This window comes from Bacillus cereus group sp. MYBK220-1 (assembly GCF_051916445.1).
Lineage (GTDB): Bacteria > Bacillota > Bacilli > Bacillales > Bacillaceae_G > Bacillus_A > Bacillus_A cereus.
In genome coordinates this window covers 1,038,087-1,095,757 of the sequence record NZ_JBQAGQ010000001.1, presented here as the reverse complement: position 1 = coordinate 1,095,757, position 57,671 = coordinate 1,038,087, and the positions used below count along the sequence as shown (strand labels likewise).

Below are 57,671 nucleotides of genomic sequence, written 5' to 3'. Positions count from 1 at the left end.
TTTCAATGACTATAATATAACTTAATGAGAGGTGCTTTTTGTGAGTGCGGTAGGTATTAAATAGGAAAAATTTAATGAAATAAATCGGATAAGACCAGGGGATTTTTATGTACATCATACCCCTAATTTTGTCATGCATTTATTTCAAAACCTATGAAGATACCTACAATACTTTATAAAGCGTGTAATAAGGGACTGCCATCTATTTTTTATGGCTTATTTCCTCATATGTTATTACACATGCCTTGTAAATGTAAAAGCTGCGGTATCCCCGCAGCTTTTTTGTATATGTTTTTATTGTATAATTATGGAATTTTATATATGACTCATTGGAATCTAATGAGTAGGTATCTTCATTTATGATAAAAATCAATCATAGTGAGGAGAAACAAAATGAATACGATGACTTTTGAAAAGTTACAATATAACGAATTAAAGGATATAGTGAAATCTTATTGTGTAAGTGGATTAGGTAAGGAATTATTAAACAAATTAGAGCCGAGTACGAGTATAAAAGTAGTGAGAAATCGGTTGAATGAAACGACAGAAGCACGAGCTATATTAGATGCAGAAGGGCATGTTCCTTTCTTCGGCATTTCTAATATTGCTAGTACAATTCAAAAATTAGAAAAAGGTATGATTTTAGATCCAGAAGAATTAGTGAGTGTTTCAGACTTTTTACGTGGATGTAGAAAGATTAAAAAGTTTATGTTAGATAAAGAATTTTTTGCACCAGTATTAGCTTCTTATGCAAATTCAATGACTGAATATAAAAGTATTGAAGAGGAAATTAACTTTTCAATTAAAGGAAATAGTATTGATGCAGCTGCAAGTAAAGAGTTAAAACGAATTCGAAATAATATCGATTCTGTAGATGGGAAAATAAAAGAACGTTTAACGAAGTTTTTAAATAGTAGTGCAAATAAGAAATTCATTCAGGAATTCTTTATTAGTAAAAAGGATGACCGTTATACGATTCCAATTAAATCTTCCTATAAAAACCAAGTTGCCGGAAGTATTATTGAAGCCTCGGCAAAAGGTTCTACTGTATTTATAGAACCGCATACGGTTACGAAATTGAATGCAGAACTAGCAGGTTTGAAAGCAGAAGAAGCGGTTGAAGAATATCAAATTTTAGCGACTTTATCAGGGATGGTATTAGAAAATATTTATAGTATAAAGATTAACATGGAGCTAATTAGTCAGTATGATATGGTATTTGCGAAAGCGAAGTTTAGTAAATCGATTGATGGAATAGAACCGAAGTTAAATGATCATGGCTACATTCATTTAGTGAATTGTAAGCATCCGCTTTTAACAGGGCAAGTTGTACCCTTAAATTTTAAAATTGGTCAAGAGTATCGTAGTTTAATTATTACAGGGCCGAATGCGGGCGGAAAGACAATTGTGTTAAAAACAATTGGATTGTTAACATTAGCTACAATGTCAGGTCTTCATATTGCAGGAGATAAAGGGACAAAAATCGCTATTTTTGAAAATGTATTTGTAGATATTGGTGATAATCAAAGTATCGAAAACGCACTAAGTACATTTTCATCTCATATGAAAAATCTTTCTGAGATTATGAGGATGTCAAATAATAATACGTTACTTTTATTTGATGAAATAGGGAGCGGTACAGAACCGAATGAAGGTGCAGCACTTGCAATATCCATTTTAGAAGAGTTGTACCTTGCAGGATGTATTACCGTTGCGAGTACGCATTACGGAGAAATTAAACGATTCTCAGAAATGCACGATGACTTTATGAATGCAGCGATGCAATTTAATAGTGAAACGTTAGATCCGCTTTATAAATTAGTTATCGGAAAATCAGGAGAAAGTAATGCACTTTGGATTGCGAATAAAATGAGCGTAAAAGAACATGTGCTGAAAAGAGCGAAAGAGTATATGGGAAATAAAGAGTACGCTTTAGAAAAAGTGAATGAAAGTAAAATTAGAAAACCGAAATTTGTACAAGAAAAAAGAGAATCTCATTATGAGTACAAAATCGGAGATCGTGTTAATTTATTGGATCATGATGATTTTGGTATCATCTATAAGGAAAAAGATAATTTTTATAACGTTGTTGTATATTATAACGGTGAATTCGTTGAAGTAAATGTGAAACGTATTACTTTAGAAGTAGCAGCGAAGGAGTTATATCCAGAAGGATACGATTTAAATACACTATTTGTTGATTATAAAGAAAGAAAAATGCAACACGATATTGAGCGCGGATCGAAAAAAGCACTTCGTAAAATTCAAAAAGAAATAAGAAAGAATAGAGGATAAGTTAAAATGGTAACGATTAGACAAGAACAAAAAAATGATTATAGAAAAACAGAAGAAGTCGTAAAAGAAGCATTTTTAAAGGAAGAATTTAGTGATAAAACAGAACATGAACTTGTAAAACGTATTAGAGAATGTGACGCGTTTGTTCCGGAGTTATCAATTGTTGCGGTAGATGAAGATATAGTTGGTCACATTATGTTATCGAAAATTACAATAGAACAATGTGGAACTTCTGTAGAATCGTTAGCACTTGCACCAGTTTCAGTTGCTAGGGGCCATCAGAAGAAAGGAATTGGTGGAAAACTGATTACGGCTGCTTTAGAAAAAGCGAAAGAACTTGGATACGGATCAGTTGTAGTATTAGGACATCCAGAGTACTACCCGAAATTTGGTTTTAAGAAAGCAAGTGAGTGGAATGTAAAAGCACCGTTTGAAGTGCCTGAAGAGGTATTTATGATAAAGGAATTAACAGAAAATGCTCTTCTAGGTGTAGAAGGAATTGTACAATATTCGAGTGCTTTTGCTGAGTAGGAGTAACGGTTAAGAAATGTAATCATAAAAGATGCTATCTTTTTGTATGGATATACAGAAAGATAGCTTTTTTTATTAAGCGGATCTACTGACGTATATTTTGCTCAATGAATAATTGAGGTGGTAAAATTGATATAGAAACGTAAAGGGAGAGAATGAAATGAATAAGCGAGAAACAGATAGCAATGAGAATGCAGTTACGTTATATGTTACAAGACACGGTAAAACAATATTAAATACGAATCATCGCGCGCAAGGTTGGGCTGATTCTCCATTAGTAGAAAAAGGTGTTGAAGTTGCCACAAATTTAGGAACAGGATTAAAAGATATTCATTTTATGAATGCGTATAGTAGTGATAGCGGCCGCGCAATTGAAACTGCTAATTTAGTATTAAAATATAGTGAGCAATCAAAATTAAAACTTGAGCAAAGAAAAGATTTGCGAGAATTAAATTTCGGTATTTTTGAAGGTGAAAAACTTGAGAATATGTGGGATGTGGTTGGAAAAGCTGCAGGCGTTGCATCACCAGAAGAACTTATGAAGTTTTCTATTCAAGAAGTGATTAATCTTATTAGAGTAGCAGATCCTACAAAACAGGCGGAAGATTGGGACTTATTTTCTACTCGTATAAAAACAGAGATAGATAAAATTAGTGAAGAAGCTGCTGGAAATGGTGGCGGTAACGTTTTAGTTGTCGTTCATGGGCTTTTGATTACTACCTTAATAGAAATGTTAGACAGTAGCAAAACAAAACTTGGAGTGGAAAATGCTAGTGTGACGAAAATTGTATATCAAGATGGAACATACACAGTCGAGTCTGTTGGAGATATGAGTTACGTTGCAAAAGGGAAAGAAAGTGTTGAAATATAATTAAATCTCCAATAGATATAAGAAAAGGAAGGTAGAGAAATCTAGCTTCCTTTTCTTATTTTTAATATATCATTTATTAATACGAATCGGAATATTCTGTTAAAAATTAACTATTGAAATTATTGTAATGGTATAATTAGAGAGTAGGAACAATAAATTAGTTTGCAGTGTATTGGAGTTGGAGGGACATTAGTCTAGCCTTACATTTCATCTCGGAATCTAAAGTAAGTATACGAGAAATAAAACAAAGTAAGGAATATGTGAATATGGATGGTACATAGTATGTGATTTATGTTCAGTTCTAAGGAGAAAAAATATTAACAATTATATGGAGAAGTGATTATGTTGATTAAATTCGTTCATTTGTTATTTGGAAAACCGTGTGAAAAAGGTGATTCGTTCCAAACTAAGTTTCCACGTTTTATTTATTGGAGTGCAGTTGTATTTTATTTTTTTGGAATGCTATTATTTGGGATTCTTTCTTTTATTGATACTGTATTTATTGGATCGTTGATATCAGGAGGTTTGTTCTTTCCTTTAATATTTAGATTCATTTATTATATAAACTTAAAAATGAGGGGCCTAGAAAGAGAAGCGTAGAGAAAAAATATAAATAACAGGGTTATTGAAAAGAAGCGAGATTGATGTTAAGAGATAATAAAGTTGTTTAATTTACAATAAAGTCCTTTGAAAATAATAAAGTTGTTTAATTCTTATTGAATTAACGGTGCAGGATAGTTGAATAAGGATGATGATATACTTAAGGGGAATTTACTTTATTTTATAATTTATGAGGTGGAAAATGGACTCTTTAGAATTAAACAAATCTAAATATATTGTCTCTAATATCAAAGAAATTTTGCATAAAAAGCTTATTCTTGATAAACCGTTAACTAAAGATGAGGTAAAAAAATTAAAACTAGTTAATCCCCCTGTATACGAAAAAGAGAAGTATCTCATTCAAAAACGGTGGTTTTATAGTATTAATATCGGAGAATGGGAAGATGTGGAGATTATTATTCAGGGGAATAATGAAAATCCCGATATGGAGATTATCGAAATGGCAGAAAAAACATTCGATGAACTCCATCTACATATAAGCTGTGCATTAAAATATTTACAGAAATTCTTCCCTAATCAAGAAATGAAGAACTACTATCTATCCACAATATTTTTTGGAAAGATGGTTAATTTTGACGATTATATATTTTCTGGGTTTAGTTTAGCTTTTATTTATGATGGTCACTTTGAGTTTCAGTATAAAGTAAAATTTAAAAACGATGGAGGGCCTATTGGTTTTGAAGGTGGGCCACTTTAATAATAATAGATAATTTTTTCTTATTGAACTAACGGGTGCTTTAGTTGAACAAGATTTAAACAACTTTATTATTAATTTTTGTCTACAAGCACATTTAAATGGTTAGAAATTAAACAACTTTAAAGAGCTTTACCACAATATGATTTGTAGCCAGGCTCTTATATTTTTAGATCAGAATTAAATAACTTTATTATCACTTTACAATTGAACATAAATAACGTTAAAAAAGGAAGCAAAGAAATACATTCTAGCTTCCTTTTTTTATTGGAACAATTATGGAATTAATAAAATCTTCCCAGTACTTTTTCTGCTCTCTAATAATTCATGGGCAAGAGCACCATCTTGTAAGGCGAATGTGGTAGGGTTCTCAATATTTAATTTTCCAGTAGCGATCCAATTAAATAATTGAGTAGATCGCTTTTTACGTTCTTCATACGTAGTAAGCACGTTCCAAAGGTCTCCGCCAGTTAAAGTTTTTGAAGTATCCATAAGCATACGCGGATCAACGGGAGCAGGATTACCGCCGGCCATTCCGTAAAATACGACAGTACCACCAGTTTTAGTAGCATTAAAACTTTCCTCTAATGTAGAACCTACTGATTCATATACAATATTTACTCCAGTTCCATTAGTCATTTCAAGTACCTTCGTATGCCATGATTCCGTATATAAAAATACGTGATCGGCACCAGCTAATGTAGCAATCTTTGCTTTCTCTTTTGATGACGTTAAACCAATTACTTTTCCGCCATATAGTTTAATCATTTGAACGAGAAGTTGACCAACGCCACCAGCCGCAGCATGGACTAAAGCTGTATCACCTTGTTTTATTTGATAGCTATCTTTCGTTAAATAATGTGCCGTTAGACCTTGCAATAAGACAGAAGCGGCTGTTTCAAAAGAAATAGAATCTGGAAGCTTAATTGCTCTCTCTGATGGAACGGCAACTAATTCTGCATTTGCAAATGGGACGTCCGCAAATGCAATACGGTCTCCTAGGTTGATAGTAGTAACGGCAGCTCCTACTTTTTCAACAATTCCAGCTCCTTCATAACCTAATACATAAGGCGGATTGCCAGCAAGATGATAATCGCCGCGGCGTCTATAAATATCAGCGAAGTTCAAGCCGATTGCTTTCGTGCGGACGAGAATTTCATTTGGACTTATGATTGGATCGTGTATTTCTTTATAGTGTAGAACATTAGCGTCTCCGAATGTTTCGAAACAAAGTGCTTTCATATGGAATACCTCCATTTTATTGTTTGTCGATGCTCTTTATCATACAATATAAATATCAATAGACAAAGAGGATTATTTCGATGAAATCAATCGGAAATACCGATTGAAAAAGAGGGATGATAAATGGAGATAAAACAATTAATTACATTTAAAGTAGCAGCAGATACTTTGAACTTTACACAAACTGCGAAGAAATTAAACTTTGCTCAATCGAGCGTTACAGCACAAATTAAAACGTTAGAGGCTGAGCTCGGTACACCACTATTTGAGAGATTAGGGAAACGTCTTTTCTTAACTGAAGCAGGAAGAAAGTTTCAACTATATGCGGACAAGATAATCGCACTTAGTAACGAAGCGAAGACGGCTGTGAAAGATGATGAGGAAATAGCAGGTACGTTAATAATTGGTGCACAAGAAAGTCAATGTACATACAGACTGCCTTCTATATTAAAGAGGTTTAAAATACAATTCCCAAAAATAAAACTTATATTTAAACCAGCACATTCCAATAAAGATGCGAAGGAACAATTGATGGAGGGGAAAGTAGATCTTGCATTTATTTTGGACGAATGTAAAACAGAAGATGTTTTGCATGTGGAACCACTTATGAAAGAAGAATTAAAAGTAGTAGCTGCTCCAGGGCATCGTTTACTTGAACAGACTACTGTTTCTATAAAAGATTTAGAGAGTGAAACACTTTTACTAACAGAATTAGGCTGCTCGTATCGGACTTTATTTGAAGAGCTATTTCGCGGGGAAGATGTATATCCAGCAAATAAAATTGAGTTTGTTAGTGTTGAAGCAATTAAACAATGTGTTATTGCAGATTTAGGCATAGCCGTTTTACCAGCAATAGTAGTAGAAAAAGATATACGAGAGGGGACGATAAAAGAGTTACATTTAGAAAATACAATCTCTCCGATTTATACGCAAATCGCTTGGCATAAAGACAAATGGATGACAGTGCCACTGCGACAATTTATTGATGTAACGAGGGAGTTTTTTGTAACGGATTAAGTGGAGAAATATTTATTTTATATAAAAGAAAAAATGGCAATTTTGTATAAAGAACCGATGCTTGAATATAACAAGTATCGGTTCTTTTATGTTTTAAATATAGAATGCTATAAAATGTGTATTTCTCAACTTTTTTTCTTACAAGGATAAGTAAAATTCTTCGTATATTCCAATAATCATAAGGGAATTTACAACGTTTATTCGTTTCTGTAAGATGCCTCTAGGAAGCGTGAAAGGAGGACTTACATAGCAGTATAGCTTGTCTTTAGTATACGTACTTATTGTGAGGAGGAATTTAAAATGTTTAAAAAGTTAATGAAAGTATGCGTGTTAAGTGTGGCAAGTATAGGTGTATTATTTAGTTTTCAAGAAAGTACATTTGCAGCTACTGATTTAAGTAGTTATTATGACGGGAAAAATCCAGCAACAACGAAAGTATACGGGGGAAGTACGACGTGTGATGCAGATGGATTTAATGCAAAGTCTACAGCAGTTTATGAAGGTAGTAAAAAAGTAGGAACAGTGTATTTACGTTACAGTAATAAATGTCATGCAGCATGGTCTAAGCTTGTTTTAGATCAACCAGCTCCTTCTGTTTCTGGAGGGGTATATGCTTACGCTGTTATTAATAAATATAAAAATGGTGTATTCCAAAAATCAGTAGACTCTAATAGTGGCAATGGAGCAATAAAAACAGGACAAACGAGTACGTATACAGGAATGGTGTTTGATTTAACTGCTGATTTTGGTTATACAGCTGATGCCGAAGCGGTGACGATTAATAACGGCTACGGGAAAACTGGACGTTATTAATAAAGGAGTGGAATTCTATGAAGCTTTTTAAAAAGGTAAGCGCATGTCTTTGTCTGGCATTGCTCATCGTAACTAGTGTGTTTAGTACGACCAACAATGATAAAGCATACGCAGAAGACCATTCATATGATGGGAAAAGTCCTTATTATAATAGCTGTGATCAATCCGCAGTAACGAAAGAAAAGAAGTGGATTGATTCAAATTCTTATGTAGAATTAAAATTTAGCACGACATGTAAGACAGCATGGGCAAAAGTTACTGTAACTCGCCTGGCAATTTATAATAATGAAGCTGATGCAAGGATTGTTAGAAAAACAGATGGAAAGGCATACACTTGCGGAAGTGCTGGAGGAAATGGTGTTGTAAATAAAGGGCAAACATCATGCTATACGCCAATGGTATATGATTTAGATCCAAGAAAGGCACAAGCACAAGGGAAACATGCCATTCCGAATAGTGATGCATATAATTATGCGGAGACTATTTGGTATTGATACGATTATACATGTTTTAAGAGCTGTTATTTGATATAAAAAAAGAAAGAGCCTTACTGCATTTTATTGTGGTAAGGTTCTTTAAAATTGTTTAATAGATTAAGTACATCCATTTACAAAGGTCTGTCTATATAATCGCTTTTAAGTATGGCCATAATAATTTCATCTGAGTATGTATCGTTATAAAATAAAGATTGACGTAAGGTTCCTTCTTTTACAAAACCAACTTTTTCATAAGCTTTAATTCCGCGTAAATTATGGCTAAATACTTCTAACTGTAAACGATTTAATGATAGTTGTTCAAAAGTAAAACTTAAAACTATTTTACTAGCTTCAGTTCCATAGCCTTGTCCTGTTAATGCTATTGAAATCATTGATATTCTGAATCCTGCTCTTTTGTTCTCCTCATCGATATCTAAAATCGACAACTCTCCAATCATCTCGTCAGTACTTTGTAAACAAATAGCGAAATCATAGCGACTTGAATCATTATTTATATGATCTATATGTTTCGTAATTTGCTCCAATGAAAAAGTGGACTTAGTTCCAGTCATATATCTTATTTCATCATCCATTGTACTTTCTAATATAATAGGAGCATCTAGCTGACAAAGAGGCCTTAAATAAATTCTTTCGCTCTCTAATCTCATTATAATTTTCTCCTTTAGTTAGTAATTGAATGTATAAATACTTAAACTTTCTTCAATGAGTTACATAAAAAATATGAATCTTAATTCGATGTTACATGAATTTTATAATGGTATGGTATACCTAAAACAAATAATAAAAGTTTTATACACAACAAAATGTATCAACGAGTTTTTTGATCATACTATTATTCTTGCTGCTCATTCCGCTTTTAAATGAACACGAATGTATTAACTAAGGTCTGTATAAGGAGGAGTATATCCAAGGTGACGAGCCATAGATACAATTTGTCCTTTATGGTGAAATTCATGCGTCTCCGTATGAGTTAAAAGCCATAGCGGAGTTGTGCTCCAAGGTTCTTTTTGCCATTTCACTTCATTTGCTATATTTTCGAGCCAACGGTCATTGTATTCATCTAAAAAACGTTGTACAGTCTCATCTACTAACTTAAATCTAGCGCGAACTTTTTCCACATCTGCATGCTCAATTTCGTAATCGCTAGCAAATGAAAAATCTGCTCTTTTTTGCTTGAATGCGAATGATCCAAGCCAGTATCGATAGCAATCGGCTACATGAATATGAGTCTTTATAATGCTACCGCTTCCGAAATTAGAAACTGTGCTATGTAATTTTTCTACTGGGATTTCTTCCAAAAACGAAAATAGAGTTTCTCTTGTAGCACTAATAAGATTATATTGTTGTTTTAAAATATGTAACATGCAAGTACACTCCTCTTTTATTAACATAGTAAGTAATTCTATATTTACGAGGAGTGAACCTTTTTATTATTTTTAATAAGCATATTAGATGTATTTCTTATTTGTTTCTGATAGATTAAACAAGGTGAAACTTTAATAAGTTGAACATTCTTAGTTCATAATAAATTGTACATCAAGAAGGGGAACGATAAAATGAATAGACTAGTGGGTTTAAAACAATTTGAAATAACGCGCGGGGCGTTACTTAAATTTATGGAAACGTTAGATGATAAAACTGTGGATACGCAGCCAGAGGGTTTTAACAATACAATTCGTTGGCATATTGGACACGTGTTAACAGCAGCAGAGACTTTCATGTTCGGAAGAGAATTTAAACAATTGCCAACTGAATATCCAGGTATGTTTGGATATGGATCAAGACCATCTAAATGGACGACAGAAGGACCATCGTTAGAAGTGTTAACGGCTCAATTAAAAGAACAAGCAAAACGTATTAACGAAATTCCAGCAGAAGCATTTGAAAATAAACTGCCAGAGCCATTCCTAGGATTGGAAACAGTAGGGGAGCTTTACGGTATGATGCTTTATCATGAAGCTGATCATATTGGGCAAATGAAGGCGATGGAACGTATTATTAAAGCTCTTTAGTCTTAATTGCATATAACAAGCAATACAGTTGTAATGTTAAATAATATATACAAAAAAGGTAGATAAATTATTATCTACCTTTTTTGTATAACTTCTTGAAGGATTAGAGAATTTTATAATTTTTTATGTGGTGATTATTAATTATAGTATTCCTAAATATGGAATATACGTATAATGATAGAGAAGAACTAGAAATAGGGGTGAATACTATGATTACATTAGAGAAAAAGTTGGAGCAATATAAACATACATATGTACAGTTAAAGGGAGAACTAAAATGGAAAACGAGTGATTCTCGAACAGGAATGATGATTGCTGCTATGTATGCAGGTAGTGATAAATTGTTTGATCTCGGACGTTTTTTAGAAATTAGTAGTTATATTAAGAATCAGGTAGGGATGTTTTCATACTTAAAGTCTTATCATCGTTTTGTAGTGGCCGCAACATTAGATATTCACTTTACAGATTACAAGAAAGCTTTTCGGACGTTTTTAGATTTATATGAACAATTGGTCACTGGTGGCTTTAGCCGGAGTATATTTACTTATCTCGCAGCAGCTGTGCTTTTGACAGAAGAAGATGAACAGCATGGCGCGCACATTCAGCGTTCGATGCAAGTATATAAACGCATGAAAAAGGATCATCTCTTTCTTACAAGTACAAATGATTATCCGCTCGCAGTTTTATTAGCAGGACAATCAGAGCATGTAGAAACACTTATGGACCGAGTGGAACGTCTTTATCAGAAACTAGCGACAGCTGGTTTGCGTAAAGGGAATGATCTTCAATTCTTGAGTCATATTCTTTCATTAAAGAAGGAGGTCAGGGAAGAACTATTAGTTGCAAAATGCACAAATATATGGAATTTGTTAAAGCAAGAAAAGGTAAAAGTAAAACAGATGCATTACCCAGCTATTGGGCTACTAGCGTTACTCGAGGACGGAGAAAAAGAGATTCATTCTATTCGAGCATTTATTGAAAAATTGCAGGGGGATAAATTGTTCCGTTGGCATACAGATACAAATATTCTTATTGCTATTCAACTGTTCGTAAGTCAGAAAGGTGAGGAAAGTAAAGCTACCAACACAGGTTTACAAACAATGATAGAAGTCCTCATACAAGCACAACAGGCAGCCATGATGGCAACGATTGCTGCTTCATCTGCAGCAACATCTTCTGCTAGTAGTGGTTCATAATGTGCAACTGCTTATGCTCTTGTAAATTATAACTCCTTTGATAAGGTCGGTTTAAAAAATATTACTAAAAAAAGCCCATCACTCTCTAATGAGTGATGGGCTAATTGATTTTACATAATCAGCATTATCTTTTTGATTCCTTCAAATGTTTGAGCTGCGTGACAATCATAATGCTAATAACAACTAATAAAAACCATGAGCTAATTTTGCTTAAGTGAACGAGGTTCCATGCTTCCCGTTGATTTGGATATTGCCATGCACCGAAAAATGTTGCGATGTTCTCTGCAATCCAAATGAAAAATCCGATAAGGAAAAAGGAGAGAACGAGTGGTATTTTATATGTAACGCCTCGTAATGAAAATTCCACAAATGTCTGAAAGAAAACGATGAATAGAAGTAAAGTTAAGAACCATCTAAAATCGTATAGAAAATGATGCGTAAAAAAATTGAAGTAAATCATTGCTCCTAATGGCACGGTAAAAATAGCTTTCGGCCAATAATGCATTTGTAAATGCAACCTTCTCCACGCTTGACATATGTAACTTGCGACACTTGCGTACATAAAGCCGCTGTAAAGCGGAACTCCAAAAATCTTTGAATACGCCTCTTCAGGATAACTCCATGAACCGAAATGAACTTTATATATTTCTAGTAAAAGGCCGATGAGGTGAAAGACAGTAATTACTTTTAATTCGTCTTTCGTCTCAAGTCCAGTCTTGTACATAATCCACTGCATAAGAAGACATGCGATGAGTATGAAATCATAGCGATATAACCCTGGAATAGAAACGATTTTTGAAAGGGCTAGTGTTAAGAAAATAACGACTGGGAATAAGCAAGATAATGCTTGCTCGTAAGTGAAGTGTAGTAGTTGTTTTATATAGAACATTGTGTCACCTTTGGGATTTTTATTAGAAAAATTAAAATAATTAATAAGTATACTACAATTTAAAAAATAATTCAGTAGTCTATTTTGCGTGTATTTGTAAGTCTTGGAAGGGAATTGTAATGAGTATTTTAATATTTAGCGAAGTGAAAAAATAGTTTGCTATTTAAAAAAAGTGGGGATATAATATCTAAATGAAAATGATAATTATTATCAATAATAATTACAAATAAAAAATAATTATAAAAAACAACTGAATATAAAGGATGAAATGAAACATGTTACATAAGTCTACTGTACATGCTGGTAGTAACCGCTGGATACATATTAAGTTCATATGTTTCATGAGCTTAACAATTTTATGTTTAATTGGATCTATATTTTTAGCCATTTCATTTGGTGCAAAGGATATTCATTTACAAACGGTGTGGGCAGCGGTTTTGAATTACGATCCGAAATTAACACAGCACCAAATTATTTATGAATTAAGGCTCCCGAGAGTAATTGGAGCAGCAGTTGTAGGGGCAGCTTTTGCGGTTGCTGGTGCTGTTATGCAAGGTGTAACACGAAACCCTTTAGCTGATGCAGGTGTACTCGGAATAAATGCAGGTGCGATGTTTGTAGTAGCACTTAGTTTTGCTTTTTTTCCGCATATGCCGTATTCCTATTTAATGATTGTTTCCTTTATTGGAGCAGTCTTAAGTACAGTACTTATTTTTGTTATTGGATCAGCAACATCAGGTGGGTTAACACCAATGAGGTTAACGATTGCTGGAGCTGTTATGGCAGCGCTTTTACATTCATTAAGTTCAGGTGTTGCGATTTATTATGATTTAAGCCAAGATTTAGCGTTTTGGTATGCTGGTGGTGTTGCAGGGGTTAAGTGGGAACACTTGAAATTTTTAGTCCCTATTATTCTTATAACGATTATTTTTGCAATAGTGTTAGGGAAATCTATTTCACTCATATCAATGGGGGATGATGTTGCTACAAATTTAGGAGTGAAAACGAACCGAACGAGAATACTAGGGATGATTATAGTAGTTATTCTGGCAGGTGTTTCTGTTTCAGCTGTTGGTTCTATTGGATTTGTGGGACTAGTTATCCCACACATTGCTAGAAAATTAGTTGGTGTTAATTATAGACTCATTATTCCTATGGCAGCATTATTAGGAGCTATGTTATTAGTTGTAGCTGATTTAGGGGCAAGAACAGTAAATCCTCCTAAGGAACTTGCGATAGGGATTATGGTAGCTCTTGTTGGAGTTCCGTTCTTCCTCTATATAGCACGTAAAGTTGGGAGGGAGTTATAAGTGAAAGATCTTTTTAACACGGATAAAAAGAGAGCTATTACTGTAACTACAATCTTCGGATGTATAAGTATCGCTGTAATTTTAATTAGTTTAAATACAGGGACACTGAGTATAGCGCCACTTAGAGTAATTGAAACACTTTTGGGTTATGGTAATTTTGAGAGTGCAACCGTGCTATATGATTATCGTATGCCAAGAATAATAATCACGATGTTAGCCGGTATTGGTCTTGGTATTTCCGGTGCGATTTTGCAAGGGTTATCACGTAATACACTTGCAGATCCTGGTATTTTAGGGTTGCATTCAGGTGCATCTTTCGGTCTTATCGTATTTGTTACTCTCTTTCATTCTATTAATGAGAGTGCATCCATTTTAATACCGTTATTTACATTTGGCGGAGGAGTATTAGCTGCATTTCTTATTATTTTACTTGCGAGTGATCGGTCAAAAGGTTTACTTCCCATTAGACTTATTCTCGTTGGTATTGCAGTTTCAGCTGGCTTTAGTGCAATTTCGTTATTTTTCTCTCTCAAGTTAAATGATGAGACGTATACATTCGCTTCTAGATGGCTAGTTGGTAACGTGTGGGGAAGGGATTGGATTCATGTCTTTGCATTATTACCTTGGATTTTCATACTAACCCCTTATGCGTGGCTAAAATCTAAAACGTTAAATGCATTGTCACTAGGTGATAGTGTAGCAGCAGGACTTGGTGTTTCTGTTCAAAAAGAACGGTTATTACTTTTAGCTACAGCGGTTGGATTATCTTGCACAAGTGTATCGATGGCAGGAGGAATTGGTTTTATCGGTTTAGTTGCTCCGCATATCGCAAGGAAGTTAGTAGGTACTACATATCAACACTTTCTTCCTTTAGCTGGCATTATCGGAATGATTATTTTAGTGCTAGCAGATACGATAGGTCGTTCTATATTTGAGCCAAACTCTATTCCGGCTGGTGTAGTAGTGGCAGCTTTAGGAGCACCGTATTTTCTTTATTTACTTACAAAAACAAAATAAATACTTCAAAGAGGAGAACATATGAAAAAGAAACTTACTATTTTATTTAGCATGATGTGTATTTTAGTATTAGTAGCATGTGGTCAAACGAAAGCTAATGAAGAGGCAACGAAAAAAACGGAAAAAAGTAATGATCCAAAAATTGCTTCAATGTCTATTCATTTAACAAATGATTTACTTGCATTAGGAATTACACCAGTAGGTTCTGTTATTGGTGGAGATTTAAAAGATTTCTTACCGCACGCTAAAGAGAAGTTGAAAGATACGAAGAAGCTTGGTGTTGTAACAGATCCGAATATGGAAGCGTTACTTCAATTAAAGCCAACTGACATTTATGTTGATGAAAAATATGCTGGTAAAGATGTAGCGAAATACGAAAAAATTGCAAAAACACATTCTTTCAATTTAGATGAAGGTACGTGGAGAGAGCATTTAAAACAAGTTGGTAAACTTGTAAACCGTGAGAAAGAAGCAGATAAATATATTCAAGATTACGAAGAGCAATCAAAACGAGTAAAAGGTTTAATAGATAAAGAGCTAGGTAATAACGAAAAAGTAATGGCAATTCGCGTTACTGCAAAAGAATTGCGTGTATTTAGTACGAAAAGACCGATGGGACCAATTTTATTCCAAGACCTAGGGTTACAACCTGCAAATGGTGTAGAGAAAATTGATGGAAACCGTCCTTTCGAAGTCATTTCACAAGAAGTATTACCTGACTTTGATGCAGATGCGATTTTCGTTGTTGTAAATAGAGATGATAAAGCAAAAGCAGCATTTAAACAACTTCAAGAAACACCAATTTGGAAAGACTTAAAAGCAGTTAAAGGCAAGCACGTATACATTATCAATGATCAACCATGGCTTGACTATTCTGCTTTAGGAAACAAAATGGCAATGGATGAAGCGGAGAAAATGTTTACGAAATAATATAGTTTTGCTATTAGGAAAGGCCCTCAAAATTTGGAGGGCCTTTCTGTTATTGTTAGAATAAATAAAAAATTATACAATGAAGTTAATTCAATATGGAGGAGATGTGCCAATGTCAGTGCTTATTGTAAGTATCCCGTTTATGAAACAGTTTATGGAACAAGGGGATAAATAGGCTAAAATAAGTATCCCTGTTATTTAAAAGGGGGAGTTTGAAATGACAATGAATCTTTTTCGAAATAAAACGATTAAATTATCAGCTATGAGAGAAACAGATGCTGAAGTAATGGCTATGTGGCAAGAAGATAGTGAGTATTTAAGAAATGTTGATACAGATGTAGCATTCCCGCAATCTTTAAATGAAATAGCAAGTGATGGGTTATTAAAAGGACGGAGATCGAATAGTGTTTCTTTCATGGTAAGGACAGTTCAAGAAGATCGCTTAATTGGTTTTGTGGCGATTCATGGTATAGAGTGGAATAACAGAACAGGTTTATTAGCCATTGGTATAGGAGATGCGAATGATAGAGGAAAAGGATATGGGAAAGAAGCAATACATCTTATTCTAAAGTATGCTTTCTATGAATTGAATTTACACCGCATCGGTCTCGATGTTATTTCGTATAATAAACCTGCCATTGCATTGTATAAAAAGATGGGTTTTGAAATGGAAGGCTGTATGAGAGAAGCGGTTCAAAGAGATGGGAAGTGTTTTGACCGTATGATTATGGGGATATTGCGGGATGAATGGATAGAGCTGCAAGGTTAGAAAGTACATTCGAAATTATATATGTAGTATGCAGGAGATATAATGGTAATTGGCGAAAATTTACAGTGTGTTGATTGAATTTATAAGGAGTCATGCAAAATGAATTTAGAAAAGGAAAAACCAGTAAATGAAGAGGTCGCCGAATTAAAAGAACTTATTAAAGAGTTACACGGAAGTGTGCACCAACTTCAAAGTGAAGTGCAGCAACTAAGGCACGAAAGACCAGTTGTTGAAGTGAGAAAAGGTGTTCAATTATCACCAACAATTATTGGACAAATTGGTGGTATGATTTTAGGTGGTTTAGCAATTATCGGTATATTTTGGTGATGAAAAAAGGTTTGCAGCACGATGCTGCAAACCTTTTGTATTTGACGATATAATGTCATGCAATACAACTTTTACATTAAATAACGTAAATATATATAAGCATGTGATAACAAGAGTGCAACAATAGTTAATGGTAAACCAATTTTTAAGAAGTCCATATAAGAGAAAGCATGTCCTTCACGTTTTGCAATACCAGCAACGACTACGTTTGCAGATGCTCCGATTAGCGTTCCATTTCCTCCTAAGCAAGCTCCAAGAGATAACGCCCACCATAGTACTTCGATTTGCGGAGAATCGACAGATAGTCCGAGTCCTGTAGCTAAGTCTTGAATAAGAGGAATCATCGTAGCGACAAATGGGATGTTGTCGATTGTCGCAGATGCGATGCCAGATACCCATAAAATAAGTATAGCTGCGAATCCGATGTCACCGTTTGTTACGCCGATTACTTCTTTTGCAAGTGAAGAGATAAGTCCGATATCAATTAACCCGCCAACGAGAACGAATAGTCCGGCGAAGAAGAAAATGGTTACCCATTCAACGTGGGCAAATACATCTTCAATATCATGTTCTTTCACGCCGATTAACATAAGAAGTGTAGCGCCTGTCATCGCTATAACGGCAGCGTCTACATGAATAATCGAATGAAGTACGAAGCCTAAAATAGTGAGTCCTAAAATCGAAATAGATTTTAAAAGGAGGCTTTGATCTTTAATGTAATCTTTTTCGTTTAATGCCATTAGTTTTTCGATTTGTTCAGGTGTTGTTTTTAGTTTGTTACGATACATGAAGTAAATAATGCCAAGTGTCACGATAGAAATAATAATTACGATTGGAGCTAAGTTAATTAAAAAGGCGTTAAAGTCTAAATGCTTGTTTGCTGATCCAATCATAATATTAGGTGGATCACCGATTAATGTTGCTGTTCCGCCTATATTTGAAAACAGCACTTCTGAAATCAAATAAGGCACAGGATTTACTTTTAAAATACGTGTAATGGATAATGTAACAGGAACGATTAATAAAACAGTCGTTACATTGTCCAAAAATGCTGATCCGACGGCAGTTAATAGGGATAGTAATAATAAAATGCGAATCGGTTTTCCGCCAGCTGCTTTTGCCGCTTTAATGGCCACAAATTCAAAGACGCCTGATTGACTCGTAATATGTACGAGAATCATCATCCCAATTAAAAGGGTAATCGTTTCCCATTGAATATGTGATGTGAAAGCAGTATGTAAATCTACAACTCCAAAAATAATCATAATAGCAGCACCGAATAGTGCGATTACAGCACGATTCAATTTCTCAGAAATAATAAATCCGTACGTGATTAAAAATACGGCAATTGCAAAATAATATTGCCAATTTGCTACTTCATGTGCTGACTGTTCCAATCATGTCACCTTCTTTAAATTATGTATTCAATTGTCGAAATGTATCTCGCTGCAATAATACGGGATAAAATATATTGTAGCAAATTCAAAAAAGAAAGAAAACTATTTAACAAAGTGAAGGAAAAAATGTATTTTTTACATATCATATAAAAAATATAAAAAACACAGTGCAAATTATTAGGAAAAGTGAGCGTTGTCCTCTAATATAGAGATAGCAATTTACATTATTTTTGCGTAAAATGGTTTAAAGAGGTGAATTCCGATGGAAATAGTAAAAGATAGTTCTCTTATTCAAAATGAAATTGAACGTTTTGTAAATAAAGATGTATATATTCATTTAGAAACGACAAACGGAGCGTATGCATCACACATAAATGAAAAGATGATGACAGTTGGTGCTTTCATTCGAAATGCGATTATCCGTTTTGAACGCGGGAAGATAACTGGAACAAATCCATACCGAGTTGGTCTGAAAATGGATCACGGTTGGGTATATGCTGAAGGTATTACGCACTGGGAAGTAGACGATCAAGAGCGTTTATTATTAGCTGGACATGATAATTTAGGTCGTCTAGCAGTTGCACTTGAGTTAAGCTTAACACCATTTAAGTAAGAAGGAGGGAAACTTATGGAGAGACATGTACTTGTTGTATTTCCGCATCCAGATGATGAAGCATATGCTGCGGGAGGAACAATTCGCTTATTAACAGATCAAGGAGTACCTGTAACATATGCATGTGGTACTCTAGGACAAATGGGACGTAACATGGGTAAGAACGTATTCGCTAACCGTGAAACGATTCCACATATCCGTAAGAAAGAATTGAAAGATGCTTGTGAAGCGATGGGTATTAAAGATTTAAGAATGCTTGGCTTCCATGATAAAACGTTAGAATTTGAAGATGTTGATTTCGTTGCTGACAAAATTGAAGCAATCATTCAAGAAGTAAATCCATCTCGAATTATTACATTTTATCCAGAGCACGGTGTACATCCAGATCATAATGCATTTGGCCGCGCTGTCGTTCGCGCTGTATCACGTATGCCAAAAGAAGAGCGCCCAGTTATTCATGCTGTTGCGATTACGAAAAATCGTGAAGCAGTATTAGGAGAACCGGATGTTGTAAATAACATTAGTGAAGTATTTGATCATAAATTAACTGCATTAGGTGCGCACCGTTCACAAACAGAAGCAATGCTTGAAGACACGCATGCAAAAATAAAAAACAAAGATGCAGCAACATTAAAATGGCTGCAACTTGAACAGTTTTGGACTTATAAATGGGAGTAGGCTAGAAGGATACCTTCTAGTTGCTCTTACATAGAAAAAGCGCCGTCACTTGTGATGGCGCTTTTTCTTGTTGAAGACTATACATTTTTTAGGGTGCTTCAAAATTTTTAAATTAACGTGCAGTATAGCCTCCATCAACAAGAAGTGTTGTACCGTTAACAAAACTAGCATCATCACTTGCTAAAAATAAGACAGCTTTAGCGACTTCTTCTGGTGTTCCAAGTCTGCCTTGCGGATGAAGTGAAGCTAAATATTCTTTCTGTTGAGGATTAACACTACCCAGTAAAGGGGTGTCAATATAACCAGGGCACACCGCATTAATACGTATTCCATATTTAGCGTAGGCAGTACATAAATTTTGAGTTAATAGTTTCACACCACCTTTTGCAGAGGAGTATGCTGTTGGGGTAGGTAATGAAACAAAACTATGAATCGAACCAGCGTTAACGATGACACCACCTGTACCTTGTTTAAGAAATTGTTCAATCGAATATTTATCAGAAAGGAATACCCCAGACAAATTAATATCAATAGTTCTTTTCCATTTTTCATAGGATAATTCGTTTGCCGGTGCATCATCAGCAACGCCGGCATTGGCATACATAATATCTAATTTACCGTATGTACTTACTGTCTCATGAATTAGCTGTTTAATATCTGCCTCTTTTGTTACATCAGTTTTAATAAATAACGTATTATATCCATGTGCATTCAATTCATCTGATAGTTCTTTTCCACGTTCAGAAAAGTCAGCAATAACTACTTTTGCACCTTCTTCGATAAAAAGACGAACAGTAGATTCGCCAATTCCACTTGCACCACCAGTTATGATTGCCACTTTGTCTTTTAATTTCATATAAACCTCTCCATTCATCAATGAATTTAAGTCGAATTTTTAAATCTTGTTACTAAACTATTAACCTTAAATAGTAAGTAGATAGAAGAAAAAGCTCGCGTTTACTTAATCGTGAGAGTGCTATTTTTTCTTTATCCCGCTATTTGCCAGGCAGTAAGACCCTCACCTCAAAATTCAGCGGAAGCAAAGACATTAGGTGAGGGCTAATAATCAGTGGGGGGGAACAGAACCCCCACTGATTAAAGTCTCACTTTATTGTACTTTTTGATACAGTGATGGGCGAAAATATTAATTTGGTCAATTTTATCATTAGATTGAATATTTGGTAAAGTATTCTCGAATAGAGTGAGTGCTGAAGCTAAACTACTGACCTACATAGGTATAACGAGGGGGATTTACATATAATTGCTCTTTTTTATTTTAGTAATTAACAAATTTTCAAACTTGCTGATGATGTAGTGGACTTAAATAAGTCACTTGTTTTTAAATTGAATCAAAAATAAAAACAGTAAAAATAAAACGTTTAATAATAATTGTTTATTGAAAAACGATAAATAAAATGATATTATCAAATTGAAAATTAGTAAGAGAGGTGCTTTTTATAAAATGTAAAACGAATGTTATGTATTAAAAAGAAATTGATGTAAATTAGGAAAATTATATATTTTAATAGCGAAATAAGAAAAGGGAGTTAGAGCATGATTAATAAAACAGTAAAGAAAGTTATCTTGATTGCAGGTGGTTTGTATATTACATATTTAGTAGGTGTAGTTATTTTAGCGGAATCTATACCGTATCCTACATCTCAACAACTTAAAGAAGCCGAAAGAGTAGTTGAACGCTATGTAGGTGAAAATAATGGAGTGAAAATGATAAATACATCTAGTAGCTTCACGGCTGAGATGTTCGATCGGACAATTCAGATTGAAGGGAATTCAAAAGAGAATCCGGAACAAGTATATCGAATGGATTTAGATCAAGTTTCTAATGAAAGTGAAAAAATAACCGAAAAATCGATAAATACAGTTTGTAAATCAAATGATGGGGGAAAGAATTTTACTTGTGCTGATGCTGAATAGCTAAAAGTAGAATCCGTAGCAGCGGAGTAACAGTTGATAACCATTACTCTAGTTAAATAGGAAAAAGCCTCGCAGGGGGGCGAGGCTTTAAACAGGGTATTAAAAATTATCGATTCATTAAGAATAACTTCTATTGAATAAACTAATTTTAGCATGATAACTCATATATATGTGTTACGAATTTATGAACAAAAAATCAATAATAAGAATGTAGAAAAGATAATAATTTATTTAGAATTTGTATCATTACATAAAGTTTGAGTGGAGAAGAAATTATACTTTTGTATGGTGTAATAAAGATATAGTCCGCCTACAGAAATAGGCGGGCTATTTTTTATAAAGAAAAGACAACTTAAGGTAGAGATCTTGTTAAGAAATAGGATAAAAACAAGAATCTTTAAGAAGAGATAAGGTCGTTCAAAAGATAAAGGTATTGTATTTGAAACACGTTATTATTCGTGGATTAAGTTATATTTTTGATAAAAAATCTTTAAAAAGCATTATAATCCCTAGAAGAGATAAGACTTCAATTGAAAACCAAAATACACTTTTTTGAGGTTTTTTAAACTCCATTATTATGGAGAAAAATAAAAAGATAGCAATGAAAAAAATAATTAAGAGACGAAGTATATCAAACATCAATAGCACTCCTAATAGTTAATTTGTTTCACTATATAGTTATTTCCAATATTACAGAATTTAAGAAGTGACTTGTTAATATTAAAGCAAAAAGTTCTCAGAATCTATGAATTAAAAATAAAAAAATTTCGAACTACTGAGCACAGAGGGATTATATATTAATTAGTTTAGCAATTGAAAGAGTAATTTTTTAATCTTGTAAAAGTCCGATTGGTGAGGGCTGATTAAAGTTTCACTTTATTTGTTTTCTTTTTTATATAAAGCCTTAGAACTGGGATTTAGTAATGGTTTATAAGAAACATATATTTTGAATTATTTAATAGAATAATATATATTTATATTGATTTAGTGATTTTAGTTTGTTAAAAATGGGGAAATCGATATGAAGGTTAAATTTGCCGTAATAAAAGATGAGAGCTTTGATTGTAGTTTATTGGAAACAAAATTATTGAAAACTTTTAAAGAAGTAGATTGTGAAGCAGATATTGTAAAGGTTGAGGATGGAATTTTTGAAAACAATGATATACAAACGTATTTATCAGAAATAACCATTCATGTTACTGGAAAAAATATTGGATATAGATCCGTTTCAGCCAGTATATTTATTGTTCTAGAGAGTTTATCAATACAGCTATTTCGTATTCATATTAGTATACTTTAAGCAGTTCAAAAAGTGGCTTCTTCAGAAAATCATACTGATTATATGGAGTTGTAAATATGAAAACAATAGAAATTATCGTAGGTGCTCCCGAATAGTGGATTGCACCTTGTTTGTTGTTAAATAAACAAGGGATTCCTTTTCTAATTTTAATGTATCTCAGCGCTAATTTATAAATAGAAGAATGGAAACATGTGAGTAATTCAATTAGATTGTACAAAAATTTGGTATGCGGATATACGGAATGTATTCACAGGTAAGAGGGTTGTCTCATAATATATATAGGTTTTTCTATTAAGATGAACAGAGGGTGTGAATAAATGGAAGATGTTTACGCTAAAATTGATAGTCTCAAGGCGGAGCAAAAAGAAATTATGAGAGACATTCGTAATTTAGAAACGCGTACCACTATTAATGAGAAAGATATAGCAACAATCAATAAGCAATTAGAAAAAATAAGTACAAACACAACTTGGATTTTACGAATTATTATTAGTGCGATAATAATGTCAGTTTTAGGATTAATATTAAAAGGAATGATTTAGTCTTGTGAAATAGAACGATATAAAAGAAAGAGGGGAGCTCCCTCTTTCTTTTATATAAATGAGAAGCTATAAATTTTCCGTTTCCTCTTCACCTGCATATTTTTCCTCTAAAGAAATTAATAGAGGAATGGATACGGTTACTAGAATGATTAAAGTAGTTATAAAAGATTTAGAAAGAGAAAAAGAACCTTCAATTAAAGGTGATAAAAACTTGAATGAAAGTATACTTGTTATGAAGGAAATTACTAAAAAGCTAAAAAGAGATATATTTTTATTCTTTATAGATGTCTCTATAAGGTCTTTAACACAGGTTATTATGACAAATATAGTTAATATGATAAGAGAAACAAAATAATGTGTTAAATTCGTCATACTAATAGTAGGGTCGTCTATTATGTAAGCAAGTAACTTAGATACTAATATTCCTCCAAACAATAAAATAATAAAAGCAAGTAATCCTTCCAATATATAAGTGCTCAAATTGTCTTTCTTGTTAAAGAGTTTATAGTTTAGAGTAGATTGGGTTATTTGAATTAGGAATAGGCTAATAATCCATACATAATATACAATTGGTAATTCTCCTGAGAATAGAGAAATTAGACAGTTTACTACTGTCCTTAAAATTTCAATCATTACGAAAGTCCTCCTGTTTGTAAGCTTGTGACATTAAAATATGCTAGTCTATCGTTTAATAATTAAACTTACGAATTCAAACTATTTCTAATTATTCCATAAAAAGGTGGCTGCATCAAGTTATCTTTTTAACAATCCTCCAAGGCCGAGCGCTAGTAAAAGAAACGCAATATGTAATATAATTGAAAAAGTATATTTAAAAATCAATGTTAATATTACCCTCCTATAAGTATTAACATACGTAATTGAGGTGTTTTCTTTGTTGTTTTATGACCGGATTTCTATAATGGCCCCTCCTGTTCCGTAGCTAAGGAAAGTCTTTTTATTTCTGAGATTTTCAAAGTTATAGGAGGGTATGAAAAATGAAAAAAGTCTCAGTACCATCACTTTTGTTAATGATTATTCTTGTCGCATTTCCGCAAATTAGTGAAACGATTTACACACCGTCTTTACCGGACATTTCAAAGGCGTTACATGTAAGTAATAATGAGGTGCAGTTAACACTTAGTGTGTATTTTGCTGGATTTGCGTTAGGTGTATTTTTTATTGGGTGGTTATCAGATATAATTGGTCGTCGCCGAGCGATGTTACTTGGAATTGTCATATATGGCGCTGGGAGTTTCTTATGCTATATTGCAAATTCCATTGAAGTTTTATTGGTAAGTCGTTTTATTCAAGCGTTTGGAGCAAGTGCAGGATCCGTGGTTACACAAACGATTCTTCGTGAAAGTGTAGAAGGGCATAAGCGGCATGTTATGTTCGCTCAAATCTCGGCAGTCATTGCTTTTACACCAGCGATAGGACCGTTAATTGGGGGCTTTCTTGATCAAATGTTTGGTTTTAAAATAGTATTTTTAAGTTTAGTAGTTATGAGTGTCGGAATTTTTCTGTATACGTTTGTTTTTCTTCCCGAAACAAAGACGGGATCAGTAACGAATAAAATAAATGTGTTTTCAGTCTTGAAGAGGCTAATTACAAATCCGAAAGTGGTAACATATGGGCTATTAATTGGAGGAGCAAATGGTGTTTTATTTAGCTATTATGCAGAAGCGCCGTTTATCTTTATTGAATACTTTCAATTATCGCCTAGTATGTATGGATTTCTAGGAATTGTTGTTGCATCTGCTTCTATTGTTGGAGCGAAAATTTCAAAACGTTTACTTGCTACTTATAAACCAGAGAAAATTATATATATCGGTTGTCTCGTGATGACAGGGGGAGCTATCCTTTTATCTGTTATTACGTTTATTGGATCAAATCCGAATGTAATATATATGGTTGTATTTTTAATAGCAATGTTTATATTGTTATTAGGGATTGGAGTAGCGTTACCTAACTGTTTAAGTTTAGCGTTAGTAGATTTTCAAGATGTTATTGGTACAGCCGGAGCATTGTTTAGCTTAGGATACTATGTAATTGTAACGATGACAATTTTGGGGATGAGTCAGCTGCATACAGGCTCGTTACTAGTGATGCCACTTTATTTTCTGGTTATTGTAGTTATAATGGTAGTGTTTACTAGGGTATTTATCTTTGGTAAGCAAACTTCGAAATCGATTTAAATATGAAATTGTAAAAGAGTCTCATTTTTTAATGAGACTCTTTTATATTTTGGCTGGGGTAAAGAAGTTAGTAGTTTATTAATATATTAAATTTCTCATTGGTATATAAATCGAATGTGTGGGAAATTACGTTATCAACTATAAAGGTTGAAGTATTTGACATATGAAACCGAGAAAGAAATGCTCTCCTCTGTTATTTATATTGTAATAATATACATGCTGGAATCATATTGAATAGATGTATTTTATTGTTAATTTAGTTAAAAATTAATCAGACTTATGTATAATAATTTATTGAAAAAATAATTGAATTTTTCAGATTAATGAATTAATATAAGGTAAGTAATTTTAAGATTTATAGAATATTGGAAGATGAAAGGTTTTGAGAATTTTATTAGGAGCACAAAACGATTTTAGGATAGCTTTAAAGCTAGTGTAAAATGACGTTTGCTTCATCATTTTCAGGGCCGAAAGGAATTAGGGGAAAGCATCTTGTGTTAAAATGCGGCTATGAATCATCTAAGAGGGGGAAGTGAAGTGGCAAACAAAGAATTGAAAAGAGGTTTAGAAGCACGTCATATTCAAATGATTGCTTTAGGCGGAACGATTGGTGTTGGTTTGTTTATGGGGTCAGCCAGCACAATTAAATGGACAGGTCCGTCAGTAATGCTTGCTTATGCAATTGCAGGTATTTTCATCTTCTTCATCATGCGTGCCATGGGAGAAATGTTGTATATGGAGCCAAGTACAGGCTCATTTGCGACATTCGGTCATAAGTATATTCATCCACTAGCTGGTTATATGACAGCGTGGAGTAACTGGTTCCAGTGGGTTATCGTTGGGATGTCAGAAATTATCGCGGTTGGAGCGTATATGCAATATTGGTTCCCAGATTTACCAGCTTGGATACCAGGTATAATTGCAATGGTTATTCTTGGTGCAGCTAATTTAATTTCTGTTAAGTCATTTGGTGAATTTGAATTTTGGTTTGCGATGATTAAAATCGTTACGATTCTATTAATGATTATTGCAGGATTTGGCCTTATTTTCTTTGGAATTGGTAACGGCGGAGAAGCGATTGGCATATCTAATCTTTGGTCAAATGGCGGTTTCTTTACAGGTGGTTTCTCAGGATTCTTCTTTGCTTTATCACTTGTAGTTGGTGCATACCAAGGTGTGGAATTAATCGGTATTACTGCTGGTGAAGCGAAGGATCCAAAGAAGACACTTACAAGAGCGATTCAAAGTACAATTTGGCGTATCTTAATTTTCTATATTGGTGCTATTTTCGTTATTGTAACGGTGTATCCGTGGGATCAATTAAGTACAATTGGTAGTCCGTTCGTAGCAACTTTTGCGAAAGTTGGTATTACGGCAGCTGCTGGACTTATTAACTTCGTTGTAATTACAGCAGCAATGTCTGGTTGTAATAGTGGTATTTATAGTGCTGGTCGTATGCTTTATACGTTAGGTGTAAATGGACAAGCACCGAAATATTTCACGAAACTTTCTGGAAATGGTGTACCTTTATTTGGTACAGTTGGCGTAATTATCGGTCTGGCGGTTGGTGTTGTTTTAAGTTACATCGCACCGAAAAACTTATTCGTATATGTATATAGTGCGAGTGTACTTCCTGGAATGGTACCATGGTTTGTCATTTTAATTAGTCAAATTAATTTTAGAAAAGAAAAGGGAGCAGAGATGAAAGATCATCCGTTCAAAATGCCATTTGCTCCTGTTACAAACTATTTAACAATTGCCTTTTTAATTATGGTATTAATCGGAATGTGGTTTAACGATGATACTCGTATTTCATTAGTTGTAGGTATTATTTTCTTAGCTATCGTTACAATTAGTTTCTATGCTTTCGGAATAGGAAAGCGAGCTCCGTTAGACGTTCAAAATAATAAAGAGATTTCAAGTAAATAAAGAAAAGGCTGTTCATCTGGAACAGCCTTTTCTTATTGTTGTTATTTGTCGATAAATCGATATAATTTGATTTATGATAGATATATTTGAAAAATCGTTGATATATTGTACGTTATGATAGATATATTTGAAAAATCGTTGATATATTGTACGTTATGATAGATATATTTGAAAAATCGTTGATATATTGTACGTTATGATAGATATATTCGAAAAATCGTTAATATAATTTTACATACTATCTGTCACTATCATGATTAAAATTTCTCTAATACGATTTTCCCAATGGTGTGCCCGGTTTCAAGTAGTGCATGTACTTTCATTAAGTTTTCAGCGTTAATCGGTGTTAATGTTTCATTTTTATGTAAGCTGTACTGATAGTCTAGAAGGAGTTTATTTCTAAAAAGAAGAATTTTTTACTGTATTACTTTATCCCAAACTAAATGTAAAGGTGGATACATAATGACAGTAAAGAAACTTTATTTCATCCCAGCAGGTCGTTGTATGTTGGATCATTCGTCTCTTAACAGTACGTTAACACCGGGAAAATTATTAAACTTGCCGGTATGGTGTTATCTTTTGGAGACAGAAGAAGGTCCTATTTTAGTAGATACAGGTATGCCAGAAAGTGCAGTTAATAATGAAGGGCTTTTTAACGGTACATTTGTTGAAGGACAGATTTTACCGAAAATGACTGAAGAAGATAGAATCGTGAATATATTAAAGCGTGTAGGGTATGAGCCGGACGACCTTTTATATATTATTAGTTCTCACTTACATTTCGATCATGCAGGAGGAAACGGTGCTTTTACAAATACACCGATTATTGTGCAACGAACGGAATATGAGGCAGCACTTCATAGAGAAGAATATATGAAAGAATGTATATTACCGCATTTGAACTATAAAATTATTGAAGGGGATTATGAAGTGGTACCAGGTGTTCAATTATTGTATACGCCAGGTCATTCTCCAGGCCATCAGTCGCTATTCATTGAGACGGAGAAATCCGGTCCTGTATTATTAACGATTGATGCATCGTACACGAAAGAGAATTTTGAAGATGAAGTGCCGTTCGCGGGATTTGATCCAGAATTAGCTTTATCTTCAATTAAACGTTTAAAAGGAGTTGTGGCGAAAGAGAAACCAATTGTTTTCTTTGGTCATGATATAGAGCAGGAAAAGGGTTGTAGAGTGTTCCCTGAGTATATATAGTGCAAAAAGTCATGAGTTCGCGTGCTCATGACTTTTTCGTTTAAATAATTTTTTTAAATAAATTATAAACTTTTTTTGAACTATCTTCGTTTAACTGATAGTACGTAAGGTTTACATCATCAGGAGTATCTTGCTGAGCAATCATCACTTCGCTGCTGTGATGATCAACTATCCATATGAAATATTTTTTATAAGTTCCATCCTCGAAAGTAATCCACATATCACAATCTATTAAATCTGATCCTTCTTCATCCAATGTTAATTTGCCTTTTTTTGCGGTATTCATACTGTTAATAAATGTTTTTAATTCATCTGTTTTTGTGAGAAAGATATCCTGTTTTGTTTTAATTGATTCGACATGTATATCTTTTATTTCCTGTTTACCTAAAAAAACAGGAGGCTCATTTGGATCTCGCGAGCTTGAAATAATAGTAGCTTTCTTTTTCGGTTTATTTGCAGTATAGAGATCTTGAATAGATTTTCCCGAGTTTATAAACCATACAATTCCACAAATAATCAATACACTACCTAGCAATAAAATAATTTTTTTAATAGGATTTTCTCCTCTCTATTACTTCATGTGAAGAGCTTTTCTATTAATATATGATAGGTAAGCGTAAAGTATTATAGTTGAACTTGGTTATGCTTCACAGTTTTTATCGGGCGATCTATGAGTAAATTGTAAGTGAGCCCAATTAATACGAAAATGCCACCGATAACTTTACCAATTGAGAGTTCATTTGTTAGGAAGAAATCAATAATAGTCCCCGCAAATAATTGTCCGATAAAGATGAGTAATGTTAAATAAAAGGCTGATATTTTAGGAGTAATATAGTTGGATAATGAAATAACGATAACGCCTACTAATCCGCCTAAGTATACGGCGATAGGAATAGATTGCAATTTATGAATAGGGATATACAATGAATCTGAACTGAAAATTAAAAATAACATAGAGAAAAATAATCCAGTAATATAATTGAAAAACGTGCCTTCCCAGTTTCCAATTTCCTTTGCTAAATTCGCGTTAATAATTCTAGCAACGACGATAGAAACACCAGCTAAAATAGCGATAGTAATATATAACATATTTTTGCCCCCATTAATATATTGTCATGATAATAATCCCAGAAGAGATAAATACTAATCCAACTAGTTTTTTCTTTTCAAACTTTGCAACTTTCATTCCTAATAAGCCGAAATGATCGATAATGATGGAAGCAATGGATTGGCCGAGTAAACTTAATGCGATCGTAATAGAGGCACCAAGGACGGAGAAACTTATATTATTAAAAAGAACAGTGAATACTCCAATCGCTCCAGCGCTATATAAAAAAAGCGGAATACCTTTATCGAAATGAATTTTATGTTTGTTTAAGATTAAAACGAAAATAACTGCAATTAAACCGACAAGGTGAATGACCACGCTTGCTGTATACTTGCCAATTAACTCAGATAAAATCCCATTCAATGGAAGCATAACGGCGATGAGCACACCAATAAAGACAGAAAGAAAGTTATACAATGCAATATCCCCTTTGTATTTCATATTTGTAATGACTGTATCATGCTGAAATTGTGTATTACTATGACATATGTCATAGTGGAAGAAGAAAATTTTGATTACAATGGGGATGAGTTGTAAAGGTGGGGAACTATGAAGAAAGTATGTAATTCTATTAAATTAGCAGAGTATATGAAGAAAAATAATATTGATTCATTTTTTAGTCATGATATGAAGCCATATATGGAACTTATATTTTTTAAAAAGAATGAGTTTATTTGTAGAGAAAATGAAGAGATAGATTATTTATATTTCTTTGTTGAAGGAAAAGCGAAAGCGTTTAACACATTAAGTAACGGGAAATCCGTATTACTGTGTTTTTATGATAGTTTGCAGTTACTTGGAGATGTGGAGTTAATTCATTCCCAAAGGATTACTTCAAATGTACAAGTAATGGCAGATTCATATTGTGTTGGTTTACCATTAGGAAAAGTGAGAAATCAGCTATTTCATGATGCGAAATTTTTAAGATGTATTTGTGGATCGTTAGCACATAAGTTAAATCGACTTTCAAAAAATAGTACAATTAATTTATTGTATCCGCTTGAAAATAGACTTGCGAGTTACATGTTAGCAGCAGGGGAACGAGCAGTTCAGCATGAAAATAGAATTGTATTTAGTGGGAATTTAACGGAAATAGCGGAATTGTTAGGAACGAGCTATCGGCATTTGTTGCGAACATTAAATATTTTTTGTGATAAAGAGATAATAAAGAAGAACGATGGATGCTATGAAGTAGTAAACGTGGATGTTTTGAGAGAATTGGCAGCAGATGTTTATAAATAGGAGGAGAGTATAAATGATAACACCTATATTTAGAATTTTTGATATTGAAAAAGCAAAACTATTTTACTTAGGTTTTTTAGGATTTAAACTGGATTGGGAACATCGGTATGAGGAAAATATGCCATTATATTTGCAAATTTCGTTACAGGATGCTGTGATACATTTATCAGAACATCATGGTGATGCCTCACCAGGTGGTGCGATTCGGATCAAAATAGATGATGTAAAGGATTATCATTCTGTATTATTAAGTAAAGAATATGCTTATTCGAAGCCGAATATAGAAAAAACACCTTGGGGTACAATTGAATTAACTGTAATTGATCCGTTTTCAAATAGAATTACACTGTACGAGGAAAAATTGTAGAAATGGAATGAAGAGTAGTTCATAGAGCAGTGAACTGCTCTTTTTTATTTTGAGTAGATATTGAATCATATAAAAAGAAAATGTTATGATTATGGAAACGTATGAATATATGAACAAGTATTCATACGTTTAAGAAGAGGAGGGATTAGAATGAAAGATCTAATTATTATTGGGGCGGGTCAAGCTGGATTAACAATGGGATATTACTTGAAGCAAGAAGGGTATAATTTTTTATTACTTGAGGCAGGAAAACGAGTTGGTGATTCATGGAGAAATCGATATGATTCTTTGCAGCTTTTTACCCCAAGGTCTTACAGTAGCTTGCCGGGTATGGCGTTAATAGGTGAAAAAAATGAATTTCCATATAAAGATGAAATTGCAACTTATTTAGAAAAATATGCAAGACATTTTCAATTACCGGTACAATTACAAACGGAAGTTCTAAAAATAAAGAAAGAAAAAGAAATATTTGAATTATATACTCCTACAGAAATTTTACAAACGAAAAAAGTTATTATCGCAACAGGTGGTTTTCAGCAACCGTTTATTCCCTCAGTTTCAGCAAATCTATCATCACATGTTTTTCAAATACATTCATCACAATATAAATCACCATCACAAATTCCTAAGGGAAAAGTACTAGTAGTAGGTGGTGGGAATTCAGGGATGCAAATAGCAGTAGAACTTGCAAAAACTCATGAAGTTATGATGTCTATCAGTCATCCTTTAACGTTTTTACCGTTACATTTTTCTAGAAAAAGTATTTTTAATTGGTTAGAAAAATTGGGTGTATTGTATGCTGAAGTTAGTACCAAGAGGGGGAAATGGTTTCAGAAGAGAAAAGATCCTATTTTTGGATTTGAAGGTAAGGAACTCATTCGTAATGGAGCAATACAACTACAGGAAAAAGTAGTAAGTGCATCAGAAAATAACATCATGTTTCAGAATGGTGATACTTATAGTGCAGAAAGCATTATATGGTCAACTGGTTTTATTCAAAATTATAATTGGATTGAAATTGAACAGGCAGTGAATGAGAATGGATTTCCTAATCATATAAAGGGAATCAGTCCAGTAAAAGGATTGTATTATATCGGTTTACCATGGCAATCTCAAAGGGGTTCCGCACTTATTTGTGGTGTAGGAAAGGATGCAGCGTATGTACTTTCTGAAATCAAAAAAATAGATCAGTAGTGATAACTACTGATCATCCATATGTACATGAATTAGGAGAGGTCAAACATTTATTAACTTTATTATAATAGATTTTCACGGAATTAAAAACTGAAAATTCGAATTAAATGTTGAGAAAGTTTTTTGTATCGAAATATATGAAAGAATAGGGATTTTTATTAAAACAGAAAAAGATATTTCTATTTTAGTAAATTATGATATAGTCTAAATAAGCGTGTTTTTCCATAAATGTAATTATTTTCATTGTAGTTTTGTTTATATGAGGGAAGGAGAAGTAATTATGAAGTTTGATGATCAACGCTTACTAGGGGTCCGATTAGGTTCTGTACTTGTGACAGAGGAAAATCAATATTTAGTAATTAAGAAAAAAGATCATTATGCACTGTTAAATATACATAATTTAGAATGCACTCATGTTGAAGTGCAGTTAGAACATTTGGAAGAAATGTTGCGGGAAGATTTCCAAGAAAGTATAACGGAGATTATCGCACCAGAACATATAAAAATTGTTGCGAAAAATGTTATATAGGTAAAGAAGCTGGAAGGAACAGCTTCTTTATTTTCATTATAAGGGTAACGTTTTTACAACTTCACCAATGATCCCTTCCATTTGATGAACACCTAAATCGGAATTGGTCATAATAACAGCACCATTCCCGCAGTATGGATAACAAACCATCATACATTGAAATCCAACGCCCCATCCGAGTGAATAAACCTGTAATTCTTCATTAGAATCATCTAGAAAAACACCTAATCCAGTCCATTTTGAGCAACCTTGAGGAGAAATCATGTCTATTACTAATTTTTGAGAAAGTTTTAGTTTACCCTTTCCTTGTAAGGAATGAATGATTTCAATAACTAAAGCTGATAAGTCAGTTGGTGTTGTCCAAATACCTGAAGCAGCTGCGAATGGATAAAATGGATACTTCTCATTTGTTACAGTTCTATCTTTATTATGTCCGCAAGCAAAAACATCGGTTTTATCTATGTCTTTTGGAGGGAAAAGTGTACTATTTTTCATTTGTAGTGGCTGGAAGATGTGTTCTTCTAATAACTGACTAAATGATCTTCCTGTAATATCTTCAAGTAGTAGTTCAATAATACAAAAGTTTGCATCGGAGTAGTGAAATTCGTTTTCTGGTTTATAAGTTATTTCTATCGGTACTGGGCAATAGGATGTTTTACCGGCAAGGAGTTCAGACATGTTTGGTCGCCCATGTGCAAATGTATAATGTCCAAAACTATTAGGAGGATCAATAATTCCAGATTGGTGACTTAATAAATTTCGCAGGGTGACTTTTTTCTGTGAGGTAAATAGGTTGGTAGGTATGTTCCAAGATGTGAGTCTATCATTTATGTCTTCATCTAAATGTATGATTTCTTGATCTGGTAACGTTAGTACTAGCATTGTAGTGATGAATTTGCTGATAGAACAAGAATTAAAGAGAGAATTTGTAGTAACAGCTCTAGTTGTTCTAGCTTCAAGTGTTCCAAAGGCAGTCGCTTCATCTAGTTTGCCATTACATATAACAGCGAGGCTTAAACCTGCAACGGAATATTGGTTCATTTTCTCGTATATATTGCTACTTTTTAAGTTCATGGTGACTCCTTTCTTTAAAGACAGAATATTATTTTTATTATACAGTAGTAAAAAAAGAAAACACTTCGTCATTCACCAATGAAGTGTTTTCTTTTTTAGTTAGTTTGAAGTGAACTTTTGAAAAAATTTGTCTCGGTATATGTACATAACCCATGAGATTGTTATTAAAGAAATAATGATTTGTTTGTTTTTAATTGGTGCATTGAGAACAAGCCAACCAACTATATCAAATAATAAATGTAGCACGATTGAAAGAACTACAAATTGAAGTAACGTATTTAAAAATCTTTTCATAAAGTGTCCCCCTAAAATAATAGGTTTTATTAACAGTTTGATATAGTGGTATTATACAGTAAATGTGTCCTGTGGTAAAATTTACATAAGTTAGTGAAATAAAACAAATGAAAGTTAGTAAGGGGGAACATTCATGGAATTCTGGATGGTTATACTGATAGTAGCCGTTGGTTTCATTTATATCGCTGAAAAATTAGCTACAATTAAAAAGAAAAATGATGCGCGTTTAAAGAGAATTGAAGATAGATTACAATTAATTACGAAAGAGATGGGAATTATAGAAAGAGAACCTGAAATTAATAAAGAACTACGCCAGCTTGTAGAAGAAGGAAAAAAAGTTACAGCAGTTAAGAGAGTAAGAGAAGCTTTTGGTTTTTCCTTACTAGAAGCGAAGCAATATGTTGATAAATTATAAAAAAGATCATCCATTTGGGTGATCTTTTTCACTGCACCATGCGTGTATTTACATAAGCCGCGATTATAAAGTGTCCAATTATATGGAACAAACATTTGAGATAAATTGTCTAATATAGGTAATAACTATTTAGCTTGGAAGAAAGGGTTGATGACATGAAAAAGAATACGTTGTTAAAAGTAGGATTATGTGTAGGTTTACTAGGAACAATTCAATTTGTTAGCACAATTTCTTCTGTACAAGCATCACAAAAGGTAGAGAAAACAGTAATAAAAAATGAGACGGGAGCCATTTCAATATCTCAGTTAAACAAGAATGTATGGGTTCATACGGAGTTAGGTTATTTTAATGGAGAAGCAGTTCCTTCGAACGGTCTAGTTCTTAATACTGCTAAAGGACTAGTGCTTGTTGATTCTTCTTGGGATGACAAATTAACGAAGGAACTAATAGAAATGGTAGAAAAGAAATTTCAGAAGCGCGTAACGGATGTCATTATTACACATGCGCACGCCGATCGAATTGGCGGAATAAAAACGTTGAAAGAAAGAGGAATTAAAGCGCATAGTACAGCATTAACCGCAGAACTAGCAAAGAAAAGTGGATATGAAGAGCCACTTGGAGATTTACAAACAGTTACGAATTTGAAGTTTGGCAATACAAAAGTAGAAACGTTCTATCCAGGGAAAGGACATACAGAAGATAATATTGTTGTTTGGTTGCCACAATATCAAATTTTAGCTGGAGGCTGTTTAGTAAAATCTGCGGAAGCTAAAGATTTAGGAAATGTTGCGGATGCGTATGTAAATGAATGGTCTACATCGATTGAGAATGTGCTGAAGCGATATGGAAATATAAATTCGGTAGTACCTGGTCATGGAGAAGTAGGAGGCAAGGGATTACTTTTACATACATTGGATTTATTAAAATAAGAAATTGTAGAAATACAAAAGAGAGGAGAAATAATTTTCTCCTCTCTTTCTTCTAACTATATTTAAATGCTGAATCTGTCGATTACGTCAGCATATATTACTGAGATTTTAATTCCAAGTATACAAATACTAGTACTGTCATAATTGCAATAACAACGTAAGTAGCATCAAGCATTATAAGTGTTTTTAAAGTTTCAGTCATCGTAATTCACCCCTGTTATAAAAATATAACATGATCTTTTTATTGATTGGATAAGAGATCATAAAGATAAAATGTATATGAAATTTCTTAAGTAGCTTCTATATAAATATATCATATAAATAATGTAAGTAATGTTAAAATAATGTAAATGTATTGTAAATAAAGAGGTTTACAATGAAGGCTTTAATAAAAAAATGATAGTTCCTTAAAATAAAAAATACGCTATTTTCATATGAGATGAATTGCAATTATTTGTATAAGGGATTCAAAAATTTTTTTCGTTGTATATATTTCTCCAAATTAATTAGCTATTTAAAAGTATCGAAAGATGTGTGCACACTAATGCATATTTTTTAGTGTCAATAAAAATATTATGTCAACAATATGAACTGTCACAAATCTTTATATATTATTGTGATTGATATCACATCACTTTTTTTCAATGGGTATTATGCTTAAGGTGTAATGAATGATTGGGAGAGGGTGGGATGATATGTTTTGTTATCAATGTGAACAAACGCCAACAGGCGGATGTAAAGTAATGGGTGTGTGCGGCAAGAATGAAACGATTGCGAGTTTACAAGATACGATTGTGTTTGGGCTAAAAGGAATTGCAGCTTATCGCACACATGCTGCTCAGCTAGGGTATACGGATGCATTTGTAGATGCTACAACACAAGAAGCTTTATATATGACATTAACAAATTCTAACTTTAACGAACAAGAGCATATTGATATGGCTATGAAAGTGGGGAAATCAGCTTTACGGGTGATGGAATTATTAGATGAGGCACATACGAATCATTTTGGTGTGCCAGAGCCTGTACAAATTACACAAAATCGTGTAGAAGGTAAAGCAATTGTAGTTACGGGTCATAATTTATTTGCACTAGAAGAATTATTAAAGCAAACAGAAGGAAAAGACATTAATATTTATACACATTCTGAAATGCTACCAGCACACGGATATCCGCAGCTGAAAAAATATAAACATTTAAAAGGAAACATCGGTAAGGCATGGTATGATCAAAGACGCCTTTTTGAAAAATTTACTGGTGCCATATTAGCTACAACGAACTGTGTTATGCCAATTAAAGGATCGTACTCTGATCGATTCTTTTCATATGATATTGCAGGTTTAGAAGGTGTACAAAAAATTGAAAATGATGATTTTACACCATTGATTCAAAAAGCGCTAGAACTTCCAGAAGTACATACGGAGTCAGATGAACAGTTAGTGACAGGCTTTCATCATAATACAGTATTGTCATTAGCTCCAGAAATTATTGATGCAGTAAAAGAAGGGAAAATAAAGCGTTTCTTTGTTATCGCCGGTTGTGATGCACCGGGAAAAGACGGAGAATATTATCGTGAATTAGCAACGTCGCTTCCGCAAGAAACAGTTATTTTAACAACTTCTTGCGGAAAATTCCGCTTTAATGATGTAGATTACGGTGTTGTACCTGGTACGGAAATTCCGCGTTACATGGATTTAGGACAGTGTAATAATTCCATTTCTACAGTGAAAATAGCGGCTGCATTAGCTGATGCTTTCCAATGTGAGGTGAATGAATTGCCAGTAAGTATTGTGCTATCATGGTTTGAACAAAAAGCGGTTGCCATTTTACTCGGGCTATTTAGTCTTGGGATTCAAGATATTCGCATCGGTCCAAAGGCTCCTGAATTTATTTCACCTGGCGTGCTTGATGTATTACAAGAAACATTTGGTTTAAAACTAATTACAAATGCAGCAGAAGACATGGCTATGATGTTATCGTAACGGAAAAGATGTTTTCACTTAATTGTGGTTTTATAAATCATTTGTATGTGTGTGAGTAAACGCACATACAAATGATTATTAATAAAGAAAATCGCTATATCTATAAATTTTATAGAGCTTTTAAAGTGTAACACCACATGCCCACCACCTTAAGATTTTAAGTATCCCCAAAACGAAATTTCTACATGAATATCTATAATTTTACCTCTTTTTCATTTGATTTGAAAATAAGCTTTCTATTTTTAAAAACCAACGATACCACCTCAAATTATAGGAATAAAATCCATTCATTTATTAGGAAAATGGATTGAAAATAATAAGGTAGACTAAAAAGTAAAATATTATTTATGATAATCATTCTTTTATAAAATTTAAATTGGAAATAGCCCTACTCATTTTGATTGCGCATTTTCAAAATGGAGGGGCTTTTTTTACTGTAAAATCAATAACTGCATCTTATTTTTGTTGAAAAAATTCTCATTCTTATTTTGAAAGTGATATGGGTACATTTACATGCACATCAATCTTTTATTATGAAGTGGCCCTTGAATATATTGTTTTTTATTGACAGACATAAAAATGATTTATTTGCTGTATTGATAATTTGTAGACGTTATAATAAAATGTTTATGTATATGTAAACTTAATTTATTTTTGTTTGGTTTTATTGTGAGGTTAGGCAGTGTTAATAACAATAAAATAATGAATATATCACCTATAAAAAGAATGAAACCAATACGGAGAAGATGATTTTGTTAAAAATTCGAAAAATAAGCGTTATTAGCTCTTGAAGAAAAATGACTAGAAAAATTACAAGCATATGGAAAATAGGGTTATACAAAAAGTCCTAAAGGGGGACGGAATTATGGAGAAAAGAAAGTATTCAGTAACACCACAAGATCGAATGAATTATGTATTAGGTCTTTATTCTGCAGATCAACAAATTAATGCAGTTCTTTATTTTCCTGTAGGTATATCCAAGGAAATACTTGAAGAATCAGTAAGGATAACGTTGCAATTGCAACCAGTTTTGAACAGCCGGTTTGTAGAAAATGATATTCCTTACTGGGAGGAACATTCATCTGACACTAACTCATCTATTTGCTTTTTTGCAGAAGGAAATAATCAAGAACTTGAAATAATGGCAATAGATTTTATTAAGGAACCTGGTGATCGTATTCAGGGGCCTATGGTTCAAACGAAATTATTACGGGGCACTACAATAGATATGTTAGTTGTGAAATTGTCTCATCTATGTTCAGATGGTGCAGGAGTCAAGGAATATATAAAATTGCTTGGAACAATATATACTCACCTTTCATTGGGACGGTCTAAGAAGCAAATTATAAAGGAATTTGATGAGGGAAATGAGAGTTGTCGAGATCAATCACATGTATTCAAATACGCTGGAATATCGGACATAAAAAGTGCGTATCGTCCTAACCAAGAACAACAGGCATCGTTATGGTCTTTTCCATCTCAACCTAACAAAAATAAATTTCCCCAAATGTCCGTACGGCGATTGAGCCATAAGCAAACTCTACGTTTAACCCAATGGACAAAAGCACAACAGGTTACCTTGAATGATGTAATCATGACTGCTTACTTCCGAGTTTTATCACATTTCACTGTGTATGCAGAACCTCGCACTGCAGAAAAAATGATTGGTTTGACAATTGATTTACGTCGATATCTGCCTAATAATACAACTGGTGCTATTTGCAACTTATCCGGTATGGAAATGCCAGTGATTAAAATGGAAGACGATGAAACATTTAAGCAGACTCTTGTTCGAGTTAAACAATCAATGGATAAAATAAAGTCTCAAAATCCAGGTCTTTCTTCAGCAGCAGGAATGGAGTTACTGGCAGAAATGAAGCTATCTACAGTGAAGGAAATGTATAATCAGCAATATGAACAGGCTGTACAGATGGGGATGGCGTTGCCATTACTGACAAATTTGGGAGTGATTGCTGAGGAACCTATTCAGTTTGGTCAAATTCAAGCTGAGGACGGGTATATGGCATCACCTATTATGTATGCACCATTCTTTTCAATGGGAGCAAGCTCTTATAATGGAAGGCTTACATTTACGATCGGTTATCATGCGCCGGATACATCAAAAGAAAAGGTAGAAAAATTTTTAGATAGTGTTGCTAATCAACTATCAGAAATAAAATAAAAGAGAATATAGAGAACAGATTTCTAACAGAATTGTATTTTAGGGGCTCGTATCATGTACGGATAATCTCTGGGAATTTTCTCTGACCGCACTTGCCTTTATGCTTTATATGCAATGGGAATGGTAGTGAGAAACAATTTGTATCGTGAAAAAACAAGATATATCGGTATAAAAACAATAAAACAGAGCTGATTTAAATTACACTTTGAATCAGTTCTGTTTTGCTAGTGTGATGGTCCTTACAACAAAAAAGTAGGCTGTATCCGGTTAGGGTAAAGCGGATTTTTAATTTTTTTGAAAATAAAGTTGACATCCATAACTACTTAGTCATACAATGTAGATGTAATAAGTGATACTGAATAGTTCGGATTCACAAAAACTGTTCAGTAAAAAATTCGCCTTAGTACTCTGTGATACTGAATATAAGTCAGACAGAATAGGGGGTAAAGGAGGATCAGGACATGGAAAATTTAACTGAAATGCTGAAAGGTTCACTGGAAGGGTGTGTACTGGAAATCATTAGTCGCCGTGAAACGTATGGCTATGAGATTACCCGCCACCTGAATGATCTTGGGTTTACCGAAGTTGTGGAAGGTACGGTGTATACCATCCTCGTACGATTAGAGAAGAAAAAGCTTGTGAATATTGAAAAGAAACCATCAGATATGGGACCGCCTCGTAAGTTTTATTCATTAAATGAAGAAGGCCGCCAGGAGCTTGAATTGTTTTGGGAAAAATGGGATTTTGTATCGTCAAAAATTAACGTCTTGAAGTCAAAATAGGTTCATAAGATAAAATGTTCCGGCCGATACTTTGGGAATTTCTTGTTCGGTTTTATAAAAAAGGAGGAAAATAAGATGTTAGAAATGTTCAAAAAGTTAATTGGTGATAAAAAAGAGTACAAAATGATGATGGCACGAGTTGAGGCTCTGCCAGAGGACTACCAATTTGTATTTAAGAAAATTCAAAACTACATGTGGAATTTTTCAGCGGGTAACGGGATGGATATGTTACACATACAGTATGAATTAATCGATTTGTTCGAAGCGGGTGCAGCGGAAGGAAGACAAGTGCTTGACATTACTGGGGATGACGTGGCTTCCTTTGCTGACGAACTAGTGGCAAATGCTAAAACTTACGTCTCCAAGTATCGTGAAGATTTGAATGAAAGTATTATGAAGAAATTGAGAAAAAAATAAATGGAATAAGTAGTACCGACTGATTAGCTGGTTACACATATGAATTGCCATCATAGCTATTCAGTTATATTTTTAACTCGGTACTAAGTAATACAGAATATCAGTGATACTAAATAGATAGAGGTAAATAAATAGTCTTCGCAAAACATTTTTATAGGGAGGAAAAAAGTATGAGTCATGCAGCGATTTCTGTAAAAGGCTTGAAAAAATCCTTTAAAGATAAGGAAGTTTTAAAAGGGGTAGATTTTGAGGTGCAGCGTGGAGAAATTTTCGCGCTGCTAGGCTCAAATGGAGCGGGAAAGACGACAACGGTCAACATCCTTTCGACACTAATGAAGCAAGATAGCGGTGAAGTAAGTATTTGTGGATTTGATGTACAGAGTCAATCAGATCATGTTCGTCAAAGTATCAGTTTGACAGGGCAGTTCGCAGCTTTAGACGGTATGCTGACTGGGAGGGAAAACTTGATAATGATCGCCAAATTACGTGGTGTTTCCAATCCTGCTCAAGTTGCTGACAATCTACTTGCAAGATTTAGCCTGACTGATGCGGCAAACCAAAGGGCAGATCAGTATTCAGGCGGGATGAAGCGCCGGCTTGATATCGCGATGAGTTTGATTGGGGCGCCAGCAGTTATTTTTCTTGACGAACCAACGACTGGACTTGATCCTGAAGCGCGAATCGAAGTGTGGGATACAGTCAAGGAACTTGCTGGTAGCGGTACAACTATTTTGCTTACGACTCAGTATTTGGAGGAAGCAGAACAACTGGCAGACCGTATCGCTATTTTGCATGGCGGAAAAATTATTACGACAGGTACTCTTGCTGAACTAAAAGAGATGTTCCCGCCAGCAAAAGTGGAGTATATCGAGAAGCAACCGACATTGGAAGAAATATTCCTTGCGATCATTGGAAAAAAGGAGGAGATGTAAATGAAAAGTAAAACAGGTGTATTACTAGGTCGTTTAATGCGTAACATTATGCGCAGTCCGGATACAATTATTACAGTGGCGATTACACCGATTATGATGATGCTATTATTTGTCTACGTGTTTGGCGGCGCAATAAAAACTGGAACGGAAAACTACGTTAATTATTTATTGCCGGGAATTTTGCTAATGGCTATCACATCCGGTGTAGCTTACACTTCCGTTCGACTATTTACGGATGTAAAGAGTGGGCTGATGGCACGTTTCATTACGATGCCTATTAAGCGCTCATCGATATTGTGGGCTCACGTTCTAACCTCTCTGGTTGCTAATGTACTTACTATCGTGGTGGTTATTCTTGTTGCACTCTTAATGGGTTTCCGTTCCAGTGCTAATATTCTAGATTGGCTCGCGGTAGCTGGGATACTTGGGATGTTTACGCTGGCGCTAACATGGCTAGCTATCATTCCAGGATTGAAAGCGAGGTCTATGGAAGGGGCGACTGCTTACTCGTACCCGCTAGTTTTTCTTCCATTTATTAGTTCGGCCTTTGTGCCTACCGAAACGATGCCAAAAATTGTTCGTGCGTTTGCAGAGAATCAGCCTGTAACTTCAATCGTGAATGCGATTCGTGCTCTTTTATATGAAGGAACTGTTGGAAACGATATTTGGATTGCGCTCGCTTGGTGCGTAGGTATAATGGTCATCTCTTACTTTTTCGCCAGTAAAGCATTTAAACGTCAGTTAGGGTAAGAAACGTGATAAACGAAACCTTCAGGAATAATATATATTTAGAAAAGCACGGGAGATTTTCCGTGCTTTTATTATTTATCATGCTCTCATTGTAGTAAATGAAATGGTATTTAAAAATAGGATAATTATCCAGTGATAAAGCTTAATATTTGAGGCTCACTGCTTATGGAATGTATAAGCACACTCGTTTTTGTAAATCTGCTAATACTTCATCGGGTATTTCTTTGATTTTAATATCCTTCCCTAGAAAAAGCAGCCAATTTATTATTTCCGTCACTTCATCGGGATTGTTAACATTGATAAAAGTTTTTAAAATGGCTGTGGATTGGTAAGGATTAGTATAAGATATTGAAATTTTTAAAGGATGGTATTTTTTGAACTGGGCAATTGCTTTTGGTCCAAGTTCAAGTACCAAGTTGATTATTTCGTCCTTCTTACTTAGTTTTTCTAAAATCTTTTTCTTATTTAGCCTTTTGTTCGTCGTGTATGGTTCGATATTAATGAGATCATCGACAGGAAACATCATCTTCTTTTCTTTTTTTAAGTCAAACCCTTCAATGATCCAATGGCTTTTTTCTTGATAAAGGTGCAATAGATAAATTGGATAAGTCTTGATTTCTTCATCTTCTTTAATGGTAATCAATAAATGGTTATCCAAAAGAAGGATTTGAATGAGTTTTTCTAACATAGGATGGGGGAGATCAGAAAGCTCAAGTAGATCGGGATTATGAGGGTTAGTCCCTTGGAAAAGCAAGAGTTGATTTAAAAGAACGAGATCATCTTGCTGGGTTTCTGAGATGAGTCCTAGTAGTTTTTCGGCTAAAGATTGACGACTCTTTAGGTAGGGAAGTTGTTGATTCCTCGTAGCCATAAAGGCAATAAAAAGAGCTTTCACTTCATTATCAGTAAAGCGAACAACGGGCAGGATAGAGTTGTGCATAACAAAATATCCCCCGGACCTCCCAACTTCAGCGACAAGTGGCATTCCCATAGCTTCAATTTCTCTAATGTCTCTAATAGCTGTCGACCGTGATATGTTAAATTCTTGTATAATTTCAGAAATTGTAAAGTGAGAGCGGTTGTTGATATACCGCATAATTGTATTAATCCGTTCAACTTTTTTCATTTTAGTCTCCTAAACAGTATCATTTTTTGATATGGTTTAAAGGTATTATAAACGTATCAGATGAAAAGATAAATCGTTTGATTAATAAAAAAAGAGGCAGGTTTTGCATATGAAAAATTATACTATAGAAGAAAAAGATAGCTTTATTGTGTTAGGTATTGGAACTGAAATTAAGAGTGAATACACAGACTTTGCTGGAATAAATAAAGAAAAGGAAGACTTTTGGTCGGCTGTTAAAGAAGATGGAAGGCTGGACACTTTAAAAGCTTTAGCGACAAATGAATACATTTTTTCCGTGAGCGAAGCGGTGAATAACAAAATGATGTATTATGCGGGTGTCATGACAGAAGCACAAATAGAAGAAGAATCTAGAGTAATCCAGTTTCCGAGGGGAGAATACTTAGTAGTGAAAGGGGAGGACAAAACGGCTGAAGAGCTAAGTAATAAGTTGACTGGTATCGCCTTCGGTCAAGCTTTACCAGATGCAAATGAGTTTGCTTATGTTGGTGGACCAAATACGACGGTTGAGATGGGGAAAAGAAACGGCTTAGTGTTTGGTGAAATGTGGATTCCAGTTGTTAGGAAGTAAAGTGATAAAAGGTGCGAATATGGGAAGTAGAGGCTAACAATCTTGGATTGTTGGCCTTTTTAACATGAATATAATATTCATATGCTGCTCCATAGTATGTTCTGATAAAATGGAATAAAAGGGGATTACTGTAAGGTGGTGGTGGGGTGAATAAAAAAAGGCTATTTGAGCTATTTATAGTAACGTTTGTTTTTCTATTCCTTCATGTAAGTACATTTACAAATGAGAAGTTTAACGATAAATTGGGTGCTTTTACTTACATTGTTTTATTTCTTATGCTTACTATCAACGCTATATTTATAGAAAGGTATTTTGGTGATATACAAAAGTGGATTCGAAATATTACATGTTGCTTTGCTTTATTCGTAGTGGTTTTAGTAGCTCTATGGATAGGTTATTTTTAGTCCTTACTTAAGAGAATGAGAAATATGTGATTACACTACATTCGATCCGATAATATTACTTAGCTGCATCGGTTTATATTAATCTTTTCTCTCCTCAATCATAATAAAATGTACAATAGGAAATTTTATGTAACATAAAGGGGGAAGGTTTATGGTCAGCTTGAGTACCTTGATAGCTTTTGCAATTGTTTCGCTTAGCATGGTTTGTTCACCTGGGCCTAATATGATTTATCTCATTTCCCGTTCCATTACGCAGGGACGTATGGCGGGATTTATTTCTTTATTGGGCATCATGCTCGGATTTGTAATCTATATAATCGCAACTATGTTTGGACTTACAGTTCTATTCCTTGCTGTTCCCGCTGTATATGAAGTAGTAAAGTGGGCAGGTGCTGCTTACTTACTCTGGCTAGCTTGGAATTCGATTAAACCGGGTGCTATATCTATTATGGAACCTCGTACGATTTCTAATGAACCACCACGGAAATTATTTTTAATGGGACTCATGACTAATCTTCTGAATCCAAAGATTGCTATTTTGTATGTATCACTTTTACCTCAATTTGAAGATCCAGAGAAGGGATCGTTGCTTTTTCAAGGTGCAGTTTTGGGGCTTACGCAAATCACTGTTAGCTTTATAGTTAACCTTCTAATTGTATGTACAGCAAGTAAAATTGCGAAATGGTTTGGCACACATCCAATGTGGCTGCGAGTGCAGCGTTGGCTTATGGCAAGCGTCTTGACAGGTCTTGCGGTACGTTTAGCTTTTGAACGTCGACAGTAAGAGTATCTAAAAAAATTGAAAATCTTTTTTTATGAAGAAATTAAATTTCATAGTGATGGTACAACAAGTACAGATGCGAATCTTACCCACGTATATGGAGAAAAAGGAGCATATACTGTGGAACTAACAGTGGAGGATAGTAAAGAACAAACAAAAGTTACTGTAAAACAAAATCCGCAAACAGGTGGATCCCTCGAAGAGGAGAAGGACTCCCCATAGGCTTGTAAAAGGGAATCTGATTACTCCTGATCAGACAGATGTTTATACGTTTGATGTTACAGTTCCGAAAGAAGTAGATATTTCTGTGATAAATGAACAAAATATTGGGACGACATGGGTACTTTATCATGAATCAGACATGTAAAATTACGTAGCTTGTGGTAAAGATGAAGGAAATACTATAAAGGGAAAATTCGTAGCGAAACAAGGAAAATATTATTTGAATGTGTATAAATTCGATGATAAAAATGGTGAATATTCATAAAGTATACTTAATATCAGTAATTCATGTAATTAGGAGTGGTTTCTATATTTAGAGAAAATACAAAAAGGATACTTTTGTCATTAGTAACAAATCCAATACTAATAATTGTATACGGGATTTTTTGTTATGAGTTGGCCTTATACTGTAAGTACGGAAGAATGAATTATAATATTTACATTATGTTATTATGTATAGTACTTTTCATATCCATAACTACATTTACTACAATGCGATTGATAAAAAATAGAGAATATAAATCTAAAAAATTAACTAATTCAATAGCATGGAGATCCATTTCTATTATCATTATTGTTGCAATTACATCATTTTATGGGATGCAGATTTATAAAAGTGCAATAAATTACAATGGCAAATTGGCATGGTTTATAGAAAAGTTAAAACATGAAAGGTCAGTTAAACTTAAACATAATAATATATATAAATCTGGAGTAGAAGGTATTTTTGAAGATATAAATAAAAAATATCCTTTGCCAAAGAAATTGTATATGGCAACTGATTTTGATCTTACATTTCATTCAGATGGAACAATCACAGCGTTTGATACATTTGTTTATGGGAAAAATGTTGATGGGAAAGAAGAAACTTATTTAATCTCTTATAATAAGAAGAAATCAGAAGATATTACTATAATACGAGATGGATATGCAAAGCCTGATTATAATGATGATAAATTAGTAGAACCTTTAATTAAAACGGTTAAGGCGATCCCAGTTAAGCAAACGGTCAAAAAATGGAATGAAAGTAAGTATGGGTTGATTTATTATGGAAAAAGAAATTGGGGATCCAATACAGAGGGAATTATTAATATTACTGAGGATGGTAAGAGGCAGAGTGTTAAAGAAGCAACTTCTGATATCATTGGATATACTGTATCTATATTTGTCCCTGGAAAAGAGAAAGAGCTAGTCCCTGCTAGATATAATTTAATAAGTGACGCAAGTTGGAGTAAATCAAAGACGCCTCCAAAAGAAGATAGGCTTAAAGAGAAGGAACAACAAGATTTAAAGAATGAAAAAGAACAGTTTTTCCTATCGAAAGAAGTTGGTTATAAACTAAATATGACAGATAAAGCATTAGGGAGCGCCTTTTATTCATTAAGCAAGACTAGTGATGAAGGGAAAACATGGGAGGTTATCAATCCAGACCCATTTAATGGGGGGATTGGTAGTGTATCAGGAATCACTTTTATAAATGATAAACTTGGGTTTTTAGGAGCAATTAGGCCTTCTGGTAATGAAGGAGAGTTATATCGCACAGATGATGGGGGAGTATCTTTCAAAAAGGTAGAATATCCGCCGCATGAAGTGAAATTAGATCATATACAGTCCACAATAACTCCTTTTGATTCACCTAGTATGCCATATGAGAAAGATGGGGTTTTTAATATGTTAGTTGGACAAGGGGCAGATGGAGACTACAATGGCGATAGTAGTGCACTTTATCAATCAAAAGATAACGGAGAGACATGGGAATTTGTAGAAGAAGTGAAAAAGAAATAATCAGAATGTTTTTTTAAAAAATAAGATAACTACTGAGCTATACATTTCATTTAGAAGTTTGGTAAGGGGTATAATTCCAGCCATAAAGATAAAAATGGACCTATACCTCGCTGCCTTTCTTTGTTTTAAAGCTTTGCGTGTGGCAGGAAAAGGTCCAGACCGCTTCTATGCATGGCCAGTTCCTCTCGTCCATTTAAAAAGATGCTTTTCTGGCTTTTTTTCATAGAGGGGTTGAATAGTTACTAAAAGTAAATAATTTAAATCGAATCATAAGCTTGCTGGAAAATTTATGGTTCGATTTTTTTTAGGGCAAAGATATCGTTCTAAACGAGTATCGCCACATCGCTATCAAGCTAAAAAAAGAGGTCACCTCCAAAACGAAAAAAACATGTTAAATTCCCATGTATTATTATATTTAAAGGAGGGGATTCAAATTGGTTAAAAACTTATCTTTACTACATGCGGTTGTTGGCTTAACCAAGGGTGCTGCATTAGAATATACGAAAAAAAGAATTCGTATTAATGTACTCTGTCCTAGTGGTGTGAAAATAGCATTAACAACAAGTGTTGAAGCTCAGTTTGCGAAAGATGGGTACGCTCCAGAAGAATCTTCCCAATATGAGAATGGATCGTTATGCTGATCCAGAAGAACTCGCTGAAATGGTTGCTTACTTAGCATCAGATAAGGAAAGTTATATGATCGGTTCAATTGTTCTTGTGGATGGTGGGCTAACTTTATAGTCAATAAAAATATCGAGTAGGGTTCTTCCCATTTAATAATTAGGGACAGTTATGACTGTCCCTAATTTACTTTTTTAAACCTGACTCAATCATTCATGTGTGCCGTTAAAAGTTTAGCAAAGTTTTGTGCGGTTTGTGATAGGTAATGATTCTTCAGCTATATTAAGTTTGTCGATGCAACTAAAGCTAATTTCGCCCAACAAGTCGAACTCCATATCCTAAAACTTCTATAGAAGTCATAAGCATTAAAAATAAAAAGATACAAATTACTTTAAAAGTAATAAACTCCATAATCATACCCCTTAAGTTTCTATAAATACATAACTCAATAATTATATTAAAAATATTCAATATTTTCATTGAAATATAAATCAATTTCTATTTTATAATCAAAAACTATACTCCTTTATTTTGAATGATGGCATCACCTTTTAGTAGAATTGTCCCTTGGTTTAGCAAATGTTTTTTTGTAAATAATATATTTGTTAAACCATTAATTAAGGGGGACTAGTATGCCGCAGGATCGAAAAGAAGAAGTGCAAAACGATACATATGAAGGAAAAGAGGTTATGCCAGATAATCCACAATATCTACCGCGTCACGTGCAAATGGAGCTGCCTCCCGAATTTTCTATAAATCCTCTTTTTGCCCGCAAAGGAGAATCAGTCGTTCCGCGCTTTCACATGCCTGATGAAGGCATGTTACCAGAAACAGCGTATCAAATCGTCCATGATGAAATGACTCTTGATGGCAATGCACGCTTGAATCTTGCAACATTCGTTAGTACATGGATGGAACCTACCGCAGAGCACTTATATGCTAAAGCATTTGATAAGAACATAATTGATAAGGACGAATATCCACAGACAGCTGAAATTGAGGAGCGGTGTGTCCGCATTTTAGCCAACCTCTGGCATTCCCCCAGCCCACTTACAACTATGGGCGTTTCAACAACTGGATCGTCGGAAGCCTGTATGCTCGGGGGGCTTGCGTTAAAGAGACGCTGGCAAAATGCACGAAAAAGAGAGGGTAAGCCGGTGGATCGGCCTAATATTGTGTTTAGTTCTGCTGTTCAAGTCGTTTGGGAAAAATTTGCGAACTATTGGGAGGTTGAACCACGCTATGTGAAGGTTAGCCCTGAGCATCCCCGATTAGATCCTCAAGGGGTCCTTGCAGCCGTGGATGAAAATACGATTGGTGTGGTACCGATTCTCGGTGAGACTTATACCGGACTTTACGAACCGGTTGCCGCCATTGCAAAAGCGTTGGACGATTTACAGGAGAGGACGGGACTCGACATTCCTATGCATGTAGATGCGGCTTCGGGCGGATTTATAGCACCGTTTCTTCAACCAGATTTAGTCTGGGATTTTCAGTTGCCGAGGGTGAAGTCCATCAATGTATCGGGACATAAATATGGATTAGTCTATCCTGGCTTGGGTTGGATAATTTGGCGGGAAGCTGATGATCTCCCCGATGATTTAATCTTCCGCGTCTCCTATTTAGGCGGAAACATGCCGACTTTTGCCCTGAATTTTTCACGTCCTGGCGCACAAGTGCTCCTACAATATTACAATTACCTGCGTTTGGGGAAAAGTGGGTACTATGATGTCCAAAGGGCTTCTCAGAAGGTCGCTCTTTTTCTTAGCAAGGCGATTCAGGAGATGGAACTGTTCGAACTTTTGTCCGATGGTTCGGATATTCCGGTTTTCGCTTGGCAACTGAAAAAAGGTTACACATTAAACTGGAACCTTTATGATTTATCTCGACAATTGCGTGTGTTCGGCTGGCAAGTACCCGCATATCCATTGCCTCCAGATCTAGAAGCATTGACGATTATGCGCGTTGTGGTTCGAAACGGATTTTCTATGGATCTCGCGCATTTATTTTTGAGGAACCTCAAACAGGCCGTTGCCTTTTTGGATTCTGTGGATGGGCCTATGCCACATGATACGAAATGTGATAATGGGTTTCATCACTAAATGAAAAAGCCTAATTTCTTCGCATTAAATTGAGAAGTTAGGCTTTTTCATATTGTTTTAGGTACTTTTTTTATAATATAATCATATTGTAAAAAAGAGGAGGATATGAATGCCTAAAATAGTTGATCAAATACAAAGGAAAAATCAGATAGCCACTGCTACTTGGCGTGTAATATTAGAAAAAGGTATCGATAAAGCTTCCATACAACAAATCGCTGATGAAGCAAACATTTCGGTTGGACTTGTTCAGCATCATTTTTCGTCTAAAAATGAATTAATTCATTATGCGATGAATTTAGTATTGAATCGAATGAAAGAACGGGCAACTACTCGTACAAATGAATTTAAAGGAACGAAAGAAGAAGCACTTAGAAGATTAATGAAATTCATTATTCCTACTAATAAAGAAGAACTGTTGGAAGGTAAGGTTTGGATTACATTCTTGGGTATATCCTTTAGTTCTCCAGAGCTTATTGAACTTCGGAAGAAAATGGATTCCCATACGAGGTATCTTATGGGAATGATCTTAGATTTAATGAAGGAGTTAGGCTACGTCACACCAGGATACAATAGAGAGTTTGAATTGGAGATACTGTACGGATTTATCGATGGGCTAGTAATTCATGTCCTTCAAACACCAGAATCCTATCCAGAAGAGAAAGTAAATCAACTAATTGAGTATTATTTAAAAGAAAAAAAGAGGGATTGATCGCATGAATAAAGTTTTCATTATTATTCTTGTAGTCGTTATCGTATTGATTATTAGGCAGCTTATCCCTAAACAAGTAGATAGTTTTGATCTTCTTGGTATACCAATCATGGCTATAATTAGAACTTATATGGGTCTTCCAAATAGATTGGACTTTATTATTACAATTGAATTAATTAGTTTGCTTATATTAGGAGCGATAGTTGGTTACTGGCAAGCTAAGAGAGTGAAAGTTTTTCATCATAACAATCAATTATGTAGTGTTGGAGGCTATTCGTATATTATCGGATGGATTATGATGCTTTTAGGGAGAATTGTAATTTTATTATTATTCAACCTTAATTCTCTCGTATCGACATTTCATGACGAACAGGAACAATTTACGAGTGAAATAATTAAAGTTCTTTCTCATGCTGGAGATTGGTTAATATGGTCTACTATTCTTGCATCTTCCATCATGTATACTGTTACTTTATATAAGAATCATCCAGATATCAGAAAAATTATACATGCTCGTTTTGAAGAAATAAAGCAACGAATAAAATATTAATGTAACTAATAAAAACGTTATTCTTTCTAATAATTTTGCTTGTTTAGAAAGAATAACGTTTTTGTTTTTTTATACGCAAGTAATAGTTTACCTGCAGTTCCTATCATATAATTTATTGAATTTTAATATACGTTATGTATAACAGACATTTATCTTATAAAATAAGGGTGATATTATGACTAAGACAAACGAATCTTTAGAAGTTAATTTGAAAAAAGATGTGAAGTTTTCTATTATAATTCCTGCGCATAATGAAGAAAAGTACATTAGAAAATGTTTAGATTCAATTGCAAAGGCATCAGAGGCATATAAAGAGCAAACGGAAGTTATAGTTGTTTTAAATCGTTGCACAGATCAAACAGAGGAAATAGCAAAATCTTATAATTGTGTTACATTGAAAAATAACGATAAAAACTTATCTAAAATTCGAAATGCAGGGGCTAAAATAGCTAATGGAGAAATAATCGTCACTATAGACGCTGATACCATAATGACAGAGTCTATGTTGTCTAATGTAGATAAATATTTAGCTTCAGGTAAATACATTGGTGGTGGGGTAAATGGGAAGTTTGAAAGAATATCTTTAGGAATATTTCTCTCCGCAATGTTAATCATAATCCCCTTACTTTTTAAGTACGGAGCTATATCTGTAGGGATTTTTTGGTGCTATAGAAAAGATTTTATGGCAATCAACGGATTTAATGAAAACATGCTTATGGCAGAAGATGCAGATTTCGCTAAACGTTTAAAAGAGTGGGGAAAGAAAAATAATAAGAAATTCGGTACTATTAAAAATGGAATGATAACTTCATGCAGAAGATTTGATACATATGGAGACTGGACTTTACTTAAAAATCCAAAAGTAATTTTAGCTTATCTAAAAGGAAATGATAGAAAATACGCAGATAAGACATATTATGATAACCAAGAAAGATGAAAATGGAGAAAATCTGCAGGGGAGAGCTAGTACTTTTTTAGATATAATGAGAATCCAACTTAATTTAATAGATATTATAAGAAAACCATCAATTTGATTACCCTTTTTCAAATTGATGGTTTTTATTTTTGAAATAAATATGTATTTTTTTATAAAAATATTTTTTGACCCCCATAAAACTTTGTACTCCTCCGAATATGTATAGTGAAAAAAATAAATAGAAGAAAAATGACTATGAAAGAATATAGAAGTATTAATAAAATTACTAGATTAAGTGGCATCCAAAACGGAAGGATGAAATTACCAATTATATAGAGAAGAGTTATTCAAGGATTGCAGATAAAATAGAAAATGAATAAGCAAAACGAACGGTAGAAAATAAGAAAGTAGATAAAAATACAAACTTAACTTTAGTGCCGAGAGAAAAGGAAAAATCATTAAGAAAACGTTAGACTCTAAAAATATAACTAACAGCAAGAAAACAAGACCGAAGAAAAGTACCAAGAAAATCTGGTTAAATGGTCACTTGTGTAGTGGCCATTTTGCTATTTGAAGGAGGCTGGGAGATTACAAGTGTTGAGTTTAGTAATGAAGATCTTAAGAAAACCGAAAATAGAAGATATCGTATGTAACATACAAAACAACGAAGAAGATAAAGAAGCGTTTATCGTACAGTATCAGCCTTTTATTAGAAAATCAATCTCATCTGTCTGCCGCCGATATATTACAGAACAGGATGATGAATATAGCATTGGATTGTTTGCATTTAACGAAGCAATTGAACAGTATTCCTATACAAAAGGAAAATCCTTTTTAGCGTTTGCTGATCTTCTTATAAAAAGAGATGTAATTGACTATATACGTAAGGAGTCTAAACATAACTTTGTCTTTTTAAAAGAAGATGAGCAAGAGGAAATGTTAGAAATGCAAGTGTCGCTTACGGAGTATATGAAAGAGATGGAAAATAGTAACCGTAAGGAGGAAATTCTTCATTTTCAAAGTGTGCTAGCTGAGTTTAAAATCACATTCTCAGAGCTTGCTAAAGAATCTCCTAAGCATCGTGATACGCGTGAGCACTTAATAGAAATTGTAAAAATTATTATAAAAGAAGAGGAAATGATGGAAGAGCTGTTCCGAAAGAAAAAGTTACCGCTTAAACATATTGAACCGCGTGTTAGGGTAAGTCGTAAAACGTTGGAACGACATAGAAAATACATTATTGCAATGTGTATTATTTTTGCAAACAACTATACATATATTCTGGATTACATAAGAGGGGAAAAGCATGATGAATAAAGGAATTGTGATGGATATAAAAAAGCATAGCGTAGTTGTTTTAACACCAAATGGAGAGTTTATTACGTGTAAAAGAAAAGGGGATTCTTGCATGATCGGGGAGGAAATCTCATTTGATGAGCAAGAACAAAAAGCATCGCATTTTTCGATCCCTTCCTTTTTAAAACCTGCATCAATACTTGTTGCTTGTTTTCTATTTGCAGTGCTGTTTTTCTACAACCAACCAGAAGAAAAAGTATTTGCTTACGTCTCAGTTGATATAAATCCAAGTTTAGAGGTGAGCGTAACGAAGGATTTTCGTGTTATAGATTTACAGGCTTGTAATGATGATGGAAGGCGTATTTTAAAAGAATTGAAGCAATGGGAAAATAAACAATTACAAGAAGTAATACGTACTATTATAAAGCAAAGTCAAGAGGATAAGTATTTAACGAATGATAAGCAAGTTATGCTAACAGCAGTTGCAAAGGACAAGGCGCTAGAACCACAGTTAGAAAAGGCAATGAAAGAATTGAAGAAAGAATATGAGTTAAAACATATTACAGTTGAATATCAAAGTAGCACGATGCAAGTACGAGAGAATGCTAGAAAAGCTGGAATTGGCACAGGTGTCTATATAAAGCAAGAGAATGAGAAAAACAAATCGCTTACTCCTCCTGCCACGCCGCCTAATCCGGTGGGAAATGAAGAAGAGGTGCAATCACAGCCGGAGTCATCTCCTGATGCATCAATGGATTTATCTCCTGTAGACGAAAAAAAATATGAAAAGCAAGAGCAGAAAGAACAAAAGAAAACAGAGGAACAGCCATCGAAGCAAATAAAAGAAAACAATGGAAGAGGATCTCAGCAAGAAAATAGAGGGAATCAACAGGAGAATAAAAGTAGAGAATCACAACAAGGAAATAATGGGAATCAGCAAGGGAACAATGGAAGAGGATCACAACAAGGGAATAATGGAAATGGGCAAGGGAACAACGGAAGAGGATCACAACAAGGAAATAATGGAAATGGGCAAGGGAGCAACGGAAGAGGATCACAACAAGGGAATAATGGAAATGGGCAAGGGAACAACGGAAGAGAATCACAACAAGGAAATAATGGAAATGGACAAGGGAACAACGGAAGAGAATCACAACAAGGAAATAATGGGAACGAGCAAGGAAACAACGGAAGAGGGTCTCAACAAGGGAATAATGGAAATGGGCAAGGGAACAATGGAAGAGGATCCCAGAAAGAAAATGGTGGAAATGAGCAAGGGAACAATGGTAGGGGGTCTCAACAAGAAAATAGAGGCCACCAGCAAGGGAATGAAAAGAAGAATCAATAGAATATGGAAGTGAGAGATTCATTTCAAAGCTAAAAGGATTTCTCTCGCTATTGTGGGCAGTAAAACTCCCATCTCAAAATTTGGCTGGGCAAAGAAGTTAGGTGGGAGTTGGGCTGCTTGTAAATGCTCAATTGGTGAGGGCTGATTAAAGTTACACTTTATTATTTTATAGTTCTATTAAGAAGGAGTATGTGAAAAATATAATGGAGAAAAACATTCAACAAGACAAAGATAAAGAAAAACCTGTTTTTTATGATCCGAAAGGAAGGAGAAACATAGCCTTTATTTCGTTTCTATGTATCTCAATAGTTAGTGTAGGTGTTGTATTCTATTTTTTCTTTCAAAGTATTTTTTCAACACCAGAAATTCCAAATATGAATACCGCTGTACAACAAGATACTAAACTTGTACCAATTAATCAAAAAATTAGTGATCAGCAGTTAAAGAAGGAAGAATTTAACCCAAATACCGAAACGAAGGATAATAAAAATTTGGTGAATCCGCCGAAGGATAGTAAACAACCTAAAGAAGTGTATGGTTTTTACGTAAACTGGGATGAAAATAGTACCGCTTCTTTAAAAGAAAATATCGATTCCTTAACTACGTTAGTACCAGAGTGGTATCATTTAAAAGCAGATTTAACGATTAGAAGTGAGATCAAACCTGAGATAGTAAAGTTGGCAGAAAAAAATCAAGTGAAGATTATGCCTTTGCTTACTAACTATACTGAGGAAGCTTCTGGTCCTGATAGTGGGCTAATTCATAAGTTACTGAATTCCTCAAATGATGTAAAGACAAAGTTTATTAATGATTTAGTAAGCCAAGTTAAAAAGAATCATTTTTCAGGAATTAATATTGACTTTGAGGCCGTACCTGAAAGTGATAGAGAAAACTTAACAAATTTTATGAAAGAACTTACTACGGAATTTCATGAACATGATTTGCTCGTTACACAAGATGTTCCAGCTAATGATAAGGCTTTTGATTATAGTGCGTTAGCAAAAATAATAGATCGAATGATTGTAATGATGTACGATGAGCACTATGGAGCCGGGGAACCAGGACCAATTGCTTCAAATAAATGGTTCCAACATACATTGAAAGAACTGAATATTCCGTCTAATAAGCTTATAGTTGCTTTCGGTAACTATGGATATGATTGGGAAGTAAATAGTAAAGAAGCTGCGAAATCATTAACTTTTTCAGAAGTTATGGCAATGGCTCAAGGTTCAAATATGAAAATTCAATGGGATAAGAGTAGTGGAAATCCTTATTTTAGATATAAAACAGGAGAGAAAGAACATACTGCTTGGTTCTTAGACAGTGTTACTCTCTATAATCAAGTGAAAATTGCAATGGAGAACAATGCAAAGGGCTTTGCATTATGGAGACTAGGAGCAGAAGACCCTACAATATGGAAAGTTTTAAAAAATCCTATTGAGGCACAAAAAAATCCTAATGTATTACATAAAATCAATAGTTTAGATGAAGTAAATTATTCTGGACAAGGTGAAATTTTACAGATTGAGAATGAAAGAAAAAATGGATTGAGAGATTTTAAAGTAGGCAAAGATGGTTATATTACAGATGAAGTATATCAATCCTTACCATCTGCATATGAAGTGCAACGATATGGAAAACCAAATGGGAAACAAGTAGTATTAACATTTGATGATGGACCAGACCCGAAATATACGCCAGAAATTTTAGATATATTAAAAGAGAATCAAATAAAAGCTGCTTTTTTTGTACTTGGTGAAAACGCACAACTAAATACTAGTATTGTAAAAAGAATATACGATGAAGGGCATGAAATTGGGAATCATACTTTCAAGCATCCTAACATAGCTGATACGTCTTTACTACGAACGAAAGTAGAACTTAATACGACGCAACGTTTAATTCAGGAAGTAACTGGACATTCTACGGTTTTATTTAGACCGCCATATGAAGCGGATGCTAACCCGGATTCATCAAATGAAATATTGCCTATTTTACGTGCACAAAATATGAACTATACAATGGTAGCGGAAAAAGTTGATCCCGAAGACTGGGCAACACCATCAACAAATGAATTAGTAAGACGTGCTCTTAATCCTATTTATAAGGGAGAGGGAAATATTATTCTTCTCCATGATGCGGGAGGGGATCGTACCCATACAGTAGAGGCGCTCCCAATCATTATTAAAG

General features: G+C 34.0%; 59 protein-coding genes and 2 pseudogenes (1 of these 61 only partly in view). 48 read left to right on the top strand and 13 right to left on the bottom strand.

Translation table 11 applies throughout. The features are described 5' to 3' along the window. The first annotated feature begins 393 nt into the window (after positions 1–393). From ACTFRU_RS05575 to ACTFRU_RS05555, 5 genes are all read left to right on the top strand, one after another. Positions 394–2,295: an endonuclease MutS2 gene (locus tag ACTFRU_RS05575; protein ID WP_025708875.1), complete on the top strand. Its 1,902-nt coding sequence runs from the start codon at positions 394–396 to the stop codon at positions 2,293–2,295. Between the two features lie 6 nt (positions 2,296–2,301). Next, complete coding sequence (locus tag ACTFRU_RS05570; protein ID WP_006925380.1) at positions 2,302–2,826, top strand: GNAT family N-acetyltransferase; 525 nt, start codon at positions 2,302–2,304, stop codon at positions 2,824–2,826. Between the two features lie 160 nt (positions 2,827–2,986). Beyond that, the gene (locus tag ACTFRU_RS05565; RefSeq protein WP_025708871.1) at positions 2,987–3,697 is read left to right on the top strand and encodes a histidine phosphatase family protein; all 711 of its coding nucleotides are present in this window, start codon (positions 2,987–2,989) and stop codon (positions 3,695–3,697) included. A 342-nt stretch (positions 3,698–4,039) separates the two neighbouring features. After that, positions 4,040–4,297, top strand: a complete 258-nt coding sequence (locus ACTFRU_RS05560) for a hypothetical protein (RefSeq protein ID WP_000905655.1) — start codon at positions 4,040–4,042, stop codon at positions 4,295–4,297. Positions 4,298–4,499: 202 nt separating this feature from the next. Then, complete coding sequence (locus ACTFRU_RS05555; RefSeq protein ID WP_025708869.1) at positions 4,500–5,015, top strand: hypothetical protein; 516 nt, start codon at positions 4,500–4,502, stop codon at positions 5,013–5,015. 273 nt (positions 5,016–5,288) lie between these two features. On the opposite strand, the gene ACTFRU_RS05550 is transcribed toward ACTFRU_RS05555, so the two are convergent. After that, on the bottom strand, positions 5,289–6,254 hold the full coding sequence (locus ACTFRU_RS05550) for a quinone oxidoreductase family protein (RefSeq protein ID WP_025708867.1): 966 nt from the start codon (positions 6,252–6,254) through the stop codon (positions 5,289–5,291). A 123-nt stretch (positions 6,255–6,377) separates the two neighbouring features. Between ACTFRU_RS05550 and ACTFRU_RS05545 the strand changes: the two genes are divergently transcribed. The 3 genes from ACTFRU_RS05545 (at position 6,378) to ACTFRU_RS05535 (ending at position 8,578) form a co-directional block, all read left to right on the top strand. Next, positions 6,378–7,271 carry a LysR family transcriptional regulator gene (locus ACTFRU_RS05545; protein ID WP_025708865.1) on the top strand — a complete coding sequence of 298 codons (894 nt, stop codon included), beginning with the start codon at positions 6,378–6,380 and terminating at the stop codon, positions 7,269–7,271. 300 nt (positions 7,272–7,571) lie between these two features. Continuing rightward, on the top strand, positions 7,572–8,084 hold the full coding sequence (locus tag ACTFRU_RS05540; RefSeq protein ID WP_025708863.1) for a DUF2690 domain-containing protein: 513 nt from the start codon (positions 7,572–7,574) through the stop codon (positions 8,082–8,084). A gap of 17 nt (positions 8,085–8,101) precedes the next feature. Then, the gene (locus ACTFRU_RS05535) at positions 8,102–8,578 is read left to right on the top strand and encodes a DUF2690 domain-containing protein (protein ID WP_016123103.1); all 477 of its coding nucleotides are present in this window, start codon (positions 8,102–8,104) and stop codon (positions 8,576–8,578) included. 113 nt (positions 8,579–8,691) lie between these two features. Here ACTFRU_RS05535 and ACTFRU_RS05530 read toward each other — a convergent pair whose 3' ends face one another. Continuing rightward, on the bottom strand, positions 8,692–9,228 hold the full coding sequence (locus tag ACTFRU_RS05530; protein WP_025708860.1) for a GNAT family N-acetyltransferase: 537 nt from the start codon (positions 9,226–9,228) through the stop codon (positions 8,692–8,694). A gap of 228 nt (positions 9,229–9,456) precedes the next feature. Next, positions 9,457–9,945: a DinB family protein gene (locus ACTFRU_RS05525; RefSeq protein WP_440037532.1), complete on the bottom strand. Its 489-nt coding sequence runs from the start codon at positions 9,943–9,945 to the stop codon at positions 9,457–9,459. A 192-nt stretch (positions 9,946–10,137) separates the two neighbouring features. On the opposite strand from ACTFRU_RS05525, the gene ACTFRU_RS05520 reads away from it, so the two are divergent. Beyond that, a complete protein-coding gene (locus tag ACTFRU_RS05520) occupies positions 10,138–10,593 on the top strand; it encodes a DinB family protein (protein ID WP_001081123.1) in 456 nt (151 codons plus the stop codon). Positions 10,594–10,751: 158 nt separating this feature from the next. Further along, entirely contained in the window at positions 10,752–11,789 is a 1,038-nt protein-coding gene (locus ACTFRU_RS05515) for a DUF4003 domain-containing protein (RefSeq protein ID WP_069604011.1), read from the top strand. A 124-nt stretch (positions 11,790–11,913) separates the two neighbouring features. Here the strand turns inward: ACTFRU_RS05515 and ACTFRU_RS05510 are convergent, their stop codons facing one another. Then, a complete protein-coding gene (locus ACTFRU_RS05510; RefSeq protein WP_000499387.1) occupies positions 11,914–12,678 on the bottom strand; it encodes a DUF817 domain-containing protein in 765 nt (254 codons plus the stop codon). A gap of 275 nt (positions 12,679–12,953) precedes the next feature. Between ACTFRU_RS05510 and ACTFRU_RS05505 the strand changes: the two genes are divergently transcribed. The 5 genes from ACTFRU_RS05505 to ACTFRU_RS05485 all read left to right on the top strand — a co-directional run bounded on the left by ACTFRU_RS05505 (position 12,954) and on the right by ACTFRU_RS05485 (position 17,031). Beyond that, positions 12,954–13,988 carry a FecCD family ABC transporter permease gene (locus ACTFRU_RS05505; protein WP_000902738.1) on the top strand — a complete coding sequence of 345 codons (1,035 nt, stop codon included), beginning with the start codon at positions 12,954–12,956 and terminating at the stop codon, positions 13,986–13,988. Then, positions 13,989–15,005, top strand: coding sequence for a FecCD family ABC transporter permease (locus tag ACTFRU_RS05500; protein WP_000653823.1), 1,017 nt, complete (start codon positions 13,989–13,991; stop codon positions 15,003–15,005). Between the two features lie 21 nt (positions 15,006–15,026). Next, positions 15,027–15,935: an iron-hydroxamate ABC transporter substrate-binding protein gene (locus ACTFRU_RS05495; protein WP_414955488.1), complete on the top strand. Its 909-nt coding sequence runs from the start codon at positions 15,027–15,029 to the stop codon at positions 15,933–15,935. Between the two features lie 217 nt (positions 15,936–16,152). Next, positions 16,153–16,704: a GNAT family N-acetyltransferase gene (locus tag ACTFRU_RS05490; RefSeq protein WP_044307097.1), complete on the top strand. Its 552-nt coding sequence runs from the start codon at positions 16,153–16,155 to the stop codon at positions 16,702–16,704. A 99-nt stretch (positions 16,705–16,803) separates the two neighbouring features. Then, positions 16,804–17,031, top strand: coding sequence for a hypothetical protein (locus tag ACTFRU_RS05485; protein WP_001047311.1), 228 nt, complete (start codon positions 16,804–16,806; stop codon positions 17,029–17,031). 71 nt (positions 17,032–17,102) lie between these two features. On the opposite strand, the gene ACTFRU_RS05480 is transcribed toward ACTFRU_RS05485, so the two are convergent. Continuing rightward, a complete protein-coding gene (locus ACTFRU_RS05480) occupies positions 17,103–18,428 on the bottom strand; it encodes an ArsB/NhaD family transporter (protein ID WP_000437981.1) in 1,326 nt (441 codons plus the stop codon). Between the two features lie 262 nt (positions 18,429–18,690). Between ACTFRU_RS05480 and ACTFRU_RS05475 the strand changes: the two genes are divergently transcribed. Beyond that, positions 18,691–19,041: a YojF family protein gene (locus tag ACTFRU_RS05475; protein WP_000407045.1), complete on the top strand. Its 351-nt coding sequence runs from the start codon at positions 18,691–18,693 to the stop codon at positions 19,039–19,041. 15 nt (positions 19,042–19,056) lie between these two features. Beyond that, entirely contained in the window at positions 19,057–19,719 is a 663-nt protein-coding gene (gene bshB2, locus ACTFRU_RS05470) for a bacillithiol biosynthesis deacetylase BshB2 (RefSeq protein WP_000439483.1), read from the top strand. A 112-nt stretch (positions 19,720–19,831) separates the two neighbouring features. Here the strand turns inward: bshB2 and ACTFRU_RS05465 are convergent, their stop codons facing one another. After that, the gene (locus tag ACTFRU_RS05465) at positions 19,832–20,575 is read right to left on the bottom strand and encodes an SDR family NAD(P)-dependent oxidoreductase (RefSeq protein ID WP_000768018.1); all 744 of its coding nucleotides are present in this window, start codon (positions 20,573–20,575) and stop codon (positions 19,832–19,834) included. A 698-nt stretch (positions 20,576–21,273) separates the two neighbouring features. Between ACTFRU_RS05465 and ACTFRU_RS05460 the strand changes: the two genes are divergently transcribed. The 3 genes from ACTFRU_RS05460 to ACTFRU_RS05450 all read left to right on the top strand — a co-directional run bounded on the left by ACTFRU_RS05460 (position 21,274) and on the right by ACTFRU_RS05450 (position 23,496). Then, positions 21,274–21,654 carry a hypothetical protein gene (locus ACTFRU_RS05460; RefSeq protein WP_006925339.1) on the top strand — a complete coding sequence of 127 codons (381 nt, stop codon included), beginning with the start codon at positions 21,274–21,276 and terminating at the stop codon, positions 21,652–21,654. Positions 21,655–22,675: 1,021 nt separating this feature from the next. Next, entirely contained in the window at positions 22,676–22,954 is a 279-nt protein-coding gene (locus tag ACTFRU_RS05455; protein ID WP_000865019.1) for a hypothetical protein, read from the top strand. A gap of 317 nt (positions 22,955–23,271) precedes the next feature. Beyond that, entirely contained in the window at positions 23,272–23,496 is a 225-nt protein-coding gene (locus tag ACTFRU_RS05450) for a hemolysin XhlA family protein (RefSeq protein WP_000390462.1), read from the top strand. 66 nt (positions 23,497–23,562) lie between these two features. Here the strand turns inward: ACTFRU_RS05450 and ACTFRU_RS05445 are convergent, their stop codons facing one another. After that, positions 23,563–24,129, bottom strand: a complete 567-nt coding sequence (locus ACTFRU_RS05445) for a DUF5823 family protein (RefSeq protein ID WP_440037531.1) — start codon at positions 24,127–24,129, stop codon at positions 23,563–23,565. A gap of 362 nt (positions 24,130–24,491) precedes the next feature. Here ACTFRU_RS05445 and ACTFRU_RS05440 point away from each other — a divergent pair, with 362 nt between their 5' ends. From ACTFRU_RS05440 to aiiA, 3 genes are all read left to right on the top strand, one after another. Beyond that, positions 24,492–25,691, top strand: a complete 1,200-nt coding sequence (locus ACTFRU_RS05440) for a multidrug effflux MFS transporter (protein ID WP_440037530.1) — start codon at positions 24,492–24,494, stop codon at positions 25,689–25,691. 537 nt (positions 25,692–26,228) lie between these two features. Continuing rightward, entirely contained in the window at positions 26,229–27,620 is a 1,392-nt protein-coding gene (locus ACTFRU_RS05435) for an amino acid permease (protein WP_001284404.1), read from the top strand. Positions 27,621–28,082: 462 nt separating this feature from the next. Next, on the top strand, positions 28,083–28,835 hold the full coding sequence (gene aiiA, locus ACTFRU_RS05430; RefSeq protein ID WP_000216572.1) for a quorum-quenching N-acyl homoserine lactonase AiiA: 753 nt from the start codon (positions 28,083–28,085) through the stop codon (positions 28,833–28,835). Positions 28,836–28,875: 40 nt separating this feature from the next. Here the strand turns inward: aiiA and ACTFRU_RS05425 are convergent, their stop codons facing one another. The 3 genes from ACTFRU_RS05425 to ACTFRU_RS05415 form a co-directional block, all read right to left on the bottom strand. Next, positions 28,876–29,370, bottom strand: coding sequence for a hypothetical protein (locus ACTFRU_RS05425; RefSeq protein ID WP_000901692.1), 495 nt, complete (start codon positions 29,368–29,370; stop codon positions 28,876–28,878). Positions 29,371–29,459: 89 nt separating this feature from the next. Then, a complete protein-coding gene (locus ACTFRU_RS05420) occupies positions 29,460–29,924 on the bottom strand; it encodes a DMT family transporter (RefSeq protein ID WP_000965811.1) in 465 nt (154 codons plus the stop codon). Positions 29,925–29,937: 13 nt separating this feature from the next. Then, a complete protein-coding gene (locus ACTFRU_RS05415; RefSeq protein WP_002024519.1) occupies positions 29,938–30,384 on the bottom strand; it encodes a DMT family transporter in 447 nt (148 codons plus the stop codon). 108 nt (positions 30,385–30,492) lie between these two features. Here ACTFRU_RS05415 and yeiL point away from each other — a divergent pair, with 108 nt between their 5' ends. The 4 genes from yeiL (at position 30,493) to ACTFRU_RS05395 (ending at position 33,275) form a co-directional block, all read left to right on the top strand. Beyond that, positions 30,493–31,185, top strand: a complete 693-nt coding sequence (gene yeiL / locus ACTFRU_RS05410) for a transcriptional regulator YeiL (RefSeq protein WP_000754830.1) — start codon at positions 30,493–30,495, stop codon at positions 31,183–31,185. Positions 31,186–31,198: 13 nt separating this feature from the next. Then, a complete protein-coding gene (locus ACTFRU_RS05405; protein WP_000632403.1) occupies positions 31,199–31,552 on the top strand; it encodes a glyoxalase superfamily protein in 354 nt (117 codons plus the stop codon). 150 nt (positions 31,553–31,702) lie between these two features. Continuing rightward, on the top strand, positions 31,703–32,746 hold the full coding sequence (locus tag ACTFRU_RS05400; protein ID WP_440037529.1) for a flavin-containing monooxygenase: 1,044 nt from the start codon (positions 31,703–31,705) through the stop codon (positions 32,744–32,746). Between the two features lie 280 nt (positions 32,747–33,026). After that, the gene (locus ACTFRU_RS05395) at positions 33,027–33,275 is read left to right on the top strand and encodes a hypothetical protein (protein WP_000666948.1); all 249 of its coding nucleotides are present in this window, start codon (positions 33,027–33,029) and stop codon (positions 33,273–33,275) included. Between the two features lie 36 nt (positions 33,276–33,311). On the opposite strand, the gene ACTFRU_RS05390 is transcribed toward ACTFRU_RS05395, so the two are convergent. Continuing rightward, positions 33,312–34,349 (bottom strand): serine hydrolase domain-containing protein, encoded by a 1,038-nt coding sequence (locus ACTFRU_RS05390; protein ID WP_440037528.1) that lies wholly within the window; start codon positions 34,347–34,349, stop codon positions 33,312–33,314. Between the two features lie 99 nt (positions 34,350–34,448). After that, positions 34,449–34,643, bottom strand: a complete 195-nt coding sequence (locus ACTFRU_RS05385; protein ID WP_025708838.1) for a hypothetical protein — start codon at positions 34,641–34,643, stop codon at positions 34,449–34,451. A gap of 133 nt (positions 34,644–34,776) precedes the next feature. On the opposite strand from ACTFRU_RS05385, the gene ACTFRU_RS05380 reads away from it, so the two are divergent. The 8 genes from ACTFRU_RS05380 (at position 34,777) to ACTFRU_RS05345 (ending at position 43,032) form a co-directional block, all read left to right on the top strand. Continuing rightward, entirely contained in the window at positions 34,777–35,058 is a 282-nt protein-coding gene (locus tag ACTFRU_RS05380) for a hypothetical protein (RefSeq protein ID WP_440037527.1), read from the top strand. A gap of 155 nt (positions 35,059–35,213) precedes the next feature. Continuing rightward, a complete protein-coding gene (gene bla2 / locus ACTFRU_RS05375; protein WP_046392920.1) occupies positions 35,214–35,987 on the top strand; it encodes a BcII family subclass B1 metallo-beta-lactamase in 774 nt (257 codons plus the stop codon). Positions 35,988–36,682: 695 nt separating this feature from the next. After that, on the top strand, positions 36,683–37,969 hold the full coding sequence (gene hcp, locus ACTFRU_RS05370; protein ID WP_440037526.1) for a hydroxylamine reductase: 1,287 nt from the start codon (positions 36,683–36,685) through the stop codon (positions 37,967–37,969). Between the two features lie 865 nt (positions 37,970–38,834). Next, entirely contained in the window at positions 38,835–40,151 is a 1,317-nt protein-coding gene (locus ACTFRU_RS05365) for a condensation domain-containing protein (protein ID WP_000415478.1), read from the top strand. 461 nt (positions 40,152–40,612) lie between these two features. Further along, positions 40,613–40,933 (top strand): PadR family transcriptional regulator, encoded by a 321-nt coding sequence (locus ACTFRU_RS05360; RefSeq protein ID WP_000429487.1) that lies wholly within the window; start codon positions 40,613–40,615, stop codon positions 40,931–40,933. A gap of 75 nt (positions 40,934–41,008) precedes the next feature. Further along, positions 41,009–41,350, top strand: coding sequence for a DUF1048 domain-containing protein (locus tag ACTFRU_RS05355; RefSeq protein ID WP_000891986.1), 342 nt, complete (start codon positions 41,009–41,011; stop codon positions 41,348–41,350). Between the two features lie 170 nt (positions 41,351–41,520). After that, entirely contained in the window at positions 41,521–42,282 is a 762-nt protein-coding gene (locus tag ACTFRU_RS05350) for an ABC transporter ATP-binding protein (protein ID WP_000017473.1), read from the top strand. Further along, positions 42,283–43,032, top strand: a complete 750-nt coding sequence (locus tag ACTFRU_RS05345) for an ABC transporter permease (protein WP_440037525.1) — start codon at positions 42,283–42,285, stop codon at positions 43,030–43,032. It begins immediately after the preceding gene. A 163-nt stretch (positions 43,033–43,195) separates the two neighbouring features. Here the strand turns inward: ACTFRU_RS05345 and ACTFRU_RS05340 are convergent, their stop codons facing one another. Then, positions 43,196–44,158 carry a helix-turn-helix transcriptional regulator gene (locus ACTFRU_RS05340; protein WP_086385117.1) on the bottom strand — a complete coding sequence of 321 codons (963 nt, stop codon included), beginning with the start codon at positions 44,156–44,158 and terminating at the stop codon, positions 43,196–43,198. A 109-nt stretch (positions 44,159–44,267) separates the two neighbouring features. On the opposite strand from ACTFRU_RS05340, the gene ACTFRU_RS05335 reads away from it, so the two are divergent. The 13 genes and pseudogenes from ACTFRU_RS05335 to ACTFRU_RS05275 all read left to right on the top strand — a co-directional run. Next, positions 44,268–44,747: a GyrI-like domain-containing protein gene (locus tag ACTFRU_RS05335; RefSeq protein WP_000801038.1), complete on the top strand. Its 480-nt coding sequence runs from the start codon at positions 44,268–44,270 to the stop codon at positions 44,745–44,747. 146 nt (positions 44,748–44,893) lie between these two features. After that, positions 44,894–45,151, top strand: coding sequence for a DUF3963 domain-containing protein (locus ACTFRU_RS05330; protein WP_001036206.1), 258 nt, complete (start codon positions 44,894–44,896; stop codon positions 45,149–45,151). A gap of 151 nt (positions 45,152–45,302) precedes the next feature. Beyond that, the gene (locus tag ACTFRU_RS05325; RefSeq protein WP_000254106.1) at positions 45,303–45,935 is read left to right on the top strand and encodes a LysE family translocator; all 633 of its coding nucleotides are present in this window, start codon (positions 45,303–45,305) and stop codon (positions 45,933–45,935) included. A gap of 33 nt (positions 45,936–45,968) precedes the next feature. After that, a pseudogene (locus ACTFRU_RS05320) lies at positions 45,969–46,419 on the top strand (pre-peptidase C-terminal domain-containing protein); the annotation flags it as partial. A gap of 35 nt (positions 46,420–46,454) precedes the next feature. Beyond that, on the top strand, positions 46,455–47,939 hold the full coding sequence (locus ACTFRU_RS05315) for a WD40/YVTN/BNR-like repeat-containing protein (protein WP_400856092.1): 1,485 nt from the start codon (positions 46,455–46,457) through the stop codon (positions 47,937–47,939). A 458-nt stretch (positions 47,940–48,397) separates the two neighbouring features. Further along, positions 48,398–48,680, top strand: a pseudogene (locus tag ACTFRU_RS05310) (SDR family oxidoreductase); the annotation flags it as partial. Positions 48,681–49,192: 512 nt separating this feature from the next. After that, a complete protein-coding gene (locus ACTFRU_RS05305) occupies positions 49,193–50,662 on the top strand; it encodes a glutamate decarboxylase (protein ID WP_049107856.1) in 1,470 nt (489 codons plus the stop codon). Between the two features lie 109 nt (positions 50,663–50,771). Further along, positions 50,772–51,371 carry a TetR/AcrR family transcriptional regulator gene (locus ACTFRU_RS05300; RefSeq protein WP_006929426.1) on the top strand — a complete coding sequence of 200 codons (600 nt, stop codon included), beginning with the start codon at positions 50,772–50,774 and terminating at the stop codon, positions 51,369–51,371. 4 nt (positions 51,372–51,375) lie between these two features. Beyond that, the gene (locus tag ACTFRU_RS05295) at positions 51,376–51,921 is read left to right on the top strand and encodes a hypothetical protein (protein ID WP_016123079.1); all 546 of its coding nucleotides are present in this window, start codon (positions 51,376–51,378) and stop codon (positions 51,919–51,921) included. Positions 51,922–52,096: 175 nt separating this feature from the next. After that, positions 52,097–52,858 (top strand): glycosyltransferase, encoded by a 762-nt coding sequence (locus ACTFRU_RS05290; RefSeq protein ID WP_049107859.1) that lies wholly within the window; start codon positions 52,097–52,099, stop codon positions 52,856–52,858. Positions 52,859–53,431: 573 nt separating this feature from the next. Beyond that, a complete protein-coding gene (gene sigI, locus ACTFRU_RS05285) occupies positions 53,432–54,154 on the top strand; it encodes an RNA polymerase sigma factor SigI (protein WP_002082432.1) in 723 nt (240 codons plus the stop codon). Then, on the top strand, positions 54,144–55,481 hold the full coding sequence (locus tag ACTFRU_RS05280; RefSeq protein ID WP_033692966.1) for an anti-sigma factor domain-containing protein: 1,338 nt from the start codon (positions 54,144–54,146) through the stop codon (positions 55,479–55,481). Before sigI ends, ACTFRU_RS05280 begins: the two co-directional genes overlap by 11 nt. A gap of 203 nt (positions 55,482–55,684) precedes the next feature. Next, positions 55,685–57,671: the 5' portion of a glycosyltransferase gene (locus ACTFRU_RS05275; protein ID WP_440037548.1), read on the top strand. 1,361 nt of this gene lie beyond the right edge of the window; 1,987 of the gene's 3,348 nt are visible here — the first part of the coding sequence; its start codon is at positions 55,685–55,687; the stop codon falls past the right edge of the window.

Coding starts and splice junctions, on each gene's coding strand:
- ACTFRU_RS05575 (WP_025708875.1), top strand. CDS start 394: ATGAATACGATGACTTTTGAAAAGTTACAATATAACGAATTAAAGGAT.
- ACTFRU_RS05570 (WP_006925380.1), top strand. CDS start 2,302: ATGGTAACGATTAGACAAGAACAAAAAAATGATTATAGAAAAACAGAA.
- ACTFRU_RS05565 (WP_025708871.1), top strand. CDS start 2,987: ATGAATAAGCGAGAAACAGATAGCAATGAGAATGCAGTTACGTTATAT.
- ACTFRU_RS05560 (WP_000905655.1), top strand. CDS start 4,040: ATGTTGATTAAATTCGTTCATTTGTTATTTGGAAAACCGTGTGAAAAA.
- ACTFRU_RS05555 (WP_025708869.1), top strand. CDS start 4,500: ATGGACTCTTTAGAATTAAACAAATCTAAATATATTGTCTCTAATATC.
- ACTFRU_RS05550 (WP_025708867.1), bottom strand. CDS start 6,254: ATGAAAGCACTTTGTTTCGAAACATTCGGAGACGCTAATGTTCTACAC.
- ACTFRU_RS05545 (WP_025708865.1), top strand. CDS start 6,378: ATGGAGATAAAACAATTAATTACATTTAAAGTAGCAGCAGATACTTTG.
- ACTFRU_RS05540 (WP_025708863.1), top strand. CDS start 7,572: ATGTTTAAAAAGTTAATGAAAGTATGCGTGTTAAGTGTGGCAAGTATA.
- ACTFRU_RS05535 (WP_016123103.1), top strand. CDS start 8,102: ATGAAGCTTTTTAAAAAGGTAAGCGCATGTCTTTGTCTGGCATTGCTC.
- ACTFRU_RS05530 (WP_025708860.1), bottom strand. CDS start 9,228: ATGAGATTAGAGAGCGAAAGAATTTATTTAAGGCCTCTTTGTCAGCTA.
- ACTFRU_RS05525 (WP_440037532.1), bottom strand. CDS start 9,945: ATGTTACATATTTTAAAACAACAATATAATCTTATTAGTGCTACAAGA.
- ACTFRU_RS05520 (WP_001081123.1), top strand. CDS start 10,138: ATGAATAGACTAGTGGGTTTAAAACAATTTGAAATAACGCGCGGGGCG.
- ACTFRU_RS05515 (WP_069604011.1), top strand. CDS start 10,752: ATGGAATATACGTATAATGATAGAGAAGAACTAGAAATAGGGGTGAAT.
- ACTFRU_RS05510 (WP_000499387.1), bottom strand. CDS start 12,678: ATGTTCTATATAAAACAACTACTACACTTCACTTACGAGCAAGCATTA.
- ACTFRU_RS05505 (WP_000902738.1), top strand. CDS start 12,954: ATGTTACATAAGTCTACTGTACATGCTGGTAGTAACCGCTGGATACAT.
- ACTFRU_RS05495 (WP_414955488.1), top strand. CDS start 15,027: ATGAAAAAGAAACTTACTATTTTATTTAGCATGATGTGTATTTTAGTA.
- ACTFRU_RS05490 (WP_044307097.1), top strand. CDS start 16,153: ATGACAATGAATCTTTTTCGAAATAAAACGATTAAATTATCAGCTATG.
- ACTFRU_RS05485 (WP_001047311.1), top strand. CDS start 16,804: ATGAATTTAGAAAAGGAAAAACCAGTAAATGAAGAGGTCGCCGAATTA.
- ACTFRU_RS05475 (WP_000407045.1), top strand. CDS start 18,691: ATGGAAATAGTAAAAGATAGTTCTCTTATTCAAAATGAAATTGAACGT.
- bshB2 (WP_000439483.1), top strand. CDS start 19,057: ATGGAGAGACATGTACTTGTTGTATTTCCGCATCCAGATGATGAAGCA.
- ACTFRU_RS05465 (WP_000768018.1), bottom strand. CDS start 20,575: ATGAAATTAAAAGACAAAGTGGCAATCATAACTGGTGGTGCAAGTGGA.
- ACTFRU_RS05460 (WP_006925339.1), top strand. CDS start 21,274: ATGATTAATAAAACAGTAAAGAAAGTTATCTTGATTGCAGGTGGTTTG.
- ACTFRU_RS05455 (WP_000865019.1), top strand. CDS start 22,676: ATGAAGGTTAAATTTGCCGTAATAAAAGATGAGAGCTTTGATTGTAGT.
- ACTFRU_RS05450 (WP_000390462.1), top strand. CDS start 23,272: ATGGAAGATGTTTACGCTAAAATTGATAGTCTCAAGGCGGAGCAAAAA.
- ACTFRU_RS05445 (WP_440037531.1), bottom strand. CDS start 24,129: ATGATTGAAATTTTAAGGACAGTAGTAAACTGTCTAATTTCTCTATTC.
- ACTFRU_RS05440 (WP_440037530.1), top strand. CDS start 24,492: ATGAAAAAAGTCTCAGTACCATCACTTTTGTTAATGATTATTCTTGTC.
- aiiA (WP_000216572.1), top strand. CDS start 28,083: ATGACAGTAAAGAAACTTTATTTCATCCCAGCAGGTCGTTGTATGTTG.
- ACTFRU_RS05420 (WP_000965811.1), bottom strand. CDS start 29,924: ATGTTATATATTACTATCGCTATTTTAGCTGGTGTTTCTATCGTCGTT.
- ACTFRU_RS05415 (WP_002024519.1), bottom strand. CDS start 30,384: ATGAAATACAAAGGGGATATTGCATTGTATAACTTTCTTTCTGTCTTT.
- yeiL (WP_000754830.1), top strand. CDS start 30,493: ATGAAGAAAGTATGTAATTCTATTAAATTAGCAGAGTATATGAAGAAA.
- ACTFRU_RS05405 (WP_000632403.1), top strand. CDS start 31,199: ATGATAACACCTATATTTAGAATTTTTGATATTGAAAAAGCAAAACTA.
- ACTFRU_RS05400 (WP_440037529.1), top strand. CDS start 31,703: ATGAAAGATCTAATTATTATTGGGGCGGGTCAAGCTGGATTAACAATG.
- ACTFRU_RS05395 (WP_000666948.1), top strand. CDS start 33,027: ATGAAGTTTGATGATCAACGCTTACTAGGGGTCCGATTAGGTTCTGTA.
- ACTFRU_RS05390 (WP_440037528.1), bottom strand. CDS start 34,349: ATGAACTTAAAAAGTAGCAATATATACGAGAAAATGAACCAATATTCC.
- ACTFRU_RS05385 (WP_025708838.1), bottom strand. CDS start 34,643: ATGAAAAGATTTTTAAATACGTTACTTCAATTTGTAGTTCTTTCAATC.
- ACTFRU_RS05380 (WP_440037527.1), top strand. CDS start 34,777: ATGGAATTCTGGATGGTTATACTGATAGTAGCCGTTGGTTTCATTTAT.
- bla2 (WP_046392920.1), top strand. CDS start 35,214: ATGAAAAAGAATACGTTGTTAAAAGTAGGATTATGTGTAGGTTTACTA.
- hcp (WP_440037526.1), top strand. CDS start 36,683: ATGTTTTGTTATCAATGTGAACAAACGCCAACAGGCGGATGTAAAGTA.
- ACTFRU_RS05365 (WP_000415478.1), top strand. CDS start 38,835: ATGGAGAAAAGAAAGTATTCAGTAACACCACAAGATCGAATGAATTAT.
- ACTFRU_RS05360 (WP_000429487.1), top strand. CDS start 40,613: ATGGAAAATTTAACTGAAATGCTGAAAGGTTCACTGGAAGGGTGTGTA.
- ACTFRU_RS05355 (WP_000891986.1), top strand. CDS start 41,009: ATGTTAGAAATGTTCAAAAAGTTAATTGGTGATAAAAAAGAGTACAAA.
- ACTFRU_RS05350 (WP_000017473.1), top strand. CDS start 41,521: ATGAGTCATGCAGCGATTTCTGTAAAAGGCTTGAAAAAATCCTTTAAA.
- ACTFRU_RS05345 (WP_440037525.1), top strand. CDS start 42,283: ATGAAAAGTAAAACAGGTGTATTACTAGGTCGTTTAATGCGTAACATT.
- ACTFRU_RS05340 (WP_086385117.1), bottom strand. CDS start 44,158: ATGAAAAAAGTTGAACGGATTAATACAATTATGCGGTATATCAACAAC.
- ACTFRU_RS05335 (WP_000801038.1), top strand. CDS start 44,268: ATGAAAAATTATACTATAGAAGAAAAAGATAGCTTTATTGTGTTAGGT.
- ACTFRU_RS05325 (WP_000254106.1), top strand. CDS start 45,303: ATGGTCAGCTTGAGTACCTTGATAGCTTTTGCAATTGTTTCGCTTAGC.
- ACTFRU_RS05305 (WP_049107856.1), top strand. CDS start 49,193: ATGCCGCAGGATCGAAAAGAAGAAGTGCAAAACGATACATATGAAGGA.
- ACTFRU_RS05300 (WP_006929426.1), top strand. CDS start 50,772: ATGCCTAAAATAGTTGATCAAATACAAAGGAAAAATCAGATAGCCACT.
- ACTFRU_RS05295 (WP_016123079.1), top strand. CDS start 51,376: ATGAATAAAGTTTTCATTATTATTCTTGTAGTCGTTATCGTATTGATT.
- ACTFRU_RS05290 (WP_049107859.1), top strand. CDS start 52,097: ATGACTAAGACAAACGAATCTTTAGAAGTTAATTTGAAAAAAGATGTG.
- ACTFRU_RS05280 (WP_033692966.1), top strand. CDS start 54,144: ATGATGAATAAAGGAATTGTGATGGATATAAAAAAGCATAGCGTAGTT.